This is a genomic window from Thermoleptolyngbya sp. C42_A2020_037 (assembly GCF_015272455.1).
GTDB lineage: Bacteria > Cyanobacteriota > Cyanobacteriia > Elainellales > Elainellaceae > Thermoleptolyngbya.
The window spans coordinates 172,717-230,387 of record NZ_JACYLP010000032.1 but is presented as its reverse complement, the minus strand read 5'-3'; the positions used below and the strand labels follow the sequence as shown (position 1 = coordinate 230,387).

Genomic DNA, 57,671 nt, shown 5'->3' with positions numbered 1-57,671 from the left:
TGATAGCGGTAATCTTGCGAGGCAGTCGATGAGCATCGCGCAACTGGGGTTGTTCAAAGGCGACCAAGCAGGCCGCCAGCAGCAAAAACAGGTTAAACACATTCCAAACTGCATTGATCAGCACAGCCTGCGCGTCCTGTGGACTGATGACCAGCCAGAAGGGGATGGCCAGCAGGGAGGCGGCGGCGATCGCACTCAAATATACCAGATAGCGCACACTCTCGAAATCAAAGTTGCGCTCAGTCACCGTCAGTCCCTTGTCCGTCACGTTGAACGATCCCAGCTTTGGATTGATCAACGCCAACAGCGTCACAATGCCCGCCTGAAACGACATGGCAAATTCATACACTTCGTTCCAGAAAGAGAAGCGGACGTGCTTGTAGGGAATGTGGTTGGTTTGCATGGACAAAAGAATGTGCGGCAGCGCGTAGGCCATCGTCTCTAGACCCAGCCCGCGCACCGACGAAATGCCTAGCAGCAGGTAAATCATCGGCGCAGCCACATACATCAGTCGCGGAAAGCCAAAGAAGAAGTGTGACGTAGCGCTGAAATAGCACAATCGCTGGGCCAGCGTGAGCTTCAGCTTTCGGTTAAACAGGGGATTTTCGAGCCGCAGGATTTGCGCCATGCCCCTTGCCCAGCGCACCTGCTGACCCACGTAGGACGAAAATTTTTCGGGAGCCAATCCCGCTACCATAATCTTGTCGTAGTAGACAGACTGGTAGCCGAGCGAATGCAGCCGCAGCGCCGTGTGGCAATCCTCGGTGACGGTTTCGGTGGCGATGCCGCCAATCTCCAGAATATACTCGCGCCGCACGACCGCCGCGGAGCCGCAAAAGAATGCAGCGTTCCAGTGGTCGTTGCCTTTTTGTAGCACTTTGTAAAATAGCTCGTTGCCCACGGGAATTTGTCCACGAGTCAGCAGGTTGCGCTCGAAGGGGTCGGGATTGTAGAACCAGTGCGGCGTTTGCACGAGTGCGACTTTGGGCTTGAGGAAAAAGCCTACCGTTTCTTTGAGAAAGCAGCGGGCGGGGATATGGTCGCAGTCCAAGATCAGCACCAAATCGCCGTGGGTTTTCTCCAGCGCCGTGTTGATGTTGCCCGCTTTGGCGTGGTCGTTGTTGTCGCGCACCAGCATGATTGCACCTACCTCGTCGCACATGGCTTGTAGCTCGGCGCGGCGTTCGGGATACTTGCGGCCGTCGTCTAGAACGTACACGCACTTTTTGTCGGCGGGATAGTCGATGGCGAGGGCGGCGATCGCCGTTTTTCGCACAATTTCTACATCTTCGTTGTAGGTCGGAATGTAGACATCTACAGTGGGCCACTGCGCCTGGGGCACGGTGGAGAGGTCAATGGGCTGGCGCTGACGGATGCGGAGTGTCTGAAAATAGGCCAGAAATAGCGTCAGAATTGCGTACATCTCTGCGGCATAGAGCAGCACGCTAAAGGCCGCATTCAGCCAGCTATCCAGCGAGAGGGTATAGAACGTGCGGTAGTAAAAATAGCGGAGCGTGGTCAGTCCGCTGAGGGCAACCAAGACCAGATGTAGCCGTTCGCTGAGCGCAGTATCTTCTTGCTGCTCCTCTAGGCGTACTAGCCAGTTGCCTAAAAAGACTAGCGACAGTCCAAAAATGGCCTGCTGCCAGATGCCAGGACGGGCTGTAATCATGGGCGTGGCCAGCCACAGCAGCGCACTCAGCAGCACCAAAAACGCATAGCGATGGCGGCGAAATGCCGTCTCAAAAAAGAGCGGAATGCCATTGACTAGGCGAAGTAAGATCCGCTTGGTGATGGGATCTCTGGTCTGATTGGATGCTGGCGTAGCAGCAGGGGCGATCGCGCGAACCATAGACACCTCCTACTGCTTTTCTTGAGACGGATACCGATTCAACCAGGCCTGACCCGCGCCATACATCAGCAGCGCAATCAGAATCGTGCCCGGAATCAGCAGCAGCCAGTAGCCGCCCACCCGCTGCATCAGGCGATCGCGCCAGTTTGCTTCACTCAGGGTGGTGCGCTGGCGGGCCTGTTGCAGAAATTCCAGCGTGTAGGCATCGGGGCTATTGGCTTGCACTGCGGCATCATTGGCGCTGATCAACACCGTGTCTTCTCGCAGTTGATAAAACAGGGCATCCTGTTCAAATAAAGCCTGCAACTGCTGAATTCCGGTGCTGGATTGTCCCGTCAATGCCAGAAAAACGCGATCGCCATTCCAGGGCGACACAATTTGTTTGGCAACCCCTTCCACATCCGGCAGGGTGCGAATCGCTGCGCCCTCTCGTTTGCGTTCAAACAGTGCCTCTAGGTTGAAGCCGCTGCTTGGGAAGGCTTCGGGCAGCGGAAAGCGCGATCGCTCGCCAAGGGCAATGAGATGATGGGTTTTTCGCACCTCATCGGGCAGTTGCCCAGCGCGATAGACATTCAGCTTAATCGATTCGGCTTTGCTCAGTCGTCCCAACCGCTCGCTCACCTCCAGCAGCAGCAGCAATTCTGCGGGGTTGGGGTTTTGGGGGAGGGCGATCGCTGTCTGTGACAAATCCTGGGGTGCCGCAAAGGGATAGCCGACTTGCAGCAGTTTCAGGTCGGGCACTCGCGCCATATTTTCGCGCTTTAGCTCGAAGCTCGTGTCTGCATGAACCGTGCCCCAAAGCTGCTGATCGATTGCCCGATTACAGGAGCGGCGTTCGCGGGGGTCTAGCCGAAAGCGGATTTGAAGTTTGGAATTGGGTTTGATCTTATCCGCAGGCAAATCCACCCGGAAGGTGCCGTTTCGCACACCATCCACCGCATCCAGCTTGCGTCCTGCCAGCGGCAAGCCATCCAACTGCACTTCCAACAGTGAGGTCAACGGGTTGAGCTGTGGCCCATAGCTATAGCGCAGGTTTAGCACGTTGCCGACCAAAAAGCGATCGTCTGGCAGGGCCCGAAAGTCGATTTCGATGGGCGGCGCATCGGAACCGCGGGTGGTGATGTCCTGGAATGGCTCATTGGCCTGGGTCAGCAAGTCCTTGAGTTGGAAGGAATTTTCGATGGGTAGATAGCCTGGCCAATCGCGGGGGTCTGGCGTAGGCACGTTGGTCAGGTCTTTCACCAAAATCACGCTGCCGGTTCCAATCTGGCGATCGCGACTTTGCAGCAAAAACTGGACCGCTTTGCTGGCGGCGGCGGGCGTGTTGCCTGTGGCCACTAGCACTAGGCTCTTTGCATCTGGCGAAGTGGTCAGCATTAGCACACCCACATCATCGGCGATTGGCTTCTGGGTTTCATCCAGCCAGCGATCGCCCTGCAATTTCAGCGGCAGCTTCAGCGACTTCAGCACAGGCTGCATTTGAGTCGTGCCGATCACCACCAGTCGCTCGCCGGGGCTAAGTTCGTTGACCCGTTTTACCAGCCGCGTATCAATCGGGCGAAACTGTGCCAACCGTCCGAGGCTGCTCTGAAAGCGGCTGGCAGCCGTCAACCACGCTTCATCCACTGCGCTCGGCAGCAGGTAGGCTAACTCATTGGGGCTGAGGCTGAGTTCGTCAAACAGCGGAAACGGATAGCGGCTAAAATCCAGCGTCACCGGCCTAGGCACAAGGTCAAATACAATCTTGGAATCTGGTAAGATTTCCGTCCAGAGTGACGGATCGTAGGGATCTTGGGTGCAGGTGGGCGAGTTGTTTTGCAGCGCTGCAATCACCACTTCGTTATAGTCTTGCAACAGGCTAATGGGCACATCATAGATGGCATTGCCGATTTCGCCCTGGGGCTTGTTGAGCGGCACACTGCCCACGCTGGCTCCGTTGACCAGCACCGTCAGGTTCGACCGGGTGGCATAGAGCGCAGGCGAATGGCGAAACCGCAGCGACACCTTGACTGATTTGGTTTCCCAACTGCGGGGACGCGTAAACCGCAGCCGCGACTCGTCATAAATTCCCCGCAGTTGCAGCCGTGTTCCGACTACAGGGCTGCGGTTAAATTCCAGCACATATTGCCCCGGCGACAGCGGCTTGAGCTGCACCGTTGCGGGTAAAGTTGCCTGGTTAGGCGTGCCCGTAGCGGGTCGGCGGTCGGGCTTGGTTTCAGGAGGGATGGCGTTTTGGCGAAAGTCGGGAAGTTCGGTCTGGGCGATCGCCCCACTGTTTGCCAGCAGCATCCCAAATAGCAGCAGCGAAAGGAAACCAGCGACACGCTTTTGTGAATACAACTTGGAATAGGCAGATGTCCTAAAAAGAGAGACTGGAGGACGTGAAGTGTAACGCTTCATGGAAAGCCTAGAGGATTTTGGAGTGCAAGGAGGTTGTTGGAATGAAGGGGAAAGAATTTTAGATTTTGGATTTTGGATTTTAGATTTTGGATTTTGGATTTTAGATTTTGGATTTTGGATTTTACACCTTGGAAGTGTGCGGCAAGCCAAAACCCAAATCCCCAAGCCAAAATCAATATCGTTCCCAATAAGGTTGATGCCCCCGACGGCGCAATAGATTCAGTTCGACTTGCTGGAGGCGATCGCCCACGGTCGGATCAGTCACACCCTGTGCTTCTTGGGCGGTCCGCACCTGTCGCAGTTGTCGAATGCCGCGATGAAGCTGGTCTTGCACAAGATACAGTTCTGCAATTACGCGCTGCGTTTCTAGGTCGTTTGGGCGCAGGGCCAGGACTTGCTGGTAGAGTCGCTGGGCAGCGGCGTATTGCTGTTGCTGGAACCGCACGCCTGCTAGGGCAGAGAGCGCACCGACCTCATTGGGCTGTACTGCCAGGATGCGCTCATAGGCCTCACTTGCCAGCGTCAAATCGCCCAGCGTTTGCGCCAGTTCGCCCTGGATAAAATAGCCAGCAATCGGGTCATCTTGTCGAGCCAGGATCTCGGACAAGCGCGATCGCGCTGCTTCTGGGTCGCGTTGGGCAATGACTTGCAGCAGTCGCCGCTCGATGGGTAAGGAGTTGGGAGACGTTTCCAGCAGGCTAAGATACAGCGGTTCTCGCTGCTCGGTGGCAGGCAACGCGCCAACCAGGGCATAGAGTTCGGGATAGGCAGGCTGGGGCGAGTTGTCCGCCAGCCATTGCGCTAGGGCTTGCTCGGCGGCGGCATCAGAGATTTCGCCCAATTCATATTGGTGACTCAGTTGGGCAATCTGGGTGCGGGGCTGCTCTGGTTCGCGGCGGCGGATTTCGTCATAGAAGCGGCTGACGGATGCCAGGTTTCCCTGCTGGCGGCGAATGCTGCTCAGTCCCAGCAGCGCGTCCAGCTTTACAGAACTGGGGACATTTTGAGACAGGATGCTTTCGTAGCGGCGGGCGCTGGCCTCCAGGTTTCCGGTCTGCCGCTCTAGGTCGGCCAGCAGCAGGTCTGCGCCAACGTCGCCGCGTCCTGGTCGCGTGTTTTGATAGGCCAGCAGCGATCGCCGTGCGTCGTCCCAGTTGCGCTGCTGGAGGTGGATTTGGGCGATGCGGAAGTGCAAAAACGGCACGTCTACCTCAGATTGCAGCAGGCTCTCGTAGATTGGCAGCAGGGCGGCAGGTGGCGGGTCAAGCTGGGTCAGGGCGATCGCCACCGATTGCCGCTCAAACCTGGCCTCGGGCAGCGGTTGTAGCGCATCTTGTAGTTGTGTTTGCAGCGTTGCCAGACTGATTTGGCCGAGCTGCTGCTCCAGCACCCGCCGCCGAACCAACAAGCTGCGATCGCCCGGATATTGCTCGCTCAACTGCTGGTAAATCCGCAGCGCCTCGGCCCGTCCCGCGACCGATTCGCTCAACACATCCGCTGCCTCAAGCTGCACACCCAGGGACGGTTCGGCGGTGGTGCGGAGGGCCTGTCGATACAACTCTGCTGCCTGCTGGAGCAGTTGCGGGTCGCGTTCGCGGCGGCCGATGGTGCTGAGGGCGCGGGCTAGGGGCAGGATGGCATTGGCTTGCTGGCGCAGTGGCTCCAGGGCTTGTAGCGCGTTGGGGAGTTGCTGATCAAGCTGGTAGGCGATCGCCAGGGTGCTGCGGGCATCCGGGATGAGCCAGTCAGGAACTCGCGGCCGCCGGAGCGTGGCTTCTAAAAGCTGAATCGCCTGCGCCGGGTCGCCCGTTTCTGCCAACGTGCGGGCATAGGCCGTCAGCGCTCCGTCAGGAATTGCCTGTCCCGTGGCGCGATAGCGGGCAAAGAGGGTTTGCGACCGGGCATAGTCGCCGCTGTAGGCGTAGACCTGCGCCGCGCCCAGCAGCGCCGCCGGGCGGGGATTGTCGGCTAGCAAGCGGTCATAATCTGCAAAGGCTTCGGCATAGCGCCCCTGATAGCCCAAAAGCAGGGCACGCTGGGTGCGAGCATCGGTGTCGTTGGGGGAGAGTTCTAGCAGTTTGCTCAGCGCGTCGATGCCGCCCGCCTGCCATTCGGGTCGATAGCCACCCAGCAAGCCAATGGCGCTGAGGGCAGTTCGGTTCGTTGCGTCTTGCGCCAACACTTGCTGATAGGCGTTCCAGGCATCGGCATCGCGGCCCGCCCGCTGATAGGCGATCGCCAGTCCTAGCCGGGCATCTAGCGAGTTGGGCAACTGCCGCAGCGCTTGCTGAAAGGCGGCGATCGCATCGTTTACCCAGCCGCGCTCTAGCAGCGCATAGCCATTTCGTACTGCCGCTGGGCGAGTTGTTTGTGTGAATCCTGAGGGGGCGATCGCACCGCAAAGACTGACGGTCAGCCCCAAAACGCCGAGCCATCTTCCCATTCTTTTCATCTGAACTGTTCCTCCTGGAGGGGTTTCAGGCTATCTCCATCAGGACTTTTGAATCGATGCAAGATATGACACGACAAGACTCGCACCTGCAAAATGCAGGTGATTATCATCAAGCAGGCATTTCAGAATCCAGCACTATGCAATCAGTTTCCGCACTAAATTGCACAGTAACGTGACTCAGAAATAATGCATATTTGATGAGAACCTATACTCGCCTTGGAATGCGATCGCACGCACCAAACACATCCCATCATTCAAGCTCCTGATGTCCTCCTGATGTGCTCCTGATATAGCTGTACAGCATCAGCCAATGCGCCACAAATCCAGACTGGGTCAGGGAAACCCCCTTGATGAAAACCCTGAGAACGTGCCCGAATCCAACCCTGAGACTCAATAAAAACCCTGAAAACCAGCAAAGTAGCTCAGTTTATCTACTTATTTCGTAACCCACTCCTCTCCTTCTCTGTACTAGGAGAATCGTTGAGATCCGTATAAATTTTATGTAAATTCCCGCTAGAGGAGAGATCCAGAGGATAGCGAGAGGTGCTGGGAATGCAACAGACGGACGCACCGATGGGGCACAAGATGGGCCCAGAAGGGGGCATAAAAAAGCGAGGCGCTGACTACTCAGACCTCGCTCGTTACAAAGTTTTACAAATCTTGGGTACAGGCTTGCTTAGAAGCGGCGATCGCCCCGGCTATATTCGCCGCCGCCATTGCCGCCCCAGCTATTGGCCGGGCGCTTTTCTTCGCGGGGACGGGCTTTGTTCACCTTCAGATCGCGCCCCATCCAGGTCGCGCCATCCAGCGCCTCGATCGCCGCTTGCTCCTCACTTTCCGACGACATTTCCACAAAGCCGAACCCACGAATCCGACCTGTTTCCCGGTCTACCGGAAGCTGAACCCGCGTAACCGTACCATAATCCGAGAAGACGGTTTGCACCTCTTCCTGCGTAACCTTGTAGGAAAGGTTACCAACGTAAATCGACATGGAGTAACTCCGACAGTTAAAGCAATTGCAAAGGCTGGAGATTCAGAGCAGCGCCCGCCAACAAATTGATCCGGTTCGCTCAATCAGATTTGCTCTATCGAATATCTAAATCCGATGCGCTTAATCAGATGAACTCAGATGAAATTAAACCGATAAACTTGTAAACAAACTCGTCAACCGAAACTAAAGCCTCAACCGTCAGTCTAACACGGGCGCGGGGCGGAAGCGGCGATGAAAGCCCGCTGTCACGAATCCCTGCTCCTTCTCCCCGAACCCCTCATGTTTCAGGCTACTCGCCGCCGCCTTGCTCTGTGGTACACCGCCGTTACAGCCGTGCTGCTGATTGTGTTTGCCAGCGGCGTGTATCTCTATGTGCGGACGACCCTGATCGAGCGGATCGACGACACGCTGAGCCATGTGGTGGAGGTGGTGGGGCGATCGCTCGTGATTGAACCCGCCAACCCGGCTAGGGGTCTGCCGCCACGGGTCAACATCGAGGCCAGCTTTCGCGACGACTCCGACTCGGTAGAAGACGACCATATCGACCTGGAATGGTTCGACCCGGCGGGAACACTGCTCTGGTCTACGTTTTCCTCTACGCCAGAGATTCCGCTGCATCCCAACAGCAACGGCGAGACGGTTCATGTAACGGAGGATTTGCTGCTGCGACAGGTGACGCAGCGCATTGAGGCGGGCGGGCAACTGCTGGGCTATCTGCGCGTCAGCCACCCCTGGTTTGAAGTGACGAAGCCCACGCGACAGCTCATCCGCGATCTGGCGCTGGGAACGGCGCTGCTGGTGGGCACGGTGGCAGGCATCGGCTGGCTGCTGTCGGAGTTGGCGATGGCCCCGGTGCGCGAGTCTTACCAACGGCTGAAGCAGTTCACTGCCGATGCGTCGCACGAATTGCGAAACCCCATCGCCGTGATCCAAACCAATGTGCAGGTGGCGCTGGCCGATGCGGAACCCGACCCTGCGATGCAGCAGCAGCAGCTTAAAGTGATCGAGCGGCTGACGCGGCGACTGGGGCGGCTGGTGGATGATCTGTTGTTTCTGGCGCGGCAAGACAGCGGTACAAAACTGGCCCGACGAGAGGCGATCGCCCTGCCTGTGCTGCTAGAAGAGGTGCTAGAGGAACAGGAGAGCATCGCCGCCGACAAGCCCGTATCGCTGAATTTGGAAATCAGTCCGGAGCTTCAGCAATTGCCTGATGCCGTGCAGATACAGGGCGATCGCGATCAGCTCATTCGCCTGTTTACGAACCTAATCGGCAACGCAATTCAGTACACGCCTGCGAACGGCAAAGTAACCGTCTCAGTGAATCGTAATAAACACAATCCAGCGCAGGTTCAGATTCAAGTCCGCGACACGGGAACAGGCATTCCAGCGGAATCGCTTCCATACTTGTTCGATCGCTTCTATCGCGTTGATCCCGCCCGCACCTCCGACAGCCGCAGCAAGGCCAGCGGTGGCTCCGGCCTCGGACTGGCGATCGCCAAAGTGATTACCGAAAACCACCACGGACAGATCCAGGTAGACAGCGAACTGGGCAAAGGGGCAGTATTTACAGTAACGCTGCCTGCGGGGTGAGCAGGGGTTGGCGTGTTGCAAATGAGAAGATTGGATCGCCCGTCCCTCTCAGCACCGATATCTTCGGGCGATCGCCCTCATCTCTAAGCACCCGCACCTCTGGGCGATCGCCCTTCATCTCCTAGCACCCGTACCTTTCGGCGATCGCCCCCCTGATCCCTTTTGGGACGTTGCACACTGACCCAAGTCTATCGCTACTCAACCTCTGCGGCTGACCCGAAAGCGGCTGGGAGTGTTCGGCTTGACCCAGATTTCGAAAAACCGAGCCTTCGTAAGTGGGGGGCGAATCGCTTACCCAACCGGAAGCTGACAGAACCGGGGCGCTGAGGGCTAACGGTTTAAATCAGCGGCAGCAAAAACCTTCAAGCCAGAAGTGTTGAATCCAGATAGAAAACTTTACATTTTAGCTTACAAGAGTCATACGAGTGTTTCGGGCAGCAGATCGTAGCTCCAATGAACCATTGAGCAGCGACGGCTCAGTTCCAGTTGTAAATACCGAAACTTGTCGAGCAATTCACTACCATAGAATGCTGGAATTTCGATTAACAACAAGATTAAATAAGTGATGAGTACCATATAAATCTGAATACTCACCCCATTCACATTCTTTGTGATGAGATGATCGAGCTTTAAGTGCATCTTGAGAAACTTCCATAACACCTCAATTTGCCAACGATGCCGATAGGTATCACTGATTTCTTCGTTGCTCATCTCATTGACATTAGTTGCCAGACGAAACTCGCTCCGACTCTCCGACTCTCCAAATCACAGAACCCAACCACGCGGTAACGGTCGGGGTCAAGTTCAGTCTTCATATTGTTCTTGATTCGCACTACAAACTTTGTTTGAGTGAGACTCATTTGGTCGAGAAATTCCCAGCTTGCGAAGCCTCTATCCATGATGCCGATGCCGTTTTCGGGAATCATCGTGCTAATCGAATCGGCAAACTTTGCATCATGTCCTTGCCCAAAATTAATCAAGCATTCACTCGAATGTCCTTGCTCTAAGTTGATTCCATTCAGTAATTTAACTTGGTGATATCCTTGCAGCCAAAATAGCTTGCTAGTGAGTGTAACGATGGTTGAATCAATGGGAAAAAGTATCTGAGCCGCGGTCGGCTTTTGGCGCTTTACTTGCTCAATCAACTGTGCATAGATTCGACAAAAGTGCCCATCCGTTCGAGTTTTGCAAGCTTTAAAATAAGTCTCTCATGCTGGTTAAGCCCCTGTCCAACACAAAGGTCAACCAGATTTCAAAGAACAAGCGCGAGTTCAAAACGGGATAGTCATGGGGACAAAGCTGCATCAAGATCGATTTGACAAGTTTCGGAAATGAGGCTATCATCAGGCATCATTTTTTGTTTGTTAGGGGACAGAATACTGCATTCTGTCCCCTTTTTTCGTCGCTTAATCTATCTTTCAACACTTCTGCCATGCCCCCTACCGCTAAAGCCCGCTGGACTCGCCAGAACTTTCGTGCCCTGATCCGACAGGAATTGCAGCCCAGTCGATTGATTCCCACGCTCACGGCGGGCATGATTGCAGGTATTTTTCTAGTTGTTTACGCCGTTTCGTTTGGCGCATTGATCTTTTCGGGTGAGCTAACGCCCTTCGTCTCAACGGGCATTGGGCTGGTTCTATTTACTGCGATTACGGTCAGTATTATTGTAGCTTTGGGCAGTTCGCTGCCTGGAGTTTTGATTATTCCGCAAGACGGCCCAGGCGTGATTCTGTCGCTGCTGATCAGCGCAATGGTGATGAAGCTATCTGGGTCGGCTACGCCAGCAGAATTGTTTGCAACGGCGGTGATGGCGATCGCCACTACTTCTCTGCTAACAGGCGTGGTGTGCTTTTTGCTAGGAACCTACCGCTTGGGAAACCTGACCCGGTTTGCACCCTATCCGGTGATCGGTGGCTTTCTGTCCGGCACGGGATATCTGATAGCTCAAAGTGGCTTTAGCTTGCTGAGCGATCGCTTTTTTAGCTTTGCTGAAATCAGCACCTTGCTTCAGCCACAACTTTTGATTCGCTGGGTTCCGGGAGTGATTTTTGGTCTGCTTTTGCTCTGGATTTTGCGCTATCGAGATGGCATTTTTATCGTGCCTGGAATGGTGCTTTCTGGGTCGCTAATTTTTTATGTATCGCTGTTTCTAACCCAGACCAGTATTGCCGAAGCAAGAGAATATGGATTGTTGCTACCCGAATTTCCACAAGGGGCCCTCTGGCGACCGATTGAGCCAAGCCTACTGTTCCAAGCAAACTGGCAGGCAATCGGAAAACAGCTTCCCCGAATAATTAGCATTATGCTGGTGACGGTCATGATGCTGCTACTAAACTCTACTGGAATTGAGCTGGCAAGTAGACAAGATATTGATCTGAATCAGGAATTACGAGCCGCTGGGTTGGGCAATATTATCGCTGGATTGGGAGGCGGCATTATTGGATTTCATGGGCTGGGTTTGTCCACGCTTTGCAGTGTAAAAATTGGCGCAAAAAGCCGATTTGTTGGGATTTTAGCTGCCCTGGTTTGTGTGGTAATTCTGTTTTCTGGAGGACTCGCTGCCCTGATTCCAAAAGCAGTTTTGGGCGGCATGTTGGTGTTTTTGGGACTCAGCTTTTTGGTGGAATGGGTGTATGACGCATGGTTCAAGCTTTCCAAGGCCGACTATGTTTTGGCGCAAATAATCCTGCTGGCGATCGCCCTGGTGGGTTTCTTAGAAGGCGTGGGGTTAGGATTAGCCATTGCGATGGTGCTGTTTGTGGTGAACTACAGTCGCACTCGCGTCGCAAAGCACGTACTGTCGGGTACAAACTATCGCAGCCGCGTAGGGCGATCGCCCGCCGAGCAGCGCACCCTGCGCCAAGAAGGTGAGCAGCTTTATATTCTTGACCTCCAGGGATTTCTCTTTTTTGGCACAGCAACGACGCTCATCAACCAAATTCAGCAGCGTATCCAGGCAGAGCAATTGGTTTCGCCAAAGTTCGTTGTTTTGAATTTTCAAGCTGTTACAGGACTCGATTCTTCGGCTGTGTTGGGGTTTGAAAAGCTCAAGCAAATTGCCCAGAGAGAATCCTTTAACCTATTGTTTACGCACCTTTCTCCTGAGATTTCAGAACAGATTCAGCGTAGCGGCTTGATTCAAGAAGATGACCCAACTTGCCTGATTTTTCCAGACCTGGATCGCGGCGTAGAGTGGTGTGAAAATCAAATTTTGTCTGCTATTTCCTGGCGGCGTAAGAAGTCTTTGCCGCTGGTATTGCAGCTCGAAAGCTGGTTTCCCAACTCGCCCCAAATTGCCGAGATAGAAGCTTATCTGGAAGCGTTGGATCTGGAGGCAGGAGACGCGCTGTTTCGGGAGGGCGAAGCGGCGATCGCGCTTTACATTATCGAGTTTGGTCAGGTGACGGTGTGGGCGCAGGCAGACCAGCAGGTGACGGCGACACGCTTGCAAACGCTGGGAGCCGGAAGCTTTGTGGGCGAGATGGAATTTTTCTCGGAAACGGCGCACCAAACTACGGCGATCGCCGATATGCCCAGCACGATTCACCAACTCACCCGCACGGCCCTGACCGAAATGCAGTCCGAAAATCCGCAAGGGGCGATCGCCTTTCAAAAAGCCATGAATCAGCTCATGGCTGAGCGCCTGTATCAGGCGTATCAGGAAATTAATCAACTGCTTGATTAGAGATCAGGGGTCAGGGGTCAGGGGTCAGGGGTCAAGCTGAGCATAGCTGCCTCCTCCCACCTCGTCCCTGCCACCTCTAAGCAGGCTTCAGCCCCAGCAGCCCCTCTTCCTTGAGCTTGGGGTCAAACCGGATAGCAGTCGTCACGCCGCGATCGCCCAGCGCTTTCAGCACTTCTGCCTCGACCCGTCGCGCGACCTGCTTTAGTGCTTTGATTTTGCCCTGGTCGTCGGCGCTGGCATAGTCGGCCTGCTCCTGCGGGGTCATGCGGACTTTGGCATCAATGGGCTGATTCCACTGCGCTTCTTCATCGCCGTTGCCGGGGGGCGTTGCGCCGCTTTCGGCAATCCACTCGCTGCGGATGGTTTCTAGCAGGGTGCGGCTGGGGCGATCGCACGTCCACACCTTCACCCAATGGCAGCCCTGCGGCACGCGCACGAGATGTTGCAGCAGGCTGGCAGTCACGTCGCGAGAATAGCCGATGTATTGCAGAGCGTGATCGGCATCGAAAATGGCGTAAGCGCCTACTTTTCCGTCAAATTCGTGGATAATTTCGCCCTGGTCATCCAGGTAAGGCGAAAAGGGTAGTTCTGCGAGGGGAGGCATGGGCAGGGGGGTGGGTGAATCGCTGGGGCTTTGGAGATCCCCCCTAGCCCCCCTTAATAAGGGGGGAACCGGATCGGAAGTCTCCCTTACCAAAAGGAGGAACCGGATCGGAAGTCCCCCTTAATAAGGGGGATTTAGGGGGATCGCACGTGGACAACGAGCTACGACATTTGCTGGAGATACGCCTGGTATCCTACCGCATCGAGCTTCGACTGTTTTTCTAGCACCATGTCGCGCAGGCTCTGGCGATAGCGCTGCACCTGGGCGAGCAGGTCGGGCTGCTGACAGGCGAGGATTTGCACGGCCAGGAGTCCGGCATTTTGAGCATTGCCGATCGCCACCGTTGCTACCGGGATTCCGGCGGGCATTTGCACGATGGAATAGAGCGAGTCTAGTCCTTGCAGATGGCGGCTGGCCACAGGCACGCCGATGACGGGCAACGGCGTCAGCGCGGCCACCATGCCCGGCAAGTGCGCCGCCCCGCCAGCCCCAGCGATAATCACTTTAAGTCCTCGCTCGTGGGCGGTCTGGGCATAGTCCACCATGCGCTCTGGGGTGCGGTGGGCGGAGACGATCGCCACTTCGCAGACGACCTGGAACTGTTCGCAAATGGCGATCGCCCCCTGCATCGTGGGCAAGTCAGAATCGCTGCCCATAATAATGCCCACCGCAGGATGGGCGGCGGGCGATGGTGTGGATAGTTGTGTCATGTCAAGCAGGAAATGGATTCAACGAGAAACACAGAGCAAATGCGCCCTTACTCATCGTCCATTAGACCAAAGATCACCGCGCAAAACGCAAACGCCAGCACCAGCGGCATCGGCGACTGGAAATATACGCCCAGACCTGCCGAAATTACGGCTCCCGCCCAGGCCGCACTCAGCCACAGTCGCTCCTGAGGGCTAAAGCCTTTTTCTGCCTTGATGGACAGCAATGCTTCTGTAGGGATAGGCAGGGGCATCACGGCGTGGGGCGGAAACGCCCAATATTCACGGCGCTCCTGAAACAGATCCGTCCAACCGTTTTGGAGGCACCATTCTTGAATCCATTCGGTACAGTACTTGTTCATAGCCACGGCGGATCGATCGACAAAAGAGGTTAAAAAAAACGAAGATCCCGAAGAATGCTGGATAGCATCAACCATTCGGAACCCAAAGCAGCGCTAAAAGCTAAGAAAAACTAGAAAAAGCTCGATAGCAAAGCTCGACTGCTTGCTATGTTTGTAGACTAACAGAGCGGAGTAAATGCCCGGTTGACAAGACATCAAATGTTACTTAACAACCAGTTAGAATAGAAGGCTGCTGGGTTGAAAACAGCGTCAGTTCAAGCGGTTCAACGGATTTTCCACCGGGTTTCAGTATGGGCAGCACCTTTGGGCATTTGTTTAGAATTACAACATTTGGCGAGTCGCACGGCGGCGGCGTGGGCGTGGTGATTGACGGTTGCCCGCCCCGCGTGGAGATCTCCGAAGCCGAGATTCAAACAGAGCTAGACCGCCGCCGCCCCGGCCAGAGCCATATCGTCACGCCGCGCAAAGAAGAAGACCGCTGCGAGATTCTATCGGGCGTGATGGATGGCAAGACACTGGGCACGCCGATCGCCATTTTGGTGAGAAACAAAGACGCGCGATCGCAAGACTATGACGAAATGGCGGTGAAATATCGCCCCTCCCATGCCGACGCAACCTACGACGCGAAATACGGCATCCGCAACTGGCGCGGCGGCGGGCGCTCCTCGGCGCGGGAGACGATTGGGCGCGTGGCGGCAGGGGCGATCGCCAAGAAAATTCTGCACCAGATCGCAGGCGTGGAAATCATCGGCTACGTCAAGCGCATCAAAGACCTGGAAGGCGCGGTCGATCCCAACACCGTGACGATGGATCAGGTGGAAAGCAACATCGTCCGCTGTCCCGATGACGAATGCGCCGAGCGGATGATCGACCTGATCGAGCAAACTGGGCGATCGGGCGACTCCATCGGCGGCGTGGTGGAATGCGTCGCCCGCTCTGTCCCCAAAGGACTCGGCGAACCCGTGTTCGACAAGCTCGAAGCCGACCTAGCCAAAGCCGTCATGTCTCTGCCCGCCAGCAAAGGCTTTGAAATCGGCTCTGGCTTTGCCGGAACCCTGCTCACCGGCATTGAACACAACGACGAATTCTACATCGACGACCAAGGCGAAATTCGCACCGTCACCAACCGCTCCGGCGGCATCCAGGGCGGCATCTCCAACGGCGAAAACATCATCCTGCGCGTCGCATTCAAGCCCACTGCCACTATCCGCAAAGAGCAGCGCACCGTGACCACCGACGGCGAAGAAACCGTCCTCGCTGCCAAAGGTCGCCATGATCCCTGTGTGCTGCCCCGCGCCGTGCCAATGGTCGAAGCGATGGTCGCCCTCGTCCTCTGCGACCACCTGCTGCGCCATCATGGGCAGTGCGAGTTGGTCTAGGAGTGGAGAATGAAGGGGCGGATTCGACCCATTGTGCTGTGCTTGTTTCGACATCAAGACCGCATCCTCGTTTCCCGCGACTATGATTCCGTCAAGCAGTCCGACTATTATCGACCGCTGGGCGGCGGCATCGAATTTGGCGAAACCAGCCGCGATGCGCTGATCCGCGAGATGCGCGAAGAACTGGGCGCAGAAATCGAGCAGTTGACCTGGCTGGGCACGTTAGAGAATCTCTTTACGCTGGAGGGCGAGCCGGGTCATGAAATTGTGCTGATTTATGATGCCAAATTTTGCGATCGCACGCTCTACCACCAGCCACATCTCCACGGTTCCGAAGGGGGCAAGCCCTTGCTGGCCGAGTGGAAATCCTTATCGGAGTTTAGCAATGCAGCGCTACGACTGGTTCCCGATGGACTGAAGGACTTTGTGTTGAGACATTCGTGATCTGCAAGGATTCTGATTCTCTGAACAGGAAATAGGGATAGTCCTGCTCGTTCGTAAACACATAGGCCGCGATTGCGTTTGGGTCATCAATCACGCCTGCTGCCAGCTTTGAGGCGGCGTAAATGTTGGCATAGCGGAGCGCCTGTTTTATAACCTGGTGTCGCCGGACTCGGACTTTTTCCTGCTGGGCCTTTTTATTGCCGCCAGTCCGATTTAGGCATTTAACCTCCACCACGGCAAATCGCCCTGCCCCGTCGGTAAACACCAAATCGCCCCGTCCTTTGTGCCCTCGTCCGGGTTCGACTTCCCACTCGTTTTCAACGACATAGGGATAGTCAGGCAGGAGGCGATCGCTATTTAAAACCAGCGTTCGTTTTAGCTCATACTCTCCGTTATGATCCCAATCGCACCCTGCAAAATAGTTGCGAAGAACGCGATCGCGGTGTTCAATTTCCTGCTGATTCATAATCTCGCTCAGTGCTTTGAACTCGTTGCCAAAAGCTTCATGATTTCTCAAGGCAACTTCGCGAATATAGGGGTGCGGAAGTTACCCCATTTTGAGGGGGATGAGCGAACTTGCAAAATCGGCAGAGGAGAGGAAGTGGAGACGCTACGTCACATTAGCGCCATTTCCCGACTAATCGAGCAGTGGGCCAGGCCAACTTAAGCCAAGATCATCATGCCTGCGGGCGGCAAGTTGACGCGAACCACCCGCCGGTCTTGATAATGCTCCACGATGACGGTTTCATCCGTCGGCGGGTTCTGGAGTTGCTCGTCGCTCCAATCGCTGTTGTATAGCACCGTCATGGTTGAGCCGTTGGGATGCAGCGATCGATCGATCGTCACATACGCGCCTCGCCCTTCTGTGCCGTGGGTGTTCAGCACCATTAGCACTTCTGCATTGAACTGAATTTGTGACCAGGCGGCCAGTTCGCCTGCGCCGGGATAAGAAAAGGGACGATCCATAAACGAGGTTTCGCGGGGATAGTGTTGCCCTCGGCGCAGGGCGCGGCCGATGCGATCGGGACGCTGGCGCACACGGGCGATCGCCGCGATTCGCAGATAGGTCGGGTGCTGTGGGTTAAAAAAGTGGCATCCCTCGGTGCCAAACGCGCCAAACTTGCCGCCAAACATACACTCGCGGATGTAGCGGTCGATATAGGCGTGCTGCGGCTCGATGCCATAGTCGTGGTAACTTTCGGAGCCATCGAGCGCCTGCTCGGTGCCGTAGTAAATCGACGGCACCCCCGGCATGGTCAGCATCACCCCGACCGCGTGGGCCGCCTGATGATAGCGGGTGGGGAGGTTGCTACCCGCCGCAAACCGCTGCTTTGTTGGCCGCGAACACATATCGTGGTCGTCCAGCACCGAAACATGATACGTCCCCAACTGGCGGATGCTGCCCGAAAGCTGCGCCTCGTCATACAGCCCGAAATAAGCACCGGGATGGCCCAGCCCCTTCACCAGCGCCATCAGGTTATTTGGCGCGGCGGCAATATCCAGCACCGAGTCCAGATTGCGCCCAAAGATGTCGCGATAGCCCTGCACCAGGTTTTCATCCGTCAGTTCCCCCGCCAGCAAAAAGTTTTCCTTGCCAATAGCCTGGGCATAGCCGTGGATCTCGCTGCAAAATCGGCGCGAGGAGGCAGGCGAAACGTGCTTGACGGCATCTACCCGAAAGCCATCGCAGTCCGTCAGCGCAATCCAGTATTGATAGACCTTGGCCAACGCCGACAGCGTTTCCTTATTTTCCAGGTTGAAATCGCGCAGTTCAAAAAAGTCGCCCTGACGAAACTCCACGTAGGGATTGAGCGGGTCTTCCCACGGCGACACTTCCCACTGGCTAATCATGCCTGCCCGGTTATACCAGTCTGGGTTTTGAAATTCTTCGGGAAACACTCCATCCTCCAGCGTGAGGGGCTGGGGAATGCTGCGGCTTTCGTGCGATCGCCAGCCGTGAATCTCGTAAGGCGGCGAAAAGCGGTAGGGCATCGTTTCTGCCGGAGAACCATCTGGGCCGCGATAGTACCAATTGCTGCCGCTGTGGTTGTAGATAACATCCAGAACCACGTACATGCCGCGATCATGCGCCGCATCGACTAGATCCCGCAGGTCTTGCCGTGTGCCAAAGCGCGGGTCAACCTCTAAAAAATTCTGAATCCCATAGCCGTGATAGGTTTCGGTATCGATCCGCTGCTTCCAGGGGGGATTCAGCCAGAGCGTGGTCACACCCAAGTTTTGGAGATAGTCTAGCTTGCTAAGAATGCCCTTTAGCGTGCCGCCGTTAAACCGATTGCCTGCGGCCATCCAGGCGGCCTTGCTCTCGGCGCGAAACTGTTCTGGCTGATGGCGATCGAACATCGGCCGCTCTCCCTCGCGGCCATCGCTGAAGCGGTCTGGCAACAGCTGGTAGAGAAACTGATCGCGCCAGGACAAAGGACTGGGAAACACGCGGCCGCGAGGATTCAGATCTGCATCTGCCAGCCGCCGGGGAGCCTGCGGTTCAATAACAGTCAGCATTATTTTTAGATTTCTAACGTCCATGAGGAGCAATGTGCCCAGATCATAGTTGGCGCAACCGAAAACCCTTGGTCAAGGGGAATACGTTAAGGGGGCGATCGCTCCTCTATCCGTTCTACAGCGTTTTTGAAGCTAGTGAGGCACACGGATGGTCAATAAGCCCTTGCCTCGTGAGGGCAGCATGTGCCTCACCCCGCAAGAAAATGCTGTATTCCTCTTGCCCTATTTCTAAGGTTCTATTTCTAACGCCCTATTTCTATTGCCAGATGTGCCTAATCCTGGCATCACCAATAATAAAATCGCTAGTTCAAACTTTCCTGACGAAAAAACTATGGCAAGTCCTATTGAATTCAGTTTGTTTGCGCCCTACAACGAAGCCGTATCGCTCATTGGTTCCTTTTCAGACTGGGAAGAAATCCCCATGAAAAAGGGAAAAGACGGCTTCTTTCGGGTTAGCGTGGATTTGGAAGATGGTGTTTATAACTATAAGTTTCGAGTTCAAAGTAAGTCCTGGTTTTTTGAACCCAATCAATGGGTCGATGTGACTGATCCCTACGCCACCGACGTAGATGGAAAATCTTCTGAAGAGAACGCCATTGCGCGAATTAAAGACGGTAAGCGAATCGTCGATACCTACGTTTGGCAATATGACGACACGCCGTTGCCTGCCGACCACGAGCTGGTGATTTACGAAATGCATGTGGCAGACTTTTCTGGCGGCGAAGATGACCCCCACGCCCGCGGACAATACAAGCATGTCATCGAAAAACTGGATTATTTGTGCGAATTGGGCATCAACGCCATTGAGCTAATGCCTGTGAAAGAGTACCCCGGAGACTATAGCTGGGGCTACAACCCGCGCCACTTTTTTGCCACCGAGTCGAGCTATGGATCTACAGCTGACCTCAAGCGGCTGATCGACGAATGCCATCATCGAGGCATTCGCGTGTTCATGGATGGGATTTACAACCACTCGGAAGCGTCGTCGCCGCTGACGCAGATCGACCACGACTATTGGTATCACCATGAGCCGCGCGACCCCGACAACAATTGGGGACCAGAGTTTAACTACGAACATTACGACGAAAATCTGGAAACCTATCCTGCCCGCCGCTTCATTGGCGACACGGTGCGCTACTGGGTGCGCGAATACCATTTGGACGGCATTCGGTATGATGCGGCACGTCAGATTGCGAACTATGATTTCATGCACTGGATCACGCATGAAGCCAAGGAAACCGCAGGCGCAAAACCATTTTTTAACATTGCAGAACACATTCCCGAAACCACGAGCATTACCAATGTAGACGGGCCGATGGATGGCTGCTGGCACGACAGCTTTTATCACACGGTGCTGGCCCACATCACGGGCGATACCTTTGACCTGGAGTCGCTAAAAGACGTGATCGATGCCAAGCGCCAGGGCTTTATGGGCGCGACCAATGTAGTGAACTATCTGACTAACCACGACCACAATCATGTGATGGCGGAATTGAGCGATCGCCAAATTTTTGACGAAGCCGCATTCCGTCGAGTCAAGCTGGGTGTGGTGCTGCTGATGACGGCGATGGGCGTGCCGATGCTGTGGATGGGCGAGGAATTTGGAGAGTACAAGTATAAAACTCCTGACCCTGCCAAGATTGACTGGACGCTGTTGAGTAACGACCTGAACCAGGGCTTGTTTGACTATTACAAGGGGCTAATTGCGCTGCGGAAACATAACGCCGCTCTGCACACTGCAAACGTCGAGTTTTTCCACGAAAATCCTGAAGTCAAGGTGTTGGCCTATACCCGCTGGAATGACGAAGGCTCGCGCGTGGCGGTGGTAGCAAACTTCTCCGATCAGTTTTTGGCGGGCTATACCGTACCCAACTTCCCTGCCAATGGCACCTGGCACGAATGGACGGGCAACTATGAAGTGCAGTCTGGCGACGACCAGTTGATGACCGACCTGGGTGAGTTTGAGGCAAAGGTGTTTGTTTGGAAGGGATAACCCTCAGCCTTTGCCGCTGCCCATCAGGTAGAGCAACGCCATCCGCACGGCCACGCCGCTCGTCACCTGTTGCGAAATCAGGCTAAAGTCGGGGTCATCCATCAGTTCGGAGCTAATTTCCACGCCGCGATTCACTGGGCCGGGGTGCAGCACTTTGACGCTGGGTTTGCAGCGCTGGAGGCGATCGCCCGTAATGCCAAACTGCTGGTGATATTCGCGCAGACTGGGCAGCAGATGGCTGGTCATCCGCTCTTTTTGCAATCGCAGCGTCATTACAAAGTCGGCGTTTTCGAGCGCAGGATCGAGTTCCCAGTGGAGGGTCGGCGGAATGATAGCGGCGTGGGGGAGTGGGTTAGCCTTCTCCCCTGCTTTTTTCGACGGCGATTTCACAAATTCTGCAAACCAGCGGGGCAGCAGCGTGGGCGGGCCGGCCAGGTGAACCTCTGCGCCGCTGGTGGTTAGGCTCCAGAGATTGGAGCGGGCCACGCGGGAATGCAGAATATCCCCCACAATCGCAATTTTCTTGCCGCGCAGCAGTTCCACGCGGGGATGGTTGTGATCCAGCAGCGTGCAGAGGGTAAACAGGTCGAGCAGCCCTTGCGACGGGTGTTCGTGCTGGCCGTCGCCTGCATTTAGCACGCCGACGTGAGTATTGAGCCGATCCATTTCCTGGGCGATCGCCTGGGGCACGCCTGCTTCTTTGTGGCGAATCACCATCATGTCCGTGCCCATTGCCAGGTAGGTCTTCGCCGTGTCGAGGATGGTTTCGCCCTTGGTGAGGGATGACGTGCCGGGGGCAAAGTTGAGCGTGTCAGCAGAGAGGCGCTTGGCGGCCAGTTCAAAACTGCTGCGGGTGCGGGTGGAGGACTCAAAAAACAGGTTGGTAATCACCTGCCCCTGGAGGGCGGGCACTTTTTTGGTGCGGGTGGACAGCACTTCGCGGAAGCTGGCCGCCGTTTGCAGCACAGTGTCGTATTCCGCTGGCGAAAAGTCGGCCAGCGAAAGGACATGGCGGCGCGTCCAGTTTGGGGTCACCATAATGGTCATATGCAATACGATTTAGAGTTTAGACCATTGCTCTACTTCCTCCGCACCCGATTCGGCAGAATCCGCAAAGTTTAGGGCGATCGCCCTTCTCAGCCGCACTCCCTCTGCCAAACCCTGCTGTTCGATCCGTCTAGAACCCTGTCATGAAATTTCCTGTATGAAACCGAGAGTGCTGAAACTGGGGATGAGCCGGATGCAAAGGGCGATCGCCCCACCCCGCCAACTTTCTGCCTGCCTGCTTTTCCTGCTGACTGTGCTGCTTCTGGCAAGCTGCGGCAGCCGCACAACTGCCCCACCCGACTCTGCATCGCCCCAGTCGCCAAGCCGCACACCCATCGCGGCATCTTCCCCAAACAGCCCCAGCCCTGGAAGCGCCGATAAACCTGCCGCGCCTGCCGCCAGCCCCGCCTCACCCCAATCCCTCGCTGCGCCAATTTCTCCCACCGCTGCCCCCCAACTGACCACCGTCACGGTTTACCAGGCCGATGACCAGTGCGTGAACTTTGTGCCAGAACAGGTGCAGGTGCCCGCTGACCAAGCGATGCAGGCGGCCGTGGGCAAGGTGCTGGAAAAACAGGGGGATGGCGACTTTGACCTGGGCGGCTATCGCGTCAGCCTGAATGCCCAAACGGGCGAAGCCACGGTCGATCTGCGCCTAGTGCCGGGGTCAAAGCGGCAAATCGTTTCCCTGTCGGCGTGCGAACAGTTTGCGCTGTTTGGCAGCCTGCGCGAAACCCTGATGAAAAATTCTGCCTGGAATGTGAAGTCTGTCCGCTTTACCGAACGCGGGGAGGAGATTGTATTGTGAAAGACGCGGAAGTAAACCGTCGCAGCATACTAAGGCAGAATCCTAAGTCAGTGTTAGAGCCAAGTTCTACGTCACTCAAGCATCCTGTTTCTAATTGCTCGATTCCCCAACTATTCCTCCCATGCCTAAAGCCCCCATCCTCCAGCCTGATCAGTCTTACACGTTTGCAGATTATTTCAGGCTCAACTTTGCGCCGAGGGATATTCTGGCTCATTTTGGGGTGACGCTCCAGAAGCGGGCGATCGCCTTTTTGCCTTATAGAGGAGAACTGGATCGACTGGACAGCCTGCAACAGCGCATTGAAGAGAGTCTCCCCCGACTCAGCCTGACCAGTGAAGCGGCGCGGCGCGAGTTTTTGATTGCCCCTGTGCTGACGGATGTGCTGCACTACACGCAAGCATTGCTGAATGTAGAATACCCAGTGGCGGTGAGCAATCAGCTTAAGGGATCGCTGGACTATTTTCTGCAAACGGACGTGACAGTTTTGGTAATTGAAGCCAAAAACGAGGACTTGGAGCGGGGATTTGTGCAGCTAGCAGTAGAGCTAATTGCGCTGGATCAGTGGATCGAGTCGGAGCAAGGGGTGCTGCCGGGGGCAGTATCGACCGGGAGCATCTGGCAGTTTGGCCAATTTGACCGACAGACACGACAGGTAACGCAGGATCTTAACCTGTACCGGGTTCCGGCAGATCTGGAGGCGCTGCTGCGAATCCTGGTGGGCTTGCTGAAGCCTGCACCGGGCGATAGCGTGGGGGCAGAACCTTAGCGCCTAGCCCAAATCACTTATGTCTCAAGTTCATGTGGCGATCGCCATTCTGCATCAAGACGGTCAGTTTCTCTTGCAACTGCGGGACGACATTCCGGGGATCTATTACCCTGGTTGCTGGGGTTTCTTTGGGGGCCATATCGAGCCGGATGAAGCGCCCGATGTAGCAGTGCGGCGGGAACTGCTGGAGGAAATTGGCTACGCGCCGCCTGTGCTAGAGCCGTTTGCCCGCTATGAACTAGAAGACGTGGTGCGGCATGTGTTTCATGGTCGCCTGGATGTGCCCGTAGATTGCTTGCAGTTGAATGAAGGCTGGGACTTGGGGCTGCTCAGCCTGGAGGATATTCAGCGGGGCGATCGCTACTCAGCACGGGCGGGTCAGGTGCGGCCACTGGGACAGCCCCATCGCAAAATCTTGCTGGAGTTTGTGGAACGGGGTTTTCTGAAGTCGGCTTGATTCAGGATTTTCGTGGATTAGACCAGTTTTTATGAGCGATGCGTTTAGTCAACAAAGAGAGCGTGGCACAATGAGCCATCAGGGGGCGCTGGGTGCAAACACGGCGGGCGATTCTCTACCCCGTTCAAACGGGAGTTCAAACGGCTTAGACTACCGCATTCGCGTCAGCAAGCGGGCCAAAAGTATCAATATTCACGTCTCGCATTGGGGCGACGTGGAAATCGTCATTCCCCACAGCGTTGACCCGCGCCAGGTGCCGGAGATTGTGGAGCGGCGACGGGAATGGATCGTGCGGACGCGACAGCGCTTTCTGGATCGCCAGGAAACCATGCCGCTGGACGTGGTGCAGCCCTTGCCGGAGGAAATTCAACTGCGATCGCTCCCCGAAACCTGGACTGTCATCTACGCGCCTGCCCCTGGAACCCAGCTCACGGCCACCACCCGCAGCCCTCGCCAGCTTCACGTCCACGGCCCGACGGAAAATCTAGAAAGCTGCCAATCGCTCCTGCGGCGCTGGCTCAACCGCAAGGCGACCTACCACTTTTTGCCCTGGCTGCGGCAGGTGAGCCGCGAGATTGACCTGCCCTACACCAGCGCCTCTGTCCGCCAGCAAAAGACGCGCTGGGCCAGTTGCTCCAGCAAACGCACCATCAGCCTAAATGCCAAGCTGCTGTTTTTGCCTGCGCCGCTGGTGCGCTACGTGTTTATTCACGAACTGTGCCACACGGTTCACATGAACCATTCCGCCCAGTTTTGGGCGCTGGTGGGCAAAAAAGAACCCAACTATGAACGGCTGGATCGGGAACTGCAAAAAGCCTGGTGCTATGTGCCTGCCTGGGTGGAGCGATCGCGCCCCACCAGCGCCACCCAATAACCCAATAAACTCACCTCAAAGTCTATGTTAGAAATTTTGAAAACTGGAGTATCATGACACAGCCAAAGGACGCAAGCCGTGAATTGGGTGCCTCAGGAATCGACTCCAGTGGATTGCCAGAGGTCTGTTCTGGCGCTCGGAGGGAAAGGGCGATCGCCCTGCTCACCAAGAATCCCCGTGAAACCACAGCCGCACCCCGGATCAAGCCCATGTCATTATATTTTGTATAACCTTGCCTAAAAGGCGGTTCCCATGAGGTGTCCCTTCTGTCAATTTACCGACAACCGCGTTCTGGAATCTCGCTCGGCCGAGTCGGGGCAAAGCGTCCGGCGGCGGCGCGAGTGCCTGAGCTGTGGGCGACGGTTCACCACCTACGAGCGCATTGAATTTGTGCCCGTGATTGTGGTCAAGCGGAATGGCGCACGGGAATCCTTCGACCGCTCCAAGGTGCTGCGCGGCATCATGCGGGCCTGCGAGAAAACGGGTATTCCCCATTTAGAACTGGAAAATCTGGTAGACGAAATCGAGGCCGAGCTTCAGCAGCGGTCGGTGCGCGAAGTGCCCAGCCAGGAAATTGGCGAACTGGTGCTGGATCGGCTGCAAGACCTGAACGAAGTCGCCTATATCCGCTTTGCCTCAGTCTATCGCCAGTTTCGTGGCATTCGTGATTTTGTAGACACGCTCAACCAACTTCAGGGCGCATTGGGAAACGGCAGCAAGTCTGAGCGGAGAGGGGCGATCGCCCCTGCGGTTCTAGACCCCTCTGAGCAGGAAGACGAGCTGGGTGTCTTATAAGGCAAGCCACGGTCACCCATTATTCTGCTGTAAATTTGGGGCAGCCAGCCGCTCAATGAAGCCCTGTTTGCACGAGCTTCAGCCAGACAGCCCCCCACACGCGAGAAAATTGCAAAGTTATACATGAATTCCGCAAAAGTCTGGCTACCTGAAGGGCGACCGTGGGGTATGATAGATCTCCTAGGGTTAGCAACAACTTCGGTGCTGCGCTTACAATAGAAGGCGGCTAGAATGGCAGCGTCTAAAACGCAGAATCTTGGAGTATCTGGTTACGCCCCTTTGGGTGTACATCTGTCAGTCCAGCGCTAGCTCGTGCCAGCGGCGGTCAGGCATGTTGTGCATTAGCTTAAGGAGAATGTCGGCCCAACAAAAACTACGGAGACGAACACTAGGAAACGATTAGCATGGTCAATCAGGAAAAAGTAGACATTGGTTTTACGCACGAAGACTTTGCCGCTCTTCTCGACCAGTATGACTATCACTTTAGCCCCGGTGATATTGTGGCGGGGACGGTGTTTAGTTTAGAGCCGAGGGGCGCTCTGATTGACATTGGCGCTAAAACGGCCGCCTACATCCCCATCCAGGAGATGTCGATCAACCGCATCGATACGCCGGATGAGGTATTGCAATCCAACGAAACCCGCGAGTTTTATATCCTCACCGACGAAAACGAAGAAGGCCAGCTAACGCTGTCTATTCGTCGGATTGAGTATATGCGGGCGTGGGAGCGTGTTCGTCAGCTTCAGGCAGAAGACGCAACGGTTCGCTCTGCCGTGTTTGCGACCAACCGGGGCGGTGCCTTGGTGCGGATTGAAGGGCTACGCGGCTTTATTCCAGGCTCCCACATCAGCACCCGCAAGCCCAAGGAAGACCTGGTGGGCGAAGAACTGCCCCTGAAGTTTTTGGAAGTGGACGAAGAGCGCAACCGTCTGGTGCTGAGTCACCGCCGCGCCCTGGTGGAGCGCAAGATGAATCGCCTAGAAGTGGGCGAAGTGGTGGTCGGCACGGTGCGCGGTCTAAAGCCCTACGGTGCGTTCATCGACATCGGCGGGGTCAGCGGTCTACTGCACATTTCCGAAATCTCTCACGACCACATCGACACGCCGCATAGCGTCTTTAATCAAAATGACGAAGTGAAGGTCATGATTATTGACCTAGATGCCGAGCGGGGCCGGATTTCGCTGTCTACCAAGCAGCTTGAACCCGAACCGGGTGACATGGTGAAAAACCCCGATGTGGTTTACGAGAAGGCAGAGGAGATGGCTGCCCGCTGGCGAGAGCAGAAGCTCCAGCCCGCGCAGTCGGCTGATGCTGGGCTTCCAGAGACAGCAGACTACGAGGTTGAGGAAGTGCTGCTGGCTGCTGAGTAAGCGTCTAGCGTTTGGAGTCCTACCGCTTGAGACTAGAGGCTCAGTGCAGTAGGACGAATAAGTTGATTACAACATGTTAATCGTTGGCGTTTCAGATGGAGACGCTTCTGACTGAGGAGGGGTTGTCCCTCCTTTTTGTTTGTTAGGACTGACGCAATGGGTGTGCTTTTGGGGCAAGGATGCTGATTTGGTGTGGTTCGGTGATGTTTTCAGACGTGCAGGCGATGGTCTTTGATAAGGACGGCACGCTGGCAGATTCAGCACATTTTCTGCGGATGCTGGCCCAGCGGCGATCGCGCTTGATTGATGCCCGCGTTCCCGGCGTGGAAAGCCCCCTCCAGCTTGCCTTTGGACTGGACGGGGATCAGTTAAATCCGGCTGGATTGATGGCCGTGGGCACCCGCCGCGAGAACGAGATTGCAGCCGCCGCCTACGTTGCGGAAACGGGGCGCGGCTGGCTAGAGTCGCTGGCTTTAGTACAGTCGGCGTTTCTAGAGGCGGATCAGTCTTTTTCACGCAAGGCCGATCATACGCCCTGCTATGAAGACGGGGCAGAAACGCTGCAAAGACTGGCGGCCGCGGGTCTAAAGCTAGCGATTTTGTCGTCGGATACAACGGCTCAGGTGGTGGACTTTGCCGACCGCTACGAACTCACGCCCTATTTGCAGGTGTGTCAGGGAACCGATGAGGGGCCGAGCAAGCCCGATCCGATTTTGCTGGAACAGGTTTGCGGGAAATTAGGCGTGTTGCCAGGACAAACGCTGGTCGTGGGTGATTCACAAGCGGATGTGCAGTTGGCGATCGCCGCTCGAGCGGCCGGATGTATTGGCATTGCCCGAAATCCGGCTGCTGTATCCGGCCTGGCAGGAGCCAGCAGCGTGATTGAAAGTCTTCAAGAAATCCGTCTCTGATGCTGTCTGAATAAAAAAGGAGCATAGAACCTGAGTTCTACACCCCTTACCTTAAAAGAACAGAGTCTCTAGCGCGGGCCTAGTCGAAAGCGACCCAATCCATCGATACCCAGCCGCCATCGGCCAGGCGACCCCAGCCGCCAAAGATCTCCACAATATCGATATAGGTACCATTGGCGATTTCGTCGATATCCAAATAGCCAGGGCCAGGGCCACTCCGAACAATCAACGTGCCGCCGTTGGTGGAGACAAAGTAGTTGCCGGTGCCGCCGCCACCGCCGCCACCGCCGCCACCGCTACCGCCAGCACTCAGCCAGTCCATCGACACCCAGCCGCCGCCAGACAACCGACCCCAGCCGCCTGATACCTCGACGATGGTGACCGAGGTTCCGTTAAACAGTTCATCAATAATGGCAAAACCCGTGCCGGGGCCATTGCGAACCAGCAGCGTGCCGCCGTTGGTGGAGACAAAGTAGTTGCCGGTGCCGCCGCCACCGCCGCCACCGCCGCCACCGCTACCGCCAGCACTCAGCCAGTCCATCGACACCCAGCCGCCGCCAGACAACCGACCCCAGCCGCCTGATACCTCGACGATGGTGACCGAGGTTCCATTAAACAACTCATCAATAATGGCAAACCCAGTGCCCGGGCCGTTGCGAACCAGCAGCGTACCACCGTTGGTGGAGACAAAGTAGTTGCCGATGCCACCGCCGCCACCGCCGCCACCGCCACCACTGCTCTCGACGGTCCAGTCTCGTGAGATCCAGCCGCCGCCTGAGATGTTATACCAGCCGCCAGAGGAACCCACCACGCGAACCACCGTGCCGTTGGACAGATAGTCGATGGGCGCAAACCCAGTGCCTGGGCCGTTGCGGACGGTCAAGGGGCTGCCATTGGTGGACACTCTGACGAAATCTGGCCCGCCAGGATCGCCAGGGCCACCAACACCGCAGCTAACGCCCACGTTGTAAATTGAACCGCTCAGACCAAGGCTGCTGGCAGTGGCTGGGCCGACTACGCCATCTACAGAAAGCCCTTTCGACAACTGAAATCGTCTGACGGCAGACAGCGTATTGGAGCCAAAAACGCTGTCGATGGAGCCGGGGCTGAAGCCTGCCGAAGCGAGAGCGCCCTGCACATCGCCCACTTGGGCACAGGTGTCGCCAAAGCGAACCACCGCTTGGGCTTCTGGCGCAACGCCGCCAACAGCAGACACGACGACTGCGGTAGAGAGGGTTCCTAGCCAGACCGAGCTAGGAATTTCCAGGCTTACCTGAAGTTCAGGAGCCGGATTCGGGTCTTCGTAGGCAACCGCAGCATGAATATATGCTAGTGATTCCATAAGTCTCCTCACTCGTTGAATACGAGTTTTCCATGTTTTTAGACAGAACCGAGGCTCAGGTTTAGTCAGGTTAAAACCCAAAAAAAATCGACGCTTCTTGGGGCTATTTAAACCCAGGCTATTTCTCTCTAGAGGACATCCGCAATATGAGAATCTGCGTGTTCTTGGAAAGAAATGGACGGCGAAGAAGGGCAGCTTTAAACCTAAACTATTTCCTGAATTATCCTACGAATTCTGGAAATCGCAAAGTGGATCGTGCAAAAATCTTGATTTAACAAGGGGGCGATCGCCCTGAGTATTTCCAAATATGGGCAAGCGGGCGATCGCAACAAATCTGTAAACCAGGGCTGATTAAGAAACCTACTCAGGAAAGGGCAAAGTCTGCCCGCGACATATTGTGTCGATCCGCTACATTTTGCCACTAAACTTCTAAAGAAATTCTGAAAACCACGAACCTCAAAAGCCTCTGTCTTGCAGTACAAAAAGACTAACTTGCATTTTTTCATTGATCCGAATCTGGTGATGAGAATCACGGGCTGGCTTTTTTGATCTGGTGGATCAAGGTGATGCAGCATACAAATTCTCACAATGATTCGACCCATCGCTTCAATTTGCCCGACTCTCCTTTAAGACCTAACGCTGAATCTGCTGTGAAAGCAACCCTCACATTCCCCCTATGGATCTGGCAACAAGTCGCTCTAAAAATCCAAACTGCGATCGCGATTTTGCTTGATCTTTGTCTGACTGGATAGGGCGGATGGCTGAGTTGAGACGGGTTGACCGTGAGATGCTGATTGGCAAGCAAGATTCCCAGGATGGAGCCTCAAAAGAAGCGATCGCCTTGCGGGTTGAAAGGTCTCTCAGCTTGCTCCCTTGCAGTCGAATAATGCCCTCAAGAACCTGCTGATCCTGGTTCCTAAAACCAGATTTAGAGGATTTGCAAAGCTGAAAATGATGATGAATAGGGCGCTGTTTTACAAGGGCGGGAGATGCGGACTAAGGGCGATCGCAGCTTCATTTGCAAAGAAAACTGCAACAGATTGAAACGGATATTTGCGTTAGCAAGCGGCAACGTTCATCCCTGCTGGGATTGCGCTACGATTGCGAGAGAAAGAAAAAAGTCAGGCAAGTAAAAGGAAACATCGCTTCATGTTCGACGAAATTGACAAGTCGATATCCTTCGATGGCAGGGATATTCGGCTGAAGGTGGGGCTATTGGCTCCCCAGGCAGGCGGCGCAGTGCTCGTGCAGTCAGAAGATACCGCCGTATTTGTGACCGCGACCCGTGCCTCAGCGCGAGAGGGAATCGACTTTTTGCCGCTGCTGGTCGATTACGAAGAGAGACTCTACGCAGCGGGGCGGATTCCGGGTGGTTTTTTGAGACGGGAGGGGCGGCCCCCTGAAAAGGCAACGCTCGTGAGTCGATTAATCGATCGCCCCCTGCGCCCCCTGTTTCCCGGCTGGTTGCGGGACGACATTCAGGTTGTGGCCACTACGATGTCGATGGATGAGCGAGTGCCGCCCGATGTGCTGGCCGTCACGGGTGCTTCAATCGCCACGCTGCTGGCCAAGATTCCCTTCAATGGCCCAATGGCGGCGGTGCGTGTCGGGCTAATTGGCGACGACTTTATTATCAACCCCACCTACAAAGAGATTGAGGAGGGTGATCTGGATCTGGTGGTCGCAGGTTCGCCTGAAGGCGTGATCATGGTGGAAGCAGGTGCAAACCAGCTTCCAGAGCAGGACATGATCGAGGCGATTGACTTTGGCTATGAAGCAGTGCGCGACCTGATTCAGGCGCAGCTTGACCTGATCAAGGAACTGGGCATCGAACTGGTGAAAGAAGCGGAGCCAGAGGTCGATTCTACGCTAGAAGATTTTATTGGCGATCGCACCACGCAAGCGATCAAAGAAATCCTGACGCACTTTGAATACACGAAGGGCGAGCGTGACGAAAAACTAGACGAAGTGAAAGCCGCCGTTGCCGCTGAAATCGCGGAAATGCCCGAAGATAGCCCCATCCGCATGGCGGCGGAGGCCAACCCCAAAGCCCTGCCCACCGTGTTCAAGAGCTTTACTAAGAAGCTGATGCGGAAGCAGATTATCGAAGACGGGGTGCGCGTAGACGGGCGCAAGCTGGATGAAGTCCGCAAGATTAGCTGCCGCACAGGGGTTTTGCCCAGCCGGGTTCACGGCAGCGCCCTGTTTCAGCGAGAGCTAACCCAGGTGTTGTCGGTGGTGACGCTGGGCACCCCAGGCGACGCGCAGGAAATGGACGACCTGCACCCTGATGAAGAAAAGCGCTACATGCACCACTACAACATGCCGCCCTATTCGGTTGGGGAAACAAAACCGATGCGATCGCCCGGCCGCCGCGAAATCGGCCACGGAGCCCTGGCAGAGCGGGCGCTGGTGCCAGTTTTGCCCGAAAAATCGGACTTCCCCTACGTGATCCGCGTCGTATCCGAAGTGCTATCTTCCAACGGCTCCACCTCAATGGGGTCGGTCTGTGGCTCCACCCTGGCGCTGATGGATGCGGGCGTACCCATTTCCAAGCCCGTCAGCGGAGCCGCTATGGGGCTGATCAAAGAAGGAGATGAAGTCCGCATCCTGACCGACATTCAGGGCATCGAAGACTTCCTTGGCGACATGGACTTCAAGGTGGCGGGCACCGACACGGGCATCACGGCGCTGCAAATGGACATGAAGATTACGGGGCTGCCCGTCTCCGTCGTGGCGGATGCGATCAACCAGGCCCGCGCCGCCCGACTGCACATCCTTGAAAAAATGCTAGCCGCCATCGACAAGCCCCGTGCAGAACTGTCGCCCTATGCGCCGCGCCTGCTGACGATCAAGATTGACCCCGAATTTATCGGCATGGTGATTGGCCCCGGCGGCAAGACCATCAAGGGCATCACCGAGCAAACGGGAGCCAAGGTGGATATCGAAGACGATGGCACCGTCACCATCTCCGCGATCGATGGCGAAAAGGCCAAGGCTGCTCGCGCCATTATCGAAGGCATGACCCGCAAGCTCAGCGCGGGCGATGTCTATGTGGGTAAGGTGACACGCATCATCCCCATTGGGGCATTTGTGGAATTCCTCCCTGGCAAAGAGGGCATGATCCACATTTCGCAACTGGCGGATTATCGCGTGGGCAAGGTCGAAGATGAAGTCGCTGTTGGCGATGAGGTGATTGTGAAAGTGCGCGAGATCGACCAGCGCGGCCGGATTAACCTGACTCGTCTCGGCATTCATCCCGATGAGGCAACCGCTGCCCGTGCCGCCGCCGCGCAGTAGATGAGCAGCCGATATCAATTAGCAGCCGATATCAACTGGGGGTCAGGTTTTAGAGCTTGGAAGGGCGAGGTGTTCAAACCAAGCTACTCTCCAGCCGTTGGAATTTAGCACCTGACCCCTAAAGCTTCAAACGGGTTCCTTGGCAGCAGGCAAGATACCCCGGCGGCTGAATCCATTATCCAGGCGGTTCAGAAGCTCCAAATCCGCTTCGGGCAGGGCAGCCGATGGCGTGCCCGCTGTCGGGAGCGGCTTTTCTAGAAATGTAAAGGCACGGCGAAACTGGCGCGAGTCTGCCAGTAGCGGCGCGTCTAGATGGCAGGGCAGAATGCGGTGAAAGTCCCAGCCTGCAACTCTGGCCGCCCAATCCAGGGTTTCCTGGGGGGCACGGTTGAGGATGAGCTTTTGCAGAATGGGGGCAACGAGTAGCCGTCCATCTTGGCGCAAGGCATCAAAGGACTGTTCCCAGCCGGGTTTCCAGCGAAAAGGATAGAGTCCGAAATAGTTGCGCCGAGAGCGATCGCCCACCTGGGTTGCCTCTGCAAACACCTCACCCCAGGGCGGCACCTCCAGCGCTCCGGGGCTAAAGTAAAAGGCAAATAGCGCAATTCGCCGCCAGCCCTTGAGGCGGTTGGCGGGTGTGTCTTCGGGGACTTCCGAAGCGCGATCGCGGGCATGGAACAGCAGCGGAAATGGGTCAAGCTGCACCACAGGCGGCGGCTCAGCAGGAATCGAGACAATGGAATCGGTGAGCAGGAGGGAGTGCGATCGCCGATGAAAAAACGCCACTTCCTCAAACGGGCCAACGCCCAGATGAATCGGCCCCAGCACGGCATAGTCAAACTCATCGGCAAAGGGCGCATCTTGTGGAGTCTTGGGCAAGGGCTGTGTCCGGCCCAGCGGCAAGCCAAGCCAGCTCAGCGGCAGATTGAGCGGAAAGCTCCACTGATGCGGCGCGACAAACACCTGGGCCGCACGGAACTGCCGCGCAAACGGCCCGACAAACACCTTATGCTCGATGCCCGATACCGTGGGCAAAATGATGTACTTCACTGGGCCGTGTTGTGCTTCTAGCTCCCGCAGCAGACGCACACATTCTCCAGTGGGGGCGATCGGCGCGTAGACCAGCAGCCCGCCCGCGACCAGTCGCACCACCGTCATCCGAATCGGCACCACTACATAAAAAATGCCCTGGACTTGGTCAAACGTCCAGACTGTATCTTTCACAATCTCGGTTCGCAGGGTGCGCCGATTGCCGTAGGGATAGAGCGGCACGAGGGGCCAGAAGGGCCAGCGCCAGTCTGACGAATTTTCAAAAAATTTGCTCTGCGGCGAGGCCAACGCTGGCTGCCAGCCGCCTCCGTTTAGAGTGGAATCATCCAAAGTTGTTCGTCCAGCAATCAAATCACAAAGGATAGGACAGAAACTTCCATCCTACCCTTATCTAATCGCCAAACCTATCGCTTTAGCAATCCTGAGCCGTTTTACTGAATGCCCCCGTGCTAGATGACCCCATGCTGCCTAAACCAGTCCTGCATTCGCTGCCAGCCATCGGCCGCTGCTTCGGGGCGATAGGTGGGGCGATAGTCGGCATGGAAGCCGTGGGGCGCTTCGGGATAGATGATAATTTCGCTGGGCGCGTTGGCGGCCTTGAGTGCAGACTTCATTTGTTCCACGCTGTCCAGCGGAATGCCGTCGTCCTTTTCGCCGTACAGTCCTAACACAGGAGCCTTGATGTCTGCCGCCACATCCACCGGGAATTGGGGCTGTAGCTCGGTCGGCGTGCCCACCAGACGACCATACCAGGCAACGCCCGCCTTGAGTTGGGGATTGTGAGCGGCATAGAGCCAGGTGATGCGCCCGCCCCAACAAAAGCCCGTGATGCCCAGTCGGGTCGGATCGCCGCCAGCGGTGGCTGTCCAGGCGGCGGTCGCATCCAGGTCAGACATGACCTGAGCATCGGGCACCTGGGCCACGATGGGCCGAATCGCGTCGATATTGGGAAGCTGCGTCACGTCGCCCTGGCGCTCGAACAGACTGGGGGCGATCGCCAAATAGCCCAGGTTTGCCAGCCGACGGCATACGTCCTGAATATAGGCATGGATGCCAAAAATCTCTTGCACCACCAACACAACGGGAAAGCCTGTGCCCGTGCTGGGCATGGCTCGATAAGCGGGAATGTCGCGATCGCCCACGGGAACCGAGACAAACCCAGCCGTCAGACCCGCATCGCTGGTGGTAATGGTTTCAGCCGAGATGGGGCGCACGGCCACCGCGAAGCCCGCCGCCAAAGTGCCTAGCAGCAGGTCGCGACGACGAATGCCCAGCGGCAGACGAGAGTTGGAGGCATTAGGGGACATAGGCTTGAATTAAGTTTTGTAAACTGCGTCTGGGTGGATTGTATCGCCTTGGGGGCGATCGCCCGAATCCCTCTCCAGATAGACAAAACTCGTCCCCTGTGAACCTTGCCTAGCTAATCAGCCCAGAGCGCAGCGCCAGCACCGCCGCCTGGGTGCGGTCATCAGCACAGAGCTTATTGAGAATGTTGCGGACGTGGGTTTTGACCGTGCCCACCGTGATGAACAACTGCTCGGCGATCGCCGCATTGCTGTAGCCCGCCACAATTAGCTCCAGAATTTCCAGTTCCCGCTCGGTGAGTGGAGAATTTTCTAGCAGTTGCTCCACTTCCGGCTTTACGGCACTAATCGTGACCGTCTTCGTTTCCACGCCCATATTGTCAGGAACGGCTTGCCGCATCTGGCGCAATACAATGCCCGCAATGGTTGGGTCGATCCAGGAATTGCCGCCGTGGGTTGCGTGCAGCGCTTCTGCCAGCTTGTCGATGCTGATGTCCTTCATGCAGTAGGAATCGGCTCCTGCCGCAAATGCTGCCAGCACCGACTCTTCGCTGTCGTGCATGGTGAGAATCAGCACCTTCGTCTTGCGCCCGTCTTCCAGCCCGCTCTGCTGCTCTCGAAACTTACGGGTTAGTTCAATCCCGTCCATATCCGGCAGCCCAATATCGACAATCGCCACGTCTGGTCGAACCTCTTGCAGCATTTGCAGTCCATTGGACGCATTTGCCGCTTCGCCCAACACTCGAATTCCTGCTTGCCGCTGGAGCGCCGCCCGCAAGCCTACGCGGGTGAGGTCGTGGTCTTCGATCAGCGTTACGCTAATTTCATTCGTTGCGTCTGTTTGCATACCGTCCTGCTCTGGGGCCATAGTTTTCAGTGCCACAATTCTTGATGATTACTGTGATGATTAAACGCCGTATACGCCTAGAGATTCGATCGAGGTTAGTACGAGAAATCTGCCTGAAACATCAAGCAGCCTCTCCCTAGACAAGTATCTAGACCCGCTAGAAAAGCTTGCTTAGATCAGTCATCTCAGAGAAGCTAATCGATTCGGAGATAACGCTGTAGGCAACCTCGGCACTTGACTTGATAACCTAAGATCTTTGGCTTGAATGCCAAGTCTGGATTTTTCGTTCCAAACTGCAAGATAGGCAGCATTATGGTTTGCAACGTTCATCCTCGTCATCCGTCAGCAGAGAGAGACTAAATTTGCACAGGATGAAAAAGATACCCCCCAAGGCATAGCGTAGGGAATCCATTAAACTGCCAAGATTAAGAATAGTTGCAATCTGAGGAAGGGAATTGATAGCCGCTGGACTCTCTGAGAATCTGTCTCAGCCTCAGCAGCTATGAACCTAAAAGGAACAGCATGAGGCGCGGTAAGGAGCAGGTTTCAGAACTCAATCGGCAAGTTTTTATCAATTGGTCGAGGTTGCCAGTTGCCTATCGAGGAGCCGCGATCGCCGCGATTCCGGCAACCTGTCTGGCGATCGCCCTTGGGTCTTGGGTTTGGTCGATGAATACGCTGGGCAGCATTCGACGGCAGATCGAGGCGACGCGAGACGTGATTACTGCCACTGACAACGTGCTGATTGACCTGCTCAATGCGGAAACAGGGGTACGGGGCTATGGCATTACGCGCAACACCAGCTATCTTGCGCCCTACGAACGCGCCAAAGCGAGCCTAGATGAGAGCCTGAATCGGTTGGAGGCAAGCTATCAGTACGGGGTTCCTGAGGCAGAGCGCGATCGCCGCCGTGTCGATATTGTTCAGATGGAACAACTGGTAGACCGCAGCATGGGGCTACTGGACGACACCGTCAGTATGTTGACCACTCAGCCCAACGTTCCAATTACCGCTCCTTCATTCATCGGCTTGCTAGACGAAGGGAAAGACACGGTTGATGAGGCACGAGAATTCGTAGCCCAGTTGCAAGCACGAGAGCAGAGACGACTCAATGACTATACTGTCAAGCGTTCTCGACTGCTGAACACGACTTCCAGCATTATTGGGTTGACCGCTGGGCTGAGCCTGATGGCATCCACAGCGGCAGTATACCTGTTTCGCCAGCTTGACCGCGACCTGCGGAGCCGAGAGCAACTGCTGAAAGAGAGCAGACTGCTGCTTCAGGCAATTGTAGGCAACGTGGTAGATGGCGTGGTAACGCTAGATGAACACGACGAAATCGAGATTTTCAACGCCGCAGCAGAGCAACTGTTTGGCTACCAGGCGCACGAGGTCGAAGGGCGGCCGCTAGACGTGCTGCTAGCCCCGCAGGAGTCGCTGATCTCTGAGGCGACCCGTTCAGAAGCTGCAACCTCTCAGACGACCAGTTCGGAGGTGACCAGTTTGGGGGCGGTCCCTCCGGAGGCTGCAAATTCCGAGGCGACCCGTTCAGAAGCTGCAAATTCCGAATCGGAAGCAGCAAATTCTGAAGAGGCAGTCGATTTAGAAACCCTGGATTCTACATCTGCGGGTTTCGTAGTTATTGATCCTGAGTTCCCCGGTTCTGAGGCTGGTGAGTCCGAGGTTACGGAATCTGAGGTTTCGGGGTCTGAGGCTGCGGAGTCTGAGGCTGCGGAATCTGAGGCTAGGGAATCTGAGGTTGTAGGGGTTGGGGTTGCCGGGTCTGATGGGATGGGAAATCATGCACTTGCGCGAATTCAGCCGGGACAGCCGCACCAAGTCATCGGGCAACGACGAGATGGTTCCCAGTTTCCCCTAGAGATTTCCCTGAGCGAGATTCAGTTTGAAGATCGGCGGATTGCGATTATTCGCGACATTACCCAGTTTTTGGAAACGGAAGCCAAACTCAAAGCGCGGGCGGATGAACTGGATCGCCTGACTCAGGATCTAGCCGAAACGAACGAAATGCTGGAAGATTGCAACCGCGAGTTGGAACAATTTGCCTACGTTGCGTCTCATGATTTGAAGGCTCCCCTGCGGGCGATCGCCAACCTCTCAGAGTGGATCGAGGAAGACCTGTCGGGACAACTGCCCCCAGAAAACCAGCAGCAGCTTCACCTGCTACGGGGGCGCGTGCATCGTATGGAAGCGCTGATCAACGGGCTGCTGGAATATTCCCGCGTTGGGCGTGTGGAGTCTCCAGTGGAGCGTGTATCCCTGTCAGTGCTGCTTGACGAGGTCATTGATTCTATCGACCCACCCGACACGTTCACCATTACGATCCCGCCCGACCTGCCGACCTTGATTACCAAGCGGCTGCCCCTGCGACAGGTCTTTGCCAACCTGATCAGCAACGCGGTCAAGCATCACGACCGGACGGATGGGCAAGTGCGAATCGGAGTCAGAGATTTGGGCGATCGCTACGAGTTTTCCGTAGCAGACGACGGCCCAGGCATTGCGCCGGAATATCACCGCAAGATTTTCATGATTTTTCAAACGCTCCAGGCCCGTGATGTGAAGGAGAGTACGGGCGTGGGGCTTTCTATCGTAAAGCGCATCGTAGAAACAGAAGGAGGGACGATTCGCCTAGATTCGGAAGAGGGCGCAGGCACGACCTTCTACTTTACCTGGAATAAATAGCTGTTTAGAAGCGTTTTAGAAGCGCTTAGAAGCACTACATGTCTAGCCCTGACTACCTTACAGGGCATTGGGCTTGGTGCTGACACGTCCGAAAGTCATGACTCCTTCAGGAATCCGGGTTAATTGCGGCAGGTGCATTTGGATACTGTCCCCTCATAAATAAAAAACTCTAACCCTAGGATGACGGCAGAGATATCATCGCTTATATAAAATTTAGCTATGGTAGTAAAGGCTTGCTGCTTTTGGCTAGTGTGGCTTTATCCCTAGGTTGCACTGATTTTCCAAAAGCGCAAACCTTCTGAGTTAAGACTGTGCTGCTCTTGAGCGCTGTGCCCTTCGCAGCAGTCGCATCGCCCCCGGATGTGCAGCAGTTTTCAGCAGACTTCGGAAATGCCCATTACTGATGGACGGAATGCTGATAGAGCGGGTTGCTGAATGATGGAGTGCTTAATAATGAAAGGGCGGTGTGATATCGAGTTTATTTCGAGTCGCGCATGAATGGCGATCGCTCCTCACTAGCCTGACTCGCCTACAGGTTAGAGATGGAGTGCTGCTAGTTCAAATTCCTTCTTATACTGGCTAAACTCGTCAAAAGTTTAGGAAATTAACGGATTTCTCAGGCTTTGGGGAGGTGGGTCAGGCATTAAACCACTAGTTCAGTAAGGTTTAGTCAAAGTTCTCCAGATTTCAACGTTCTTCAGGGTCTTAGAGGGCGATGGGTTAGAAGGAGCTAGGTATCCAGACTTTACCCTGTCAAAATCTTTGGTCTGTCAAAGCCTCACCAGAGTGTCGAGAGGGTTTCAAGTTAGAAGCTTTCTTTAACAAGAAGCTTTTCTGAAAATCAAAAAAGAGGGGGTTCACCTCCGAATTATTTTACGAAACTATGTTTGCAGCTTTGCAATGGGTTTCACTTCTGTTAAAAGACTTTTGAATAGAAAAATCTAGAGATTTCTAAGAGTTAGTTTAGTGTGTCACGAGCTATGCAAGTTCAAGAGCGTGTGATTAACATTCTCCTCGTAGAAGATGACGAAGCGGATGTCATGAACGTCCGTCGAGCGTTCAAGAAAAACAACATCACCAACCCACTGTACGTTGCGACGAACGGAATCGAAGCCCTTTCAATGCTGCGAAGCGAGGGTGGCAATCCAGCCATCGTGCCGCCGACTCGTCGGCTTATTTTGCTGGATCTAAATATGCCCAAAATGAGCGGAATTGAGTTTTTGCATGAGCTAAGAACCGATCCGGAATTGAGAAAAACGCCAGTCATCGTGCTGACGACTTCCAACCAGGATAAGGATCGGGTTGAAGCTTACAATCTGAACGTGGCGGGTTATATTTTGAAGCCCGTTACGTTCACAAACTTTGCTGAAACAATGGCCACGCTCAATCGCTATTGGATGCTGTGCGAGTTGCCCTAATCAGCGGCGCTTTACAGACGGTCTAAGGACTCTGCTAGCGGATTCCTCTAGCTGATTCTTTAGCGTCTTTTGAACTGACCCTCCCTCGATCGAGAGGTGCGTGAATCATGTCTTTGAATGCTGCAACGGATGCTCTACGGCAGGGCAGTCTACTGGATGCCCCGTTGTCTTTGCTCGTGGTGGATGACGACGAGATTGACCGGATGGCCGTGCGGCGATCGCTCCGAAACGCGGGCATCAACATGATCCTAACCGAGGCGGGGGACTATGCAGCGGCGATCGCCGCACTCCAGGAGCGCACCTATGACTGCGTGTTTTTGGACTATCGCCTACCCGATCGGGACGGGCTGGCGGTCGTGCAGGACGTGCGGGGGCGGGGCGACAAAACGCCGCTGATCGTGCTGACGGGGCAGGGCGATGAGGAAATTGCCGTAGAGCTAATGAAGGCTGGCGCGTCAGACTATCTGCCCAAGTCGAAAGTGTCGCCAGAGGTGCTGGCGCGTATTCTCCGCAACGCCCTCCGAATTCATCAGGCAGAGCAGGAAGCCGAGTTGGCCAAGCGTCAGCGAGAGCAGCTTGCCCGCCAGCGGGAGGACTTTGTTTCGCGCTTGACCCACGATTTGCGAACGCCGCTGGTGGCTGCCGACCGAATGCTGAAGCTCTTTCAGCAGGATGCCTTTGGTTCGATTACGCCAGAAATGAACGACGCGATCGCCATTATGATCCGCAGCAACCAAAACCTGCTGCAAATGGTCAACACGCTGCTGGAGGTCTATCGCCACGACGCGGGCGAGAAGACCATGCTGTTTGACCCATGCCACCTGCCGGAGATCTTGCGCGAGGTGTGTCAAGAACTGATGCCCTGGGCACAGGATAAGCAGCTTGCCCTGGAGATGGTGGATGGCACAGAGGGCAGTGGGGTGGTGATGGGCGATCGCCTGGAACTGCGCCGCCTGTTTACGAACCTGCTCGGCAACGCCATTAAGTTCACCGACAGGGGATCGGTGACCGTGCGTCTCAGCAGGGTCGTTGCCGATGCAGAAGCCTCTGCCGCCAACGGCGAGGCCCCCCGCCGGGTTTTGGTGGAGGTGCAAGACACGGGACCCGGCATTCCGCCTGATGACCAGAGCATTCTGTTTGAGCGCTATCGCCAGGGCAACCACAAGCGGGCGGGCAGCGGGCTGGGGCTGTACCTGTCGCGGCGAATTGTGGAAGCGCATGGCGGGGCGATCGCCGTCCGCTCGACGCTGGGGCAGGGGAGCGTTTTCAGCGTGTGGCTGCCAGAGAAACGGTGAAGGGACGCTTCTAGCTTCCCTTAAAGGCTCAGCACTCTGCTGCTCTATCCTGCCTCAGCCCCTCACAATAGTCTTTGACCTGCAAATCAATGCCAGTAATTGCCGTGCCCACGACGACCGAAAACGCGCCGAGGTCGAGGGCTTTTCGAGCCATAGCGGGGGAGGCGATGCCTCCTTCGCAGATAGTGGGGATCGATAGCGTCTCGCACAGTTGGCTGAGCAGATCAAAGCCCGGTGGCTTTAGGTGGCGCGTCTCGGCTGTGTAGCCGTAGAGCGTTGTGCCCACCAGATCGGCTCCGGCGGCGGCGGCGGCGATCGCGCTTTCCAGCGTATCCACATCCGCCATCACAGGCTTGCCCAGGTCGGCATGAATTTTCTGGATCAGGCTTGCAACCGATTCTCCGTCGGGACGGGGACGCAGCGTGGCATCAATGGCAATGATGTCGGCGCCTGCCTGGGCGATCGCAGCGGCGTGCTGAAACTGCGGTGTAATGTACATGTCGCAGCCGTCAAATTGACGCTTCCACAGCCCGATAATAGGAACCTGCACCCGCTGGCGCACGGCGGCAACATGGGCGGGTGTGTCGATGCGAACCCCGACGGCTCCCTGGTTTTGTGACGCAAGGGCGATCGCCGCAATCACGCCTGGCTCATGCAGCGGCGAATCCACTGGAGCCTGACACGACACCACCAGTCCGCCCCGCAGCGCTTCTATCACCGAAACTCCAAACATGCTCTGCGCCCTATTAGTTGCTCCTCTTCCTGCAAAGCCTGCTGCCTGCAAAGGCTACCGTGTTTGAAACGCCTCATCAAACCGGCGCGTAATCGGCTCAATCAAGAAGGTGAGAATCGTCCGCTGGCGGGTCACGATTTCCGCTACGCCCGCCATGCCTGGGGTCAGGTCTACCAGTTGTCCATACACGGCCACCTGAGTCCGGCTCAGGCGAATCGTCGCTGGGAACACCGGGCCAAGCTCCTGGTCGATGGTGGCGTTGGGGCTAATCTGCACCACTTCCCCCTCAATCGTGCCAAATTCCTGATACGGGAAGGTGGCCAGCTTCACCTTGGCCCGCATCCCTGGCGCAATAAAACCGATATCCCGGTTCAGAATTTGCACCTCTAGCAGCAGTTCGCTATCCTCCGGCAGGATAGACATCAGTTCTTTGCCGGGTTGCACAGTGCCTTCTGCCAGCGTCACCTGGAGGTTGTAGATCGTGCCCGTCACGGGAGCGCGGACGGTATCTTGTTCCTGGGCGCGGGTCGCCTGGGCGAGCTGTCCTTCAACCGTCGCTAGTTCTTCGCGCCGCTGGTTGAGCTGCGCCAGAATCTCGCTCTGGCGTTCGGAGCCGAGGCGGTCGGCGGCTTGGCGGGCACTGCGATAGGCTTCCTCCGCTCGTCGGATGGCCTGGGTCTGTGCCACGATTTCTTGCTGGAGTGAGGCGATTTGATCTTGCGCCTGGGTTAGCCGATCCTTCGCCTCCAAATAGTCAAACCGGGGCACGGCTCCGGTGCCCGGTTCCACCAGCGGCCGCAGGCTGCGCTCTCGTTCTTCAGCATTGGCCAAGCTGGCGCGGGCGCTGCTCAGGTTTTCTTGCAATCGGGCTAGGCGGGCCCGAGCTTCGGCGATCGCCGCCTGTTGTCCCTGCGCCTCGGCCTCGGCCGCCGCCCGCCGTCCCTCAAACTCGCGCCGCCGCGCCGCCAGCAATTGGTCTTGCAGGGCGACCCCCGTTTGCGCTTGCCCTGTGCGCTCGGCCTCCAGTCGGGCAATGTCCTGGCGAATCAGCGTCGCGGCTTCCCGCAGGCGGTCAATTTCGGCCTGGCTCACCTCGGTCGATTGCTCCAGCAGCACGTCGCCCCGCTCGACGCGATCGCCCTCCTTCACCAGAATGTTCTCAATCTTGCCGCCCTGGAGCGCCTGAATTGGGCGAATCTGCTGCGCGGGGATCAGCGCTCCCTGCGCCGTTGCCACCTCATCTACTTTGCTGAAATGGGCCCAGGCGATCGCCCCCAACACCAGCGCCGACAGCGTTCCCGCCAGCAACCGCGTATACAGCGGCGGCAACTCTTGCACCGCCTTTCCCAACTCATAGGACAGGTAATCTTCCGGCGTGGCAAACTGCTGCCGTGCCTGTCGGGCCTGGGCCGGAGAGATGGGCTGGATCATAGGAGTTGAGGATGGGGGAGGGTTGGGACGCTAAGGCAGATGGGAGGGTAGGGCAGGGATCGGGGCCTACAACCCTGGATCAGCTTGCCCATTTAGCGAACCGGAATAAACCAGTCCGCGCTGGATATCCAGCGTCAACAGCGTGCCGTCGCGGATCACCTGAGCGGCATCTTTGACCCCGACGATAACGGGAATGCCCAGGCGGAGGCCGATGACAGAGGCGTGGCCGGTAAGGCTGTCGTCTTCGGTGACGATGCCTGCGGCTTTGCGGATGGCATCCAGGTATTCGGCTCCAGTGTTGGGCACAACCAGAATTTCACCGGGGTTGAAGTTGTTCACTTCCTTGCTGCTGCGGGCAACGCGAGCGCGGCCGCTGATTAGCCCCTGCCCAATGCCGATGCCGCGCCCCAGCACCGCAGTCACCACTTCGACCTTGATCAAGTCAGTTGAACCGGATACTCCCTGTAGGGTTCCCGCCGTCATGACGACGAGATCGCCTTCTTTGAGAAAGTTTTTTTCCTGAGCGACGTTGAGCGCAGCCTGGAAGGTTTGCCCCGTTGAGGGCAGGTTTAGCACCAGCAGCGGCCGCACGCCCCAGACGAGCTGCAACTGCCGCGCCACATCGACGTGGGGCGTGACGGCCAGGATGGGCGTGCTAGGGCGATATTTCGACACGTTGCGGGCGGTGGCTCCCGTTTTTGTCAGGGTCATGATGGCGGCAGCCTGGAGTTGTTCAGCAATGCGCCCGACCGCTTGGCTGATGGCGTTGGGGATGGAGTGTCCGCCAGAGTTGCTGTCTACATTGCGGGCGATCGCCAGATTTTGCTCAATCTGCACCGCAATCCGCGCCATTGTCTCGACGGCCTCTACCGGAAACTTGCCCACCGCCGTTTCGTTGGACAGCATCACCGCGTCCGTGCCGTCCAAAATCGCATTCGCCACATCCGAGATTTCGGCGCGGGTAGCACGGGGATTGCTCACCATGCTGTCGAGCATCTGGGTAGCGGTGATCACGGGAATCCCAAAACGATTCGCCGTGGCGATCAGCCGCTTCTGCAAAATCGGCACTTCTTCTGCGGGCAGTTCTACACCCAGGTCACCCCGCGCCACCATCACGCCATCACAAATCGACAGCACGGCTTCCATCTGCTCAATTGCCTCGTGCTTTTCGATCTTGGCGATTACGGGCACGTCTTTTCCAGCGCTGGAAATAATTTCTTTGATTTCCAGAATGTCCTGCGGATTGCGGACAAAGCTGAGGGCAATCCAGTCCACGCCCTGGTCTAGCCCAAACATCAGGTCAGTCTTGTCTTTGTCGGTCAGTGCTTTGATCGACAGATATACACCAGGGAAATTCACACCCTTATTGTTAGACAGCACGCCGCCCACCACCACGCGGCAATGCAGTTCGCGTCGGTCGAGGTCTACCGCCTCCACCCGCATTTCGACCCGCCCATCGTCCAGCAAAATCGTCGCGCCGACGGGCACTTCTTCCGCCAGTGGCTCGTAGGTCACGGAGCTAATATCCTGCGTGCCAAGGAGGGGGCGGCTGGTGAGAATGTAGGGATCGCCTTTTTTCAGCGTGATGGGGCCCTGCTCAAATTTTCCCAGCCGAATCTTGGGGCCCTGCAAATCTTGCAAAATCCCTACAGGCTGGTTAAGTTCAAACGACACTTGGCGAATGGTGCGGATGTTGCGCTGATGGTCTTCGTGGGTGCCGTGGGAAAAGTTCAGGCGCAGCGTGGTGGCTCCCGCTTCAATCAAGCTGCGTAGAACTTCAGGGCTGCTGGTGGCAGGGCCAATCGTGGCGACAATTTTGGTACGACGCAGGTGTTGATGCGGTGGCATGGGTTCTCGAACTCTCTCAAGGAATACTCAGGGTACAAACTCTCGGCTCAAAAGCTAGAGGAGCGGTTCAGGGCTGGTCGCTAGCGGCAAAACCCGGCGTGAGGTTCGGTGTGCAAGAGGCACTATCAAGCGTAGCGATCGCCCCCGGAATAGTGCCCTTCGACCGTTCCCCCTCGTTTCGCTCCTATTCTTAGCTAAACTGCTTTGGGCCCGGCCCTTCCATAATTTAGGGTAAATGTAATCATCTCCGATCAAGATTTCTCAGAGCCGCTTCCCAAATTTGCCAGCTCAGCCACCCAGGGGCGATCGCCCAAACACAGCTTCTCCCAAGGCAAATTCCCCTTAAGACGAGTCCTCTCAAGGCAATTAAAGCCTCCCCCAAAACTCGCCCCTCCCTCTTCGTTCTTCGTTCGATTTTTGAGTAATTTCAAATGCAGGATCTAATACATCCCCCAAAACTCGCCCCTCCCTCTTCGTTCTTCGTTCTTCGTTCTTCGTTCTTCGTTCTTCGTTCTTCGTTCTTCGTTCTTCCCTCTTCTACTGAGGCTGCCCCGAAAACGGTTCCGGCGGATTCGTCCAGTTAAAGTCGTTAATCCGAATACCCAGCGATCCCACCTCTCGGTCGGGGTTGACCCGCAGAATGATGGAATAGGTGCGGCGACTATATTCCAGGAAAAAGGTCGTGTCAAAATCTTCCCGCTTGTCAAGGTTAATTGACGTTTGAAAGCCTGCTCGAATCGGCCCGTAGATTTGTTGCAGCAGCCCAAAGGACAGAACCTGAGGATCAGCAATCCGGTCAAATCGAAACGGAGATTCCCCCTCCACAATCGCATTAGAGTAGGTGACGTTGAAGCGGGTGTAGTCCAGAAAATTCCGGGAGAACCGACCAAACTGCCCCTGGAGGCTGGCAAAGGCCGTCAGGCTGCTCTGGCTGTCTTCGCTGGTGTAGTAGGCAGTAGTGCCGCGCAACCCGACGACGGCGACGAGGTTGGGAACAATGGGCGTGGGCGAATAGCGCAGTCCCTCTTCAGCAGTGGGCGGCAGGGGCGGCGCAGACCACAGCAAAAAACCCCGCGTCAGTCCTGCACTCGCCTGAAATCGACCCAGCGTGACGCGATCGTTGCGGCGCTCTAGCGGCGGGTCGAGCAAATCCAGTCGATCGGTATTGGCGTTGATCAACTGGGCGCTGACCTGATAGTTGAGGTTAATGCCAGAGGTGCCTAGCGGAATGTTGGGTGAGGAAAAGACAGCACCCAGGCTGGTTTGCACGTTCTGAAACCCAAGGGTGCCGTTAAACAGGCGATCGCGGTAGCTATATTCCAGCGTCAGTTGGTTGATTCCCACCTGCTGCCGCAGCCGCAGACTGCCCCGCACCTTGTTTTCTAAATTGCCCAAATCAAGCGTGCCAAAGGTCGCCGTGCCCACCAGCGACGTGGAGGGGCCGAGGGTGGCATCAAGTTGGGCCAAAAAACCAATGCTGCTGGGGTCAAAAAAATTAAAGTTATTGTCTACAACGGCTCGCTGAAGCAGGATTGCAGGCGCAAGCACAAACTGCACGCGGGGTTGGTTGATCATCGTCAGCGGCGCTTGCACAAATAGCCCCCCTACCTCTTCGTCGTAGCCCAGTCGAAGCAGCGGCGGCTGGCGGCGGCGATTGTCGATCACCACCCGGTTCTGCAAAAAGGGCAGACTAAAGCGCTGGTCGAACACGAGCCGGGGATTGCGGGCGCGGACCTCCGCCTGAAGCGGGTTGAACTGGGTGTAGGTGAGTTCGGGCGTGCGGAGTTCCAGTTCGGGGGGCGAGAAGGGGTCGTTGGTGAGGCGCACATTTTGCGCGACCCATCCGTCGGGAAAAAACTCGATGGATTCGGCCTCGAAGCGAAAGCGGGTGAGTTCGCCTTCGCGCTGCCCCGTGAGCGCCAACCCCTGATCCAGATTTGCCCCCACTTCTACCAGGATGCCGCCAGGACTGGAAACAGGGGGCGCACCCGGAGGACGGGGCGTGGGGCGAGGTCGTTCAGCGCCCGCAGCGGCTTCCTCCAGCGGCGATAGCAGGGTGAGATCCGTGCCGCTGGAGGGCAAGAAGATTTCGCCCCTGGCCCCGTCCACGGTCCCTTCGCTTTGCACGAAGTTGTAGACGAGGCGATCGCCCTGAAGAATCTGGGCCCCCCGCACCAGTTGCACATTGCCCTCGGCCACCGCAATGCGGTTTTGCAAATTCACCTGCACCCGATCTGCCGTCAGCACCGCCCGCCGGAAACGCATTTCTACATTGCCTTCGGCGGAGAAGACCTCGCGCAGGGTGTCAAAGTCTTGGCGATCGCCCCGAATTTCCACCAAATCAGTCAGGCTGATCGGCGTTTCTGAATCGGAGGCAGCAGCAGCGGGAGCGGCAGGCGAGGGCGGGGAGGCGGCCGGCCCGTCCACCGGAGACTCTCCAGATGGTGGAGGGGCGGATGGGTCGGGCCCGCTGTCTGGAGGCGGAATCAGCAGAATTTGCCGACCCGATTCGGGGTCTTGCTCCGGGGCTTCTGGAAACGGGATGGGCGTGGGCAGGCTTGGGGTGCTGTCTGGATTGGGGGTTTGGCTCGACGTGGGAGGAGCCTGGGAAACAGAATTCGGGCCGCTGCGGCTGGAAAGCTCTGCAAGCAATGGAATAGGATTGCTGGAAACAGCCCAGGTTTGGCTAGGAAGCTGGCGCTCAGCAGGGAGGCGCTCAGCAGGGACAGACGGCAGGCGATTCGCGAAGTAACCCCTGCGGAAATCGCCCCCCGTCGGCCACATTTCCCTTCCTCCAATCACCTCGGCGCTCAGGATTGAGGGACGAAATGACAGCGAGGACGGCGTAATTGCAGGCTGTAGCGATTCAACAGGCGATTCAATCGTCTGCCGGGGTTCTCCAAACAGTCGCCAGTCATCAGCCGGGTGCGGCGGTGCAGAGCGGAATATCGTCGCGTCGAAAGACGGTGGGCGTAGCAGAGCACCCGGTGTCAGTGCGGGAAAGTATTCTGGGGCAGATTCTAAACCAGCTTCCAAGGCAGGAAGCGTCATCGTTCCGTCCGTTGCTGGGGTAACATCAACCGACAACGGCGCACCCAGGGCTGCGGCGGACTGGGCATTGGCGACGGCAGGCAGAGGCGGCGGCGTGGCAGGCAGACGGCTACTTGGACGCACGGGACGAGTCGTGAAGCGATCCCTGCGGGAATCGCCCGACGAAACCGAACGGCGGCCTAGGTCGCTTCCCTGATTCGATGTGGGAAGGGACTGCGCCGTAGGGATGGGATCGGCTGGCTCAACAGCGGCGACAGGAGCAGCGGGGCGATTCACAAAGCCATCCCTGTGGGAATCACCAGCTATCCCGTCCTGACGAGTTTGCAGCCATTGTCGGGCGGGACGAGTCGGCGAGGCGCTGGCTCCTGGGGTGCGGAATCGTGAAGCCACATCCGCAACCGACCCAGGCGATGATGCGCTGATCGACTCGACTGTTAATCCGGGCGTAGATCCTCCGGGCGCAGATCCATCGGGCGTAAATTCTTTGGGCGTAACTTCAGCGGTCGATGAGGCTGATCCGGTGCTTGCAGACTTTGACCGCGGTGACCACCGAACCCCTGAACCTGGCTCTGGCAGAGGACGCGAATCAGATGCGATCGCAGATGCATCGGCAGACGGGCGATCGCGCTCCTGAACCGGGGCGGCAGGTGCAATATCGACAATCGCAGCAGGGGGGGGTGGGAAGCTAGGGGGCGGAACCGGAACGGGCATACGCAGCTAAAACTAAGTCAAACCATCAGGTCAAGCAAGCAGCCCTGAATGCGAGCAGCCCTGGGGGTCGGTCACGACGCTTGACGACGCTTCCCACGATTAAGTGCCCTGCCGCGGCTGGGGGCAGAGGGTTGTTCAGACAAAAACTATTCGAGATCTCGGCGGTTAGGGTTGCGCGAGGGATCGTTGGACAGGAAGCCAAACACGAACAGGCTGATGAAGAACAGCACGACGATATAAACAATCACTTTAAGCGTCAGCATGGGTACTCTGGCGGGGTTTCAAAAACAAGCTCCATTATCATATCGAAACGATGTCCCCTTTTTCGACCCAGGGTGAGCGCAACTTTTACCCGGTTTTTTCAGAAGGTAGTTGGGATTGTTGGGCGATTCCCGCAGGGATTGCTTCGCGAATCGCCCGCCTCCGTTTGCCAGCTTTGGCATCCGCTTTTGTATCCGCTTTGACCCCATTTCAGGGTCTCTCTGAGCAGGGCAAAATCCCGTTCAATAAATCCTTTTGGCCCCCATAGGCTCAATCGAAGCATCTGGGCTAAAGTCTTAGTGAACCTGCTCTTTGAAAGCGTCCTGCTGTCATCGTGAATTCACCTGAACCACCCGCCGCGCCGCAGCCGCCTCGTCCGCCCCGTCGTCGTCTCCGCCTGGCCTGGCGACCCGTTGCCCTGGGGTTGGGTCTGGTCGCACTGGCAGGTGGCGTGGGCGGAACGCTGTGGGTGCGAAGTTTTTTGCGAAACGATCTGGCTCCGCTGCTGTCTACCACCCTGAGTGAGACGATCAACCGCCCCGTCCAGGTGGGGCTGCTGCAAGGCATTGCGCTCAACTGGCGCGGACAGGGCGAAATTGTGTTTGGCGAATCAGTCTTGCCGCCGACGGAGACCGATGGCGATCGCGCGACGGTGCAGCAAGTCCGCGCCCGGTTTAACCTCCTGGATCTGCTCCAGCGCCGTCTGGGGCTGGTGCTAACTCTGCAAAACCCGGACATTTTTCTCGACCAGACCGACGACGGCAAGTGGATCGCCATTGAGCTGGCCGAGAGCGAAGAGGAAGCCCCCCTGAAGGTTGAACTGCGGCAGTTGTTGGTCGAAGATGGCACGGTGACCGTGGCTCCCTCGGCACAGTTGATGATCGAGGCGAAAAAGCCAGGAGTGCAGCCTGATTCTGACTTATCAGTGCGGCTGGAGCAGGTCAACGGCGAGGTGAATCTAGAGTCCATCGAAGCTGCCGATGCCAGCGGGGTGCTGCTGGAAGGGCAAAATATTCGCTTTGATATCACCGGAAACCCCGGTCGGGGCGGGGCGCTGCGGCTGCGGGGCGAAGGCGTAACTGTGCCTGATTTTCGGCTGAATCTGGTGGTGCAGTCCGATGGCATTGCCGTGCAGGATGTGGGGGCGCTGCTGGCGATGCCCGTGGCGCTGGAGGACGGGCGGCTGTCTTCTAACCTAGAGCTGCGGTTTGCCGACGACACGGTGACGGGGCTGAACGGGACGGCCCGGTTTGCCGATGTGGCAGTGGCGATCGCCGATGTGCCCAAGCGCATTACCCAGGCCGGGGCCCAACTGCGGTTTCGCAATCGGCTAATCACCATCGAAGCGGGGCGCGTCACCTACGGCACGATTCCGGTTGAAGTCGAAGGAACCTACGACCTGCGTGAGGGCTACAACCTGTCCACTCGCGTCCGCAACGTGGATTTTCGCCAGATCGAAGAAACGGCAGACGTGACGACCCCGATTACCCTTGCTGGGGCCTTTGATGCCGATGTGACGGTGACGGGGCCGCCCGATGGGCCGATTGTGGCGGGCACGGTTCGCAGCAGTCGCCCCCTGCTAATTGACAAAGTTGCCATTGATCGCCTTAGCACCCGCTTTTCGCTGGTGAATGAGCGGGTTGATTTGACAGATCTGGTGGCACAGCTTCCGGGCGGTGGCGTGGTGACGGGAGGCGGCGTGCTGGGGCTGGGCCAGGAGGCGACCGTGCAGGCACGAGTCCAGGCGCGAAATCTGCCCGCCGATGCCCTGGCGCGAACCTACGGCGCAACGCTGCCGCCAGAAATCGTGCTGGGACGGGTTAATGCAACCGCGCAGGTAGAGGGGCCGTCCAATGCACTCCGCACGGCGATTCAATGGCAGGCGGCGGAGGCGACCTACCCAGCGCGGGGGGAACTGCTGATTGCGGGCGAGAATCTGCGGCTGCAAAACACGACGCTGGAGGTCGCGGGCGGGCGCGTGAGTGCGGAGGGCGACCTGGTGGGCGATCGCTGGCAGGCCGTGGTGCGGAGCCAGGGGGTGGGGCTGCGGTCGTTTTCGCCGGAACTGGCGGGCACGCTGGATAGCACGGTGCGGCTGGCGGGTACGCTGGCCGATCCGACGCTGGCAGGCATTCGGGCAGAGGGCGATGTGCGGCTGTCGCAGGGCGTGTCGCTGCTGACGGGGCCGCTGACGGCAGATTTTCGCTGGCAGGGCGATCGCCTTGTGCTGAATCGGGCGGCGGCTCCGGGCTTTCGCGCCAATGGCACGGTGTTTGCCCGAACCAGCGGCAACACGCCAGAAATCTCTAGCTTTGACCTGGCGCTAGAGGTGCAAGATTTTGACCTGAATCGGCTGCCAGTGACCCTGCCGCCCCAGGTGCGTGTGGCCGGGCGGACGGACTTTTCCGGTCGGGTGTCGGGCACGCCTGCCGCGCCGGCTGTGAACGGACTGCTGGCGCTCAACGGGCTGGCCATTAACCAGCGCCAGTTTGATCCGCGCCTAGCTGGGCCGGTGCAGTTTGCGATGGGCCAGGGCGTGCGGGCTGACCTGACGGGCCGCCGCGACCAGATTTCGCTGGATTTGGATGGCGATTATCTGCCGCGCTCGTTTTTGCTGGTGCATGACGGGGCACGGGCAGAGGGCACCCGGCGGAATCGCACGCTGGTCACCACATTAGAAAACCTGCCCCTCGACTGGTTTGCCCTCACCCCGGCTGCCGACCTGGGGCTGGGCCCCGTCACGGGAACCGTATCTGCCAATGCGGACGTAAACCTGGACACCTACGCCACCGAGGGCAATCTCACCATCGTCCGTCCTGCCATTGGCTACCTGTTTGCAGACCAGTTCAGCGGGCGCGTCACCTACCGCAACGACCGAATCGAGCTAGAGGACGGGCTGCTGGCGCTGGCATTGCCCACTGAGCGGCCACCCCTGGATCAGCCCTACAGCACAGTCGCAGTGAACGGCAGCGCAACGCTGGGCGACGACCCGCAGTTTGAGGCGACCTTGAAAACCGACAATGCCCGCATTCAGGACGTGCTAAATACCCTGCGCTGGTATGACTTCGACGATGTGGCGCGGGGCTTTCGGCAGCCGCCCACGGCCCAGTCCGCTGACCTAGCCACCGTGCCTGTACAAACGGGCGATCGCCCCATTTACCAGCAACTCCAGCGCTATTCCGAAATCCTGGCGCTGCTGGATCTTCAGAAACAGCAGGACGAAGCCGCCAATCCCCTGCCTCGGCTGGCAGAATTGCAAGGCAACTTTGAAGCCACGCTGAACCTGTCTGGCTCAGTGCAGTCGGGCGTGACGGCAGACTTCAACCTGGAAGGAGAAAACTGGCAATGGGGCGAGTTTAACGCGCAGGAGGTGATCGCCCAAGGTACGCTCCAGGATGGGGTTCTGGAACTGCTGCCCCTGCGGCTGGGGTCGGAGGAGTCCTTCCTCAGCTTCAACGGGCAGTTTGGCGCAGACGAGATTTCGGGCCAGCTTCAGGCACAGTCGGTGGATATCACGCCGCTTCAGGACATCGTGCGGTTGCCCATCAGCATCACGGGTCGGGTGAATGGTAATGCCTTTTTGCTGGGCAGCCTGGGCGACCCGGAGGTGCGCGGCGAGGTAAACTTGTCCGATGCCAAAATTCAGCAGCAGTCGGTTCAAGGTGTCCGAGCGCTATTCAGCTACGACGATGCGCGAGCGCGAATTATTGGGCAAATGAGCGTCAACGAAACAGAACCCCTGCGCCTGCGGGCCGATATTCCCTACGCCTTCGACTTTATGGAAATCGAACCCGACAGCAACGAAATTGCCATCAATGTAAACGTTAAAAACGAAGGGCTGGAACTGCTGAGCCTGTTTACCAACCAGGTGGCCTGGGCGGGCGGCGAGGCGGATGTCAATCTGGACATTACGGGCACGCTGAACGCGCCGCTGGTGACGGGTGCGGCTGAGTTTAACGGAGCCTCGCTGAGCGCACCCGTCCTGCCAGAACCCCTCACCAATATCACCGGACGCGCCCAGTTCAACGCTAGCTTTGTGGATGTAGAAGGCATTCGTGGTCAGTTTCGTCAGGGCGAAGTGGTGGTGCAGGGCATATTGCCAATTTTTGACCCCGATGACTTTCCCAGAAGCGAAACCACCGTCAATCAGCCGCTCAGCGTCAGCCTGAATCGAGTGGTGCTAAACCTGAAGGGGCTATACAGCGGCGGCGTTGATGGCGCAGTGCAAATTACGGGCACTGCCCTTGCGCCTGTCCTTGGCGGCGACATTGCGCTCACCAACGGTCGAGTCCAGTTGCTCAGCGGCGATGCTCCACCGCCCGAAGACCCCCCCATCGACCCCAACGACATCACCATTCCACCCCGGTTTGACAACCTGCGATTGAGCTTAGGGCGCGGGCTGCGAATTACGCTCGATCCGCTGCTCGATTTTTTGGTGGCGGGCGAACTGCGGGTCAACGGCACCGTCCGGGCCCCCCGCCCAGAGGGAGAACTGCAAGTTCGTCGGGGCGTCGTCAACCTGTTCACCACGCAGTTCAACCTGGTGCGGGGCTACAACAACACCGCCGAATTTACCCCGCAGCGGGGACTCGATCCCTACCTGCAAGTGCAGCTTTTGGCCTCTGTGCCAGAGGTGACCCGCACGCCCGTTACGACCTCTAGCGGAGCCGCTGAGATTAACGAAACCCTGGTGACAGACCTGGGCAGCCTCAGCAACGTGCGCGTCATTGCCACCGTAGATGGCTATGCCAGTGAAATGCTGGATGGATTTCTCACTGGGTCAGACACCTTTGTCCTGAGCAGCAGCCCCGCCCGCAGCGACAGCGAAATTATTGCGCTGATTGGCGGCGGTTTTGTTAATACGTTTGGGCAGGGCGACAGCACGCTGGCGATCGCCAACTTGGCTGGTTCTGCGTTCCTTCCTGGCATCCAGGGTGTCATTAGCGAAGTGCTGGGACTGTCGGATTTCCGGCTGTTCCCTACGCTGCTGCCCTCCGAAAACGCCTCCAGCACCACCCTCGAACTCGCTGCCGAAGCGGGAATCGACCTGTTTGGCACTGACCTCTCCGGCTCTGTGCTGGCCGTCCTTACTGCCGACGCGCCCGTGCAGTTCAACCTGCGCTATCGCATCAACGACCAGTTCCTGATCCGCAGCTACATTGATACTGATGGGGGAACCGGGGCGATTTTGGAGTTTGAGACGCGGTTTTAGAAGTGTTGGGCTGGGAACCCTTCATCACTCTGTCAACACGTCCCGCCCGTTCGGGGTGACCAAAACGTCATCCTCAATGCGAATGCCGCGCACATCGGCAAACTCTGCCAGACGCTCCCAGTTTACCATTGCGGAATAGCGATCGCGCTTTTCTGGGTCTTGCAGCAGGGCAGGAATTTGGTAGAAGCCGGGTTCCACCGTCACCACCATGCCCGGCCGCAGGGGGCGATCGAGCCGCAGATAGCATAGCCCAAAGCGATCGCTCCTCGTTCGCCCCGGCGCATAGCCCGCGAGGTCGCCCAAATCTTCCATATCGTGGACATCCAGCCCCAAGAGATGCCCCACGCCATGCGGGAAAAACAGCGCGTGGGCATCCTGCTCGACCAGCGCGTCTGGCGCACCGCGCAAAATGCCCAGGCTCACCAGTCCTTCAGCCAGCACTCGCGCCGCCAGCAGGTGAATCTCGCGGTATTCCACGCCGGGGGCGATCGCCTCGATGCAGCGGTCGTGGGCAGCCTGCACAACGTCGTAGATATCGCGCTGGGTTGGTGAAAACTGACCCGACACAGGCCAAGTGCGCGTCATGTCGGCTGCCCAGCCCAGAGGCGTTTCAGCCCCCACATCCGCCAGCAGCAGTTCGCCCGGTTCCAGCGCGTGCCCGTAGTGGCAGTTGTGCAACACCTCCCCATGCACCGTGACGATGCTGCTGTAGGCAGGGGTCATATCCGCCGCCAGGATCACCTGCTCCATGGCTGCTCGCACCTCGGCTTCGGTGGTGGCTGTCGCCGTTGCCGCCCTGCCCGCCGCGTGGGCCCGCTGCGTCACCTGGGCCGCCCGCCGCATTTCTGCCAGCGCTAGCTCATCGTGGCACAGCCGCACTTGAACGATCGCCTCTGCCAGCGCTCGATCTAGACCCTCAGAGTGTTTGGGGGCAGCGAGCGATCGCCCCAAGAGCCTCTCTTGCTGCTGCCGAGTGGCGCTGTCCTGCACTGCAATCGTTGCCGCACCTGCACAATACCGCTCCAGGTCAGCCAGGGGCCGTGCGTCATCTGCGCCGATTTGTTCTGCAAGCTGCGATCGCGTCGGGCCAGGCCCGTGCCACAGCACCTCGGCGGGGGTTGGCTGATCCCAAAACAGCGTCAGGTGGGAACCCTGGAGGACGATCGCCGCATTGGGTAAGTTCAACCCCGCGAAGTACAGAAAATGGCTGCTGGCGCGAAATGGGTAGGTATTCGCCGGAAAATTGCGCGAAGGACTCTGCCCCGACCACAGCACCACAGGAACAGAAATCAGGGCTGCAAGCCTCTGTCGCCGCTGGCGCAGCGCTGCTGCAAGGGATGGAGAACCAGACGCGGATTCAGCTTGCAGGAATTCAGCTTGCATGATTCAGAGACAGGTAAAATACACCTAAAATACACCCTGATTCAAGCATTTTTTGCCCCCGGTTGGGCGATCGCCCGCCGGTAACTTACTCGCGACTGCGCTGCAAATATCGCAACACATCTCCTGGATCGGGCCGGATGATGATGCCGCGTTCTGCAACAGAGACGGCGCGGCTCCACTCAAAGCGTTCCGCATAGCGGAGCAGGTGCAGCCGATCGACCTCCTGCTGCGTATCGGCAAGAGAGCCAACTAGATAGAGGCGCAGGCGGCGGCGACGGGGCAACTCGCAGGTCAGCGGCGGCAGCGAAAACTCGGTCGCCTCCGAGCATGGGGACGACCAGACATATTGAATTTGCAGCATTTGGGGTTTCCTCTTGTGAAGTAGGTGGAGGGAAACCCCGAAATGTTGGCCGCCCAAAGACGTGAAGCGCTGGGACAGGGCGGCCTACAATGGACGCAGCCCTGAGACAGCCCGTACTGTCGAGGGGTCAGGTGTTGGTGGGTGCTGGTGACACCTACCAACGCCGTAAGTGACTAAACGACCAAAATTTCGGGGAGAAAGCAAGCTGCTCGCACACAGCTATGGCGCAACATTATAGGGCAGAACCGCAAATTGTGCATTAGCAGGGCAAGATCTCAAAGTTTTTCGTCTTAAACTCTTTGGGGCGATCGCACACCCAAAAATTCTGTACCAGCGCAGACCAAAAGCATCAAAAAAATAAGAAAGCGAGAATCCTAAAGGGCAGAACTCTCGCTGTTGCAAAGATTTAGTTGTCCTGAAGATGTCCTAAATGCGTTCTGAATCCGTCCTGAAATAACTCCTGAAACGTGTCCCAAAATATTGCTAGCCCCCAGGACAGAGGGGCGGCATGGACACTGGGCAAAGCTTTTTGACGGGTTACTTCAAAACACCGAAGTAGTAGGCCGCCACCACAAAGTTGATGCCGAGCAGCAGCAGGGCCCAACCGGCGCGGAAGGTATAAGGAGGTTTGCTGGCGGGTTTGGATTTAGAAGTCATAGCAATTCCTAACAGCGATAAACAGCAGAGAATCTAATCGTTCATTATTAACCACAGCGGGGAACTTGATAACCCTCCGCTTGGCAAAACGAAACATTCCAGATAAGGGTCGTCTATCCTCATCCCGAACATCATTCCCTTTCAGGCACAACACCAAATCGTTTGCATATCAAAACGTATGCAGTAAAACGTATGTACTATAGAAAATCCTAAGAACGTGTGTATTATGGCATTAAGAACGGATGTATTACGAAACTAAAAAGCTCGATATATCCCTGCAATACGCCTGCAAAAGCTTGCAAAGCACCCTGCAAAACACTGGGTGCGAATGCTAGCGCGAACGGGTTACGGAATTAGCGTATGGAATTAGAACATCCATTGGGGTCTGTGATTCAAGGCTCCCTCAGCCAGGGACTAGAGGTGCGGCTACACGCGGATGTGTCCGTCGAAGATATGCGCGTGGGCAAGTTTCTGGTGGTGCAGGGGCGGCGATCGCGCTTCTTTTGTATGCTCACCGATGTCTCTTTAGGCACGTCCAACCCACGCATTGTGTCCAACCCGCCCGATCCCAGCAACACCTTTTTGCAGGAAGTCCTCGCAGGCAGCGGCACCTACGGCACGATCAACCTGTCGCCGATGCTGATGTTCACGCCGACGGACGCGCAAACGCCCCCCTCCAAAACCCAAAATCCCCAATCCAAAACCCAAAATCCCCAGGCCAACACCAGCGCCATCGAACTATTGCCCGTCAAGACGATTC

41 protein-coding genes and 1 pseudogene (2 of these 42 only partly in view) are annotated in these 57,671 nt (G+C 56.9%); 19 read left to right on the top strand and 23 right to left on the bottom strand.

The window, feature by feature from the left end; genetic code table 11:
* From bcsA to IGS16_RS10560, 4 genes are all read right to left on the bottom strand, one after another.
* Window positions 1–1,852: the 5' portion of a UDP-forming cellulose synthase catalytic subunit gene (gene bcsA, locus IGS16_RS10575; protein ID WP_297085352.1), read on the bottom strand. It extends 725 nt beyond the left edge of the window; 1,852 of the gene's 2,577 nt are visible here — the first part of the coding sequence; the start codon lies at window positions 1,850–1,852; its stop codon lies off the left edge, out of view.
* A 9-nt stretch (window positions 1,853–1,861) separates the two neighbouring features.
* Window positions 1,862–4,141 carry a cellulose biosynthesis cyclic di-GMP-binding regulatory protein BcsB gene (locus IGS16_RS10570; RefSeq protein WP_297085322.1) on the bottom strand — a complete coding sequence of 760 codons (2,280 nt, stop codon included), beginning with the start codon at window positions 4,139–4,141 and terminating at the stop codon, window positions 1,862–1,864.
* Between the two features lie 283 nt (window positions 4,142–4,424).
* A complete protein-coding gene (locus IGS16_RS10565; protein ID WP_297085321.1) occupies window positions 4,425–6,695 on the bottom strand; it encodes a tetratricopeptide repeat protein in 2,271 nt (756 codons plus the stop codon).
* A 685-nt stretch (window positions 6,696–7,380) separates the two neighbouring features.
* Entirely contained in the window at window positions 7,381–7,695 is a 315-nt protein-coding gene (locus tag IGS16_RS10560; protein WP_068511627.1) for an RNA-binding protein, read from the bottom strand.
* A 279-nt stretch (window positions 7,696–7,974) separates the two neighbouring features.
* Between IGS16_RS10560 and IGS16_RS10555 the strand changes: the two genes are divergently transcribed.
* Window positions 7,975–9,285, top strand: coding sequence for a HAMP domain-containing sensor histidine kinase (locus tag IGS16_RS10555; RefSeq protein WP_297085320.1), 1,311 nt, complete (start codon window positions 7,975–7,977; stop codon window positions 9,283–9,285).
* A 417-nt stretch (window positions 9,286–9,702) separates the two neighbouring features.
* Here the strand turns inward: IGS16_RS10555 and IGS16_RS10550 are convergent.
* A pseudogene (locus tag IGS16_RS10550) lies at window positions 9,703–10,632 on the bottom strand (transposase).
* 85 nt (window positions 10,633–10,717) lie between these two features.
* On the opposite strand from IGS16_RS10550, the gene IGS16_RS10545 reads away from it, so the two are divergent.
* Window positions 10,718–12,970, top strand: coding sequence for a SulP family inorganic anion transporter (locus tag IGS16_RS10545; RefSeq protein WP_297085319.1), 2,253 nt, complete (start codon window positions 10,718–10,720; stop codon window positions 12,968–12,970).
* A 76-nt stretch (window positions 12,971–13,046) separates the two neighbouring features.
* On the opposite strand, the gene IGS16_RS10540 is transcribed toward IGS16_RS10545, so the two are convergent.
* From IGS16_RS10540 to IGS16_RS10530, 3 genes are all read right to left on the bottom strand, one after another.
* Complete coding sequence (locus IGS16_RS10540) at window positions 13,047–13,574, bottom strand: GIY-YIG nuclease family protein (RefSeq protein ID WP_297085318.1); 528 nt, start codon at window positions 13,572–13,574, stop codon at window positions 13,047–13,049.
* 161 nt (window positions 13,575–13,735) lie between these two features.
* Window positions 13,736–14,284 carry a 5-(carboxyamino)imidazole ribonucleotide mutase gene (gene purE / locus IGS16_RS10535; RefSeq protein ID WP_297085317.1) on the bottom strand — a complete coding sequence of 183 codons (549 nt, stop codon included), beginning with the start codon at window positions 14,282–14,284 and terminating at the stop codon, window positions 13,736–13,738.
* A 47-nt stretch (window positions 14,285–14,331) separates the two neighbouring features.
* Window positions 14,332–14,643, bottom strand: a complete 312-nt coding sequence (locus tag IGS16_RS10530) for a hypothetical protein (protein WP_297085316.1) — start codon at window positions 14,641–14,643, stop codon at window positions 14,332–14,334.
* Between the two features lie 290 nt (window positions 14,644–14,933).
* Between IGS16_RS10530 and aroC the strand changes: the two genes are divergently transcribed.
* Window positions 14,934–16,022 (top strand): chorismate synthase, encoded by a 1,089-nt coding sequence (gene aroC, locus IGS16_RS10525; RefSeq protein ID WP_297085315.1) that lies wholly within the window; start codon window positions 14,934–14,936, stop codon window positions 16,020–16,022.
* A 9-nt stretch (window positions 16,023–16,031) separates the two neighbouring features.
* A complete protein-coding gene (locus IGS16_RS10520; RefSeq protein ID WP_297085314.1) occupies window positions 16,032–16,466 on the top strand; it encodes an NUDIX hydrolase in 435 nt (144 codons plus the stop codon).
* Here the strand turns inward: IGS16_RS10520 and IGS16_RS10515 are convergent.
* Together IGS16_RS10515 and IGS16_RS10510 are read right to left on the bottom strand one after the other, a co-directional pair.
* Complete coding sequence (locus IGS16_RS10515) at window positions 16,402–16,983, bottom strand: hypothetical protein (RefSeq protein WP_297085313.1); 582 nt, start codon at window positions 16,981–16,983, stop codon at window positions 16,402–16,404. The two genes, IGS16_RS10520 and IGS16_RS10515, sit on opposite strands and share 65 nt — an antisense overlap.
* A 146-nt stretch (window positions 16,984–17,129) precedes the next feature.
* Window positions 17,130–18,986 carry an alpha-amylase family glycosyl hydrolase gene (locus IGS16_RS10510; RefSeq protein WP_297085312.1) on the bottom strand — a complete coding sequence of 619 codons (1,857 nt, stop codon included), beginning with the start codon at window positions 18,984–18,986 and terminating at the stop codon, window positions 17,130–17,132.
* Between the two features lie 331 nt (window positions 18,987–19,317).
* Here IGS16_RS10510 and IGS16_RS10505 point away from each other — a divergent pair, with 331 nt between their 5' ends.
* A complete protein-coding gene (locus IGS16_RS10505) occupies window positions 19,318–20,979 on the top strand; it encodes an alpha-amylase family glycosyl hydrolase (RefSeq protein ID WP_297085311.1) in 1,662 nt (553 codons plus the stop codon).
* A 3-nt stretch (window positions 20,980–20,982) separates the two neighbouring features.
* Here the strand turns inward: IGS16_RS10505 and IGS16_RS10500 are convergent, their stop codons facing one another.
* Window positions 20,983–22,017: an aspartate carbamoyltransferase catalytic subunit gene (locus IGS16_RS10500; protein WP_297085310.1), complete on the bottom strand. Its 1,035-nt coding sequence runs from the start codon at window positions 22,015–22,017 to the stop codon at window positions 20,983–20,985.
* A 166-nt stretch (window positions 22,018–22,183) separates the two neighbouring features.
* On the opposite strand from IGS16_RS10500, the gene IGS16_RS10495 reads away from it, so the two are divergent.
* From IGS16_RS10495 to IGS16_RS10465, 7 genes are all read left to right on the top strand, one after another.
* The gene (locus tag IGS16_RS10495) at window positions 22,184–22,834 is read left to right on the top strand and encodes a hypothetical protein (protein WP_297085309.1); all 651 of its coding nucleotides are present in this window, start codon (window positions 22,184–22,186) and stop codon (window positions 22,832–22,834) included.
* Window positions 22,835–22,955: 121 nt separating this feature from the next.
* Window positions 22,956–23,600 carry a hypothetical protein gene (locus IGS16_RS10490; protein WP_297085308.1) on the top strand — a complete coding sequence of 215 codons (645 nt, stop codon included), beginning with the start codon at window positions 22,956–22,958 and terminating at the stop codon, window positions 23,598–23,600.
* Window positions 23,601–23,619: 19 nt separating this feature from the next.
* Window positions 23,620–24,057, top strand: coding sequence for an NUDIX hydrolase (locus tag IGS16_RS10485; RefSeq protein WP_297085307.1), 438 nt, complete (start codon window positions 23,620–23,622; stop codon window positions 24,055–24,057).
* A gap of 70 nt (window positions 24,058–24,127) precedes the next feature.
* The gene (locus tag IGS16_RS10480; RefSeq protein WP_297085306.1) at window positions 24,128–24,931 is read left to right on the top strand and encodes a M48 family metallopeptidase; all 804 of its coding nucleotides are present in this window, start codon (window positions 24,128–24,130) and stop codon (window positions 24,929–24,931) included.
* 252 nt (window positions 24,932–25,183) lie between these two features.
* Entirely contained in the window at window positions 25,184–25,726 is a 543-nt protein-coding gene (gene nrdR / locus IGS16_RS10475) for a transcriptional regulator NrdR (RefSeq protein ID WP_297085305.1), read from the top strand.
* Window positions 25,727–26,130: 404 nt separating this feature from the next.
* A complete protein-coding gene (locus IGS16_RS10470) occupies window positions 26,131–27,096 on the top strand; it encodes a 30S ribosomal protein S1 (RefSeq protein ID WP_068509274.1) in 966 nt (321 codons plus the stop codon).
* 179 nt (window positions 27,097–27,275) lie between these two features.
* Window positions 27,276–28,007 (top strand): HAD family hydrolase, encoded by a 732-nt coding sequence (locus tag IGS16_RS10465; RefSeq protein ID WP_297085304.1) that lies wholly within the window; start codon window positions 27,276–27,278, stop codon window positions 28,005–28,007.
* Window positions 28,008–28,086: 79 nt separating this feature from the next.
* Here the strand turns inward: IGS16_RS10465 and IGS16_RS10460 are convergent, their stop codons facing one another.
* Window positions 28,087–29,349, bottom strand: a complete 1,263-nt coding sequence (locus tag IGS16_RS10460) for an SH3 domain-containing protein (protein WP_297085303.1) — start codon at window positions 29,347–29,349, stop codon at window positions 28,087–28,089.
* Window positions 29,350–30,498: 1,149 nt separating this feature from the next.
* Here IGS16_RS10460 and IGS16_RS10455 point away from each other — a divergent pair.
* Window positions 30,499–32,649, top strand: coding sequence for a polyribonucleotide nucleotidyltransferase (locus tag IGS16_RS10455; RefSeq protein WP_297085302.1), 2,151 nt, complete (start codon window positions 30,499–30,501; stop codon window positions 32,647–32,649).
* A 126-nt stretch (window positions 32,650–32,775) separates the two neighbouring features.
* On the opposite strand, the gene IGS16_RS10450 is transcribed toward IGS16_RS10455, so the two are convergent.
* From IGS16_RS10450 to IGS16_RS10440, 3 genes are all read right to left on the bottom strand, one after another.
* A complete protein-coding gene (locus tag IGS16_RS10450) occupies window positions 32,776–33,987 on the bottom strand; it encodes a DUF4336 domain-containing protein (RefSeq protein WP_297085351.1) in 1,212 nt (403 codons plus the stop codon).
* Between the two features lie 161 nt (window positions 33,988–34,148).
* Complete coding sequence (locus tag IGS16_RS10445) at window positions 34,149–35,006, bottom strand: dienelactone hydrolase family protein (RefSeq protein WP_297085301.1); 858 nt, start codon at window positions 35,004–35,006, stop codon at window positions 34,149–34,151.
* 109 nt (window positions 35,007–35,115) lie between these two features.
* Entirely contained in the window at window positions 35,116–35,850 is a 735-nt protein-coding gene (locus tag IGS16_RS10440) for a response regulator transcription factor (protein ID WP_297085300.1), read from the bottom strand.
* A 522-nt stretch (window positions 35,851–36,372) separates the two neighbouring features.
* Between IGS16_RS10440 and IGS16_RS10435 the strand changes: the two genes are divergently transcribed.
* From IGS16_RS10435 to IGS16_RS10425, 3 genes are all read left to right on the top strand, one after another.
* Window positions 36,373–38,550 (top strand): ATP-binding protein, encoded by a 2,178-nt coding sequence (locus IGS16_RS10435; protein ID WP_297085299.1) that lies wholly within the window; start codon window positions 36,373–36,375, stop codon window positions 38,548–38,550.
* A gap of 980 nt (window positions 38,551–39,530) precedes the next feature.
* Window positions 39,531–39,968 (top strand): response regulator, encoded by a 438-nt coding sequence (locus tag IGS16_RS10430; RefSeq protein WP_297085298.1) that lies wholly within the window; start codon window positions 39,531–39,533, stop codon window positions 39,966–39,968.
* 107 nt (window positions 39,969–40,075) lie between these two features.
* Window positions 40,076–41,263 (top strand): hybrid sensor histidine kinase/response regulator, encoded by a 1,188-nt coding sequence (locus tag IGS16_RS10425; RefSeq protein ID WP_297085297.1) that lies wholly within the window; start codon window positions 40,076–40,078, stop codon window positions 41,261–41,263.
* A gap of 28 nt (window positions 41,264–41,291) precedes the next feature.
* Here IGS16_RS10425 and IGS16_RS10420 read toward each other — a convergent pair whose 3' ends face one another.
* From IGS16_RS10420 to IGS16_RS10405, 4 genes are all read right to left on the bottom strand, one after another.
* Window positions 41,292–41,996 carry an N-acetylmannosamine-6-phosphate 2-epimerase gene (locus IGS16_RS10420; RefSeq protein ID WP_297085296.1) on the bottom strand — a complete coding sequence of 235 codons (705 nt, stop codon included), beginning with the start codon at window positions 41,994–41,996 and terminating at the stop codon, window positions 41,292–41,294.
* Between the two features lie 54 nt (window positions 41,997–42,050).
* On the bottom strand, window positions 42,051–43,427 hold the full coding sequence (locus IGS16_RS10415) for an HlyD family type I secretion periplasmic adaptor subunit (RefSeq protein ID WP_297085295.1): 1,377 nt from the start codon (window positions 43,425–43,427) through the stop codon (window positions 42,051–42,053).
* Window positions 43,428–43,493: 66 nt separating this feature from the next.
* Window positions 43,494–45,275 (bottom strand): pyruvate kinase, encoded by a 1,782-nt coding sequence (gene pyk / locus IGS16_RS10410; protein WP_297085294.1) that lies wholly within the window; start codon window positions 45,273–45,275, stop codon window positions 43,494–43,496.
* Between the two features lie 537 nt (window positions 45,276–45,812).
* The gene (locus IGS16_RS10405) at window positions 45,813–48,716 is read right to left on the bottom strand and encodes a DUF3769 domain-containing protein (RefSeq protein WP_297085293.1); all 2,904 of its coding nucleotides are present in this window, start codon (window positions 48,714–48,716) and stop codon (window positions 45,813–45,815) included.
* 134 nt (window positions 48,717–48,850) lie between these two features.
* On the opposite strand from IGS16_RS10405, the gene IGS16_RS10400 reads away from it, so the two are divergent.
* Complete coding sequence (locus IGS16_RS10400) at window positions 48,851–49,015, top strand: hypothetical protein (protein WP_297085292.1); 165 nt, start codon at window positions 48,851–48,853, stop codon at window positions 49,013–49,015.
* Window positions 49,016–49,183: 168 nt separating this feature from the next.
* Here the strand turns inward: IGS16_RS10400 and IGS16_RS10395 are convergent, their stop codons facing one another.
* Window positions 49,184–49,300 (bottom strand): photosystem II reaction center protein I, encoded by a 117-nt coding sequence (locus tag IGS16_RS10395; protein ID WP_068509295.1) that lies wholly within the window; start codon window positions 49,298–49,300, stop codon window positions 49,184–49,186.
* Window positions 49,301–49,632: 332 nt separating this feature from the next.
* Between IGS16_RS10395 and IGS16_RS10390 the strand changes: the two genes are divergently transcribed.
* Complete coding sequence (locus tag IGS16_RS10390) at window positions 49,633–54,510, top strand: translocation/assembly module TamB domain-containing protein (RefSeq protein ID WP_297085291.1); 4,878 nt, start codon at window positions 49,633–49,635, stop codon at window positions 54,508–54,510.
* 24 nt (window positions 54,511–54,534) lie between these two features.
* On the opposite strand, the gene IGS16_RS10385 is transcribed toward IGS16_RS10390, so the two are convergent.
* The 3 genes from IGS16_RS10385 to psaX all read right to left on the bottom strand — a co-directional run bounded on the left by IGS16_RS10385 (window position 54,535) and on the right by psaX (window position 56,911).
* Entirely contained in the window at window positions 54,535–55,893 is a 1,359-nt protein-coding gene (locus IGS16_RS10385) for an aminopeptidase P family protein (protein WP_297085290.1), read from the bottom strand.
* 85 nt (window positions 55,894–55,978) lie between these two features.
* Window positions 55,979–56,254, bottom strand: a complete 276-nt coding sequence (locus IGS16_RS10380; RefSeq protein WP_297085289.1) for a hypothetical protein — start codon at window positions 56,252–56,254, stop codon at window positions 55,979–55,981.
* A gap of 537 nt (window positions 56,255–56,791) precedes the next feature.
* Complete coding sequence (gene psaX / locus IGS16_RS10375; RefSeq protein ID WP_172357899.1) at window positions 56,792–56,911, bottom strand: photosystem I protein PsaX; 120 nt, start codon at window positions 56,909–56,911, stop codon at window positions 56,792–56,794.
* 360 nt (window positions 56,912–57,271) lie between these two features.
* Between psaX and IGS16_RS10370 the strand changes: the two genes are divergently transcribed.
* On the top strand, window positions 57,272–57,671 hold the 5' portion of the coding sequence (locus IGS16_RS10370; RefSeq protein ID WP_297085288.1) for an ATP-binding protein. Its footprint extends 1,316 nt past the window's final position; only the first 400 of its 1,716 coding nucleotides appear in the window; the start codon lies at window positions 57,272–57,274; its stop codon lies beyond the right edge, outside the window.

Coding starts and splice junctions, on each gene's coding strand:
- purE (WP_297085317.1), bottom strand. CDS start 14,284: ATGACACAACTATCCACACCATCGCCCGCCGCCCATCCTGCGGTGGGC.
- IGS16_RS10460 (WP_297085303.1), bottom strand. CDS start 29,349: ATGGAATCACTAGCATATATTCATGCTGCGGTTGCCTACGAAGACCCG.
- IGS16_RS10425 (WP_297085297.1), top strand. CDS start 40,076: ATGTCTTTGAATGCTGCAACGGATGCTCTACGGCAGGGCAGTCTACTG.
- IGS16_RS10380 (WP_297085289.1), bottom strand. CDS start 56,254: ATGCTGCAAATTCAATATGTCTGGTCGTCCCCATGCTCGGAGGCGACC.
- IGS16_RS10485 (WP_297085307.1), top strand. CDS start 23,620: ATGTCTCAAGTTCATGTGGCGATCGCCATTCTGCATCAAGACGGTCAG.
- IGS16_RS10395 (WP_068509295.1), bottom strand. CDS start 49,300: ATGCTGACGCTTAAAGTGATTGTTTATATCGTCGTGCTGTTCTTCATC.
- IGS16_RS10560 (WP_068511627.1), bottom strand. CDS start 7,695: ATGTCGATTTACGTTGGTAACCTTTCCTACAAGGTTACGCAGGAAGAG.
- IGS16_RS10570 (WP_297085322.1), bottom strand. CDS start 4,141: ATGCTGCTGGCAAACAGTGGGGCGATCGCCCAGACCGAACTTCCCGAC.
- IGS16_RS10520 (WP_297085314.1), top strand. CDS start 16,032: ATGAAGGGGCGGATTCGACCCATTGTGCTGTGCTTGTTTCGACATCAA.
- IGS16_RS10565 (WP_297085321.1), bottom strand. CDS start 6,695: ATGGGAAGATGGCTCGGCGTTTTGGGGCTGACCGTCAGTCTTTGCGGT.
- IGS16_RS10510 (WP_297085312.1), bottom strand. CDS start 18,986: ATGCTGACTGTTATTGAACCGCAGGCTCCCCGGCGGCTGGCAGATGCA.
- IGS16_RS10440 (WP_297085300.1), bottom strand. CDS start 35,850: ATGCAAACAGACGCAACGAATGAAATTAGCGTAACGCTGATCGAAGAC.
- IGS16_RS10385 (WP_297085290.1), bottom strand. CDS start 55,893: ATGCAAGCTGAATTCCTGCAAGCTGAATCCGCGTCTGGTTCTCCATCC.
- IGS16_RS10495 (WP_297085309.1), top strand. CDS start 22,184: ATGAAACCGAGAGTGCTGAAACTGGGGATGAGCCGGATGCAAAGGGCG.
- pyk (WP_297085294.1), bottom strand. CDS start 45,275: ATGCCACCGCATCAACACCTGCGTCGTACCAAAATTGTCGCCACGATT.
- IGS16_RS10435 (WP_297085299.1), top strand. CDS start 36,373: ATGAGGCGCGGTAAGGAGCAGGTTTCAGAACTCAATCGGCAAGTTTTT.
- IGS16_RS10505 (WP_297085311.1), top strand. CDS start 19,318: ATGGCAAGTCCTATTGAATTCAGTTTGTTTGCGCCCTACAACGAAGCC.
- IGS16_RS10540 (WP_297085318.1), bottom strand. CDS start 13,574: ATGCCTCCCCTCGCAGAACTACCCTTTTCGCCTTACCTGGATGACCAG.
- IGS16_RS10445 (WP_297085301.1), bottom strand. CDS start 35,006: ATGTCCCCTAATGCCTCCAACTCTCGTCTGCCGCTGGGCATTCGTCGT.
- IGS16_RS10530 (WP_297085316.1), bottom strand. CDS start 14,643: ATGAACAAGTACTGTACCGAATGGATTCAAGAATGGTGCCTCCAAAAC.
- nrdR (WP_297085305.1), top strand. CDS start 25,184: ATGAGGTGTCCCTTCTGTCAATTTACCGACAACCGCGTTCTGGAATCT.
- IGS16_RS10465 (WP_297085304.1), top strand. CDS start 27,276: ATGCTGATTTGGTGTGGTTCGGTGATGTTTTCAGACGTGCAGGCGATG.
- IGS16_RS10420 (WP_297085296.1), bottom strand. CDS start 41,996: ATGTTTGGAGTTTCGGTGATAGAAGCGCTGCGGGGCGGACTGGTGGTG.
- IGS16_RS10555 (WP_297085320.1), top strand. CDS start 7,975: ATGTTTCAGGCTACTCGCCGCCGCCTTGCTCTGTGGTACACCGCCGTT.
- IGS16_RS10415 (WP_297085295.1), bottom strand. CDS start 43,427: ATGATCCAGCCCATCTCTCCGGCCCAGGCCCGACAGGCACGGCAGCAG.
- IGS16_RS10545 (WP_297085319.1), top strand. CDS start 10,718: ATGCCCCCTACCGCTAAAGCCCGCTGGACTCGCCAGAACTTTCGTGCC.
- IGS16_RS10500 (WP_297085310.1), bottom strand. CDS start 22,017: ATGGTGACCCCAAACTGGACGCGCCGCCATGTCCTTTCGCTGGCCGAC.
- IGS16_RS10470 (WP_068509274.1), top strand. CDS start 26,131: ATGGTCAATCAGGAAAAAGTAGACATTGGTTTTACGCACGAAGACTTT.
- aroC (WP_297085315.1), top strand. CDS start 14,934: ATGGGCAGCACCTTTGGGCATTTGTTTAGAATTACAACATTTGGCGAG.
- IGS16_RS10490 (WP_297085308.1), top strand. CDS start 22,956: ATGCCTAAAGCCCCCATCCTCCAGCCTGATCAGTCTTACACGTTTGCA.
- psaX (WP_172357899.1), bottom strand. CDS start 56,911: ATGACTTCTAAATCCAAACCCGCCAGCAAACCTCCTTATACCTTCCGC.
- IGS16_RS10455 (WP_297085302.1), top strand. CDS start 30,499: ATGTTCGACGAAATTGACAAGTCGATATCCTTCGATGGCAGGGATATT.
- IGS16_RS10430 (WP_297085298.1), top strand. CDS start 39,531: ATGCAAGTTCAAGAGCGTGTGATTAACATTCTCCTCGTAGAAGATGAC.
- IGS16_RS10480 (WP_297085306.1), top strand. CDS start 24,128: ATGAGCCATCAGGGGGCGCTGGGTGCAAACACGGCGGGCGATTCTCTA.